The organism is Pedobacter sp. (genome assembly GCF_037719805.1).
Taxonomy (GTDB): Bacteria; Bacteroidota; Bacteroidia; order Sphingobacteriales; family Sphingobacteriaceae; genus Pedobacter.
Genome location: NZ_JBBJLZ010000004.1, coordinates 57672 through 115342 on the forward strand (window position 1 = coordinate 57672; position 57671 = coordinate 115342).

Genomic DNA, 57671 nt, shown 5'->3' on the forward strand with positions numbered 1-57671 from the left:
TAGCTCTTCAAATGAGACCTGCTTTAACGAAATTTGCTCATTAATCCAGAGGGCAGCGTATCTGCTATTGAAGTGAGCGGTATGAAATTTTCCAGAATTTGTGTTTAGCGTTAATGCTTCACCCTTTTTAAGGTAGGAGAGGGGCTTATTCCTATGGATCACTTCAACCAGACCATGACTTACTCTTACATCGAAATTACCGGATTCCTGATCTGTAAAAACACTGAAACCTGTACCTAGAACATGTATGGCTGTAGAATTTTGGACGACGGAAAAGGGCAGTTGAGTATTTCTTGTTACTTCGAAGTAAGCTTCGCCTTTAACAAGATTGATAGTGCGGCTTATCGTCCCATAATCTTTTGAATCATAGGAAAGTTCTGACTTAGCTTTTAACCAGACTTTAGAGCCGTCAATTAGTGTAATGGCGGTATCTGCCTTGGCACTAGCTTTAATAAATACCAAGCTTTCATTAAAATGCTTCTTTGGCCCCGTATAAAGAAATACTAACAATGCTATCGCAGTTATAGCTGCAGTGTACTTATAAAATAGGTTAAAGCGGGATATGGAGTTACCCCGCGATGTCTTGCTCAGAATAAACTGTCTAGACCGCTCAGCTACTTGTTCAGAAGCCGGATGATTCACAATGTTGTCATTGAATGAATTATACCAGGAATCTACCTTACTAATTTCCGTTGAATTAGCGGTGCCTGATAGATATTTGCGAATTACTTCACGTTGTTGTTCGATGTTCACTTTTCTGCCTTTATAACTATAGGTCAGTTATAAGGCGAAAAAGTACTTTAACCTAATGTTAATCTTCCATTAAGATAACGATCAAGAGGCCTGCGATCTGCTCTGAAGATAGTTGTGAAGAAAGGTGTTTCTTTAAGATGCATTTAGCTTCATATAGGTAGTTTTTGACGCTTTGAGAAGATATACCTTTTTCAATAGCAATTTCCGTAATGCTTAAACCTTCCTTATAGTTTAGCTCAAATACCTCTTTCATGCCTGGAGGCATCTTCTCAGTCGAACTTAGAACCGCTGTTCTCAGCTCTTTAATATTGATTATGTCTTCCGGAGTTGAATTATTCTCAACCTGTTGCATAGCTAGTACCATATTAGCATGATTAAGACGCACAGTGCTATAACTAACAAAGTTTAATATTTTATATTTTAATGCAGTGAATAAGTATGCCTTTGGCAGCACATCATCAGGTAACTTTTCTTTGTTTACCCATATGCTAATTAAAATTTCCTGCACTAAGTCCTTTGAAACGTCCTCTTTGTTAATTCGAACGAATGCTTTGTTATATAATGGGGACCAATAGCGATCCATCAGTATCTTGAATGCCTTTTCATCTGCACATTTAATACTTTGCCAAAGCTCAATATCTGTAATTGATTTTTCCATAATACTAATGCAAAAATAGGGAGGGTAACGTTAAAAAATGATGTGTTTAACGTTATCATAAATGAAACACCGTATTAAATAGAAGAAAGAGATTCTGAGGTAATTATTTTTGATAAGTTTCCCGCCCTTGATATTTCTATGTCAATCTAAAATAAGCTCAGTCTTAGACAACTTATGCATGGTTTTAGGCGGGTCTAACGTTGCTGACTTTGAAAGAGTAATTCGTTGTGCAATCCCAGACAAACTGAATATTATCAAGGAAACAAGAATTGTTAACTTTTTCATCTTTATACTGCTTTACTCGACTTCTACTTTATTGTAGATTCCGACTGTAGTGTCTGTACGACGAGATTTACAAAACGCTCTTGAAACACCTTCAACAACTTGGCTTTTAATTCCTCAGTCATCGCTTCGTCGCTGTCCTTACCTCCAATTCCATTAATTCTTGCAGACGCAATAAATATTTCTGATGTACTAGATGTTTCCCAGTGCTGTTCATCTCCATAATACCGGATCCTGAAGCCATACTTATCACCTTCTGATTTTATAAATATCGTCATGTATCCTGACTCGTTATTGGCTTTTGCAATCTGATCCTCCTGTAAAAAGGTTGTGTTGTTTTTCAAGACTGATTTAATTGCTTGTTCTAAGTCTGCTTTACTCGTATTAAACTTGTATCGCTGAATAAAGCCATGGGTTCCTGCGCATGACAATATGAAAATCATAACAAATAAAAAACTACACGTATACTTCATAGCGGTTATCATTTCCAGGTTGCCTTACCATTGGCTCGTCTTCGGCCAAATTCGAAAAGTTCTTTAAAGGCAAAAAATATAAAAACAATAAAGATGTTCAGCCATTCTACATGGAAAGCAACACGGGCTATAACTGTTGACGCAATAGTCAATGCCGTTAACCAAATCCATCTGTTTTGTGGAAGGCTGAGAAGAGCTAGTAACCGTTTAAATAATTGGCTCATAATTCAAATCTATAATAACTTATATTTTATAGCACGTATCCATGCATCATTTTGGTACCGGCACGAAATAATCACATTGGTTGAAATCATAATGATTCGTTTTATTGAAAGTGAATCTTCCACTTGTAATAATTACTGAATCAAGAGGGTTTGCCTCATTGTATAACGTACCATAGAATGAACCTATAACTCCGTGAAGATCAGTCCTAGGACGTGGTATAAATCTTTCGAATTCTACATAAAACGAGGCGACATCTCGCTTATTTACATACCGTATGAAGCCGCCATCCGGTTTCTTTAGTAAAAAAAATGCATAAGGTTTGAAGTCAGTGAGATAGGAACCCATAAGTTCGTACTTTCCCAACTCTGTTACATTCATAATTTGTAACTGCAATAAATTTAAAGCGCTATCAGTTTTTAGTCCCTCTGGATTCATATAAGCAACTATATTAAAATAAGGGTAATTTATTTTGGACCAAGCGGCATGATAGGTACGCAGGCATTCATTGGTTCCTACTTGTGCTGGTTCCCATGCTTTTCCGTTTACCCGCATGCCGAAAGTATTTACTGGTAAAGCTTTCTTGGTTACTTCCGAGATATCTTCTCTAGTGCAATTAGAAAAGAAAAATACAAAACTTAATAATGCTACCTGCAGAGAAATGTGATTAGAGAAGTACTTCATTATGAATTATATTTGATTCAATATTGGCAACTAGCAAGGCGTTTGAATTTACAATTCATTTTCCTAAACCTTACTTAAATATATAAATAGTTTTAAAAACCAAGTTGGGAAACTCTTTATTTTAATAATCCGATTATACTGCCGCTCTAATCCTTATATAATGCAGTAATCGAACTCTCAATTGATTTAATAAGCTTAAAAGGGGCGTGAACAAAGATGCGGTAATTTGTATGTAGCTGTTTCATAATACTATTTAATAATTCATTGGCCTTTAGAATCTCGAGGTCTTGGTTGATAGAAATTAAACTCGGATGTCTTAATGCAATCCTCAACTTGTCAAAATTTATTCTAACTTCATGAGATTCTGTTTTTGATATGAACCCATAACTTAATGCGTTTTCGGAAAAGCGCCCTATAGATGCTTTATAGTAACTAAACATCGTATTCGTACATAAGAGCCTTGCAATATCTCATTTCAAAATTATCATAGCTTGCAAAATTCTTAAAAACCTGTTCATCTCCACAGCAGTGGAAAAATACTAATGAAGATTCTGTAATCCCAGCGATGGCAGCGGCGACTTGGTCAAATTGGCTCATCCTCTTGCCTGCTTTTCAGGATTCTTTAGTGAACACAAACCGCTACCGACAAGGAGGTAAATTGTTCGCCGCGGATCAGGCGTTTTCCGTTTATTCAGCATCGAAACGAATTCCCTTAGTTTCTCTTTATAGCACGGGCAATTGGCATTAGGATCTTGCTGAGTATCTTACTGTGTATCATTTCACCAAAAAACTCGGCCAGCCGTTCAATATCATTCTTAAGGAGAGGGGCAGGGTAACATTTTCCTATAGGCCAATGGAGTCTAAATTGATTAGGAGTAGGATGTACTTTATGAACGTTTTTTATAAATAACTCAGCTGATGCTATTAATATACCTCAGCTTAACTAATCTTCTTAACCCATAAGTTTCTCACGCGGCCAGAATTTATCTTGAATCCAATTATTAGATTATTAGTATCCCTTACAAATTTGAATTCCCCAAGCTCGCCGTCAAAGATGTCTTTAGTATTTCCTGAGTTAAGCTCAATATTTTCTAATCTGTTATGCGTAAGAGTTAGTTTTCCGTTTGCGATTATAAGACGATATTCCGTGGCCAATTCGTCACTATAAAATTTACCTTCAAAATCTTTCAAATTATTTACAGGTTTATCAGAGATTTTTACTCTTGGGGCTTTAATGTTTGCAGCACCTTGATTAAGTTGCAGCGTATCGACTTTTCCCGCAACGGAAGCTAGGAATGTGATTTTAGCACCAACCGATGTAACTTCAAATTCGGTATTTGAAGTCGCGATTAGTTTAAAAGCTGGTTGCGCTGTTGCTTGTGCGCTTAGTTGACCACCGTTTTCCGTAACACTTAATATCATTCCAGGTTGAAGTTCAAATTCTCCAACATAGCTTTTCAACAAATTATTATCAACTGAGATAATTTTGTTAGGTTCCGCTTTTTGCGGTACAGGAGTTTCTATTAACTTACCTTTTAGGTAGATGTCAGCTATTTGGTGCGCAATTTTTCTAATGTCAAAGGATGCCGAATTACTTAGTGCTATGATCTCAAGTTTTTGATCCGGAAAACGGGTTAAGTAGCTTCGATATCCTGCATCTGCGCCACCGTGCTGAATTTCGTTGAGTCCTTTATATTTCCCAACAGATTGACCCAAAGCGTAATCAATGGTATTTCCATTGTTTAAAACTGCTTTGGAATTCATCTTGGTGATTATTGCTTGACTTCCAATTTTCAATGAAGAAAAGTTTAACGCCCATTTGCTTAGGTCTTCGGCGGTTGTAAAAAGGCTTGTAGCTCCAACATTTGCGAAGTTTAAATTACTTTTCTTGTAACCACTATTGTCCGGCCTATAAGAATAGGCTCTATTTTTTACTATTTTTTCGTGATCATCATAAAAAAGTGTACTTGACATTTGGAGGGGATTAAAGATATTTGATTTTGTGTATTCGGCAAACGTCTTGCCAGATACCCTGGATACTACTTCGGCTAGCAAGGTGAAACCTGTATTACAATATAAAAATTCATCACCTGGATTAAAGTTGAGTTCTTTTTGCCTGCTAACCATTCTTAAAATATGTCCCTTCGTAATTACATCGTCCATTCGCCAGCCAGCCATTCGCAATAAGTCCCACTGATCTCTAAGTCCACTTGTATGCGAAGCTAATTGTCTTAAAGTAATAGTCTTTCCGAAATCCGGGACCTCAGGGATATATTTTCTGATATCGTCGTCAATCGATAATTTTCCTTCTTTCTCTAATAATAAGATGGCAAACACGGTAAATTGTTTAGAAACAGAAGCAATATGAAAAACTGTAGATGGTGTGATGGGAATAAGATACTCAAGATTTGCCATTCCATATCCTTTTTTGTAAAGTACTTTTCCATCTTTCACTACTGCAATTGCAGCACCTGGGCTATAAGTATTGGTCCATTCGGTAAAAATCTCGTCTACTTTTTCATTCGGAGTAACAGACCCTGGTTTTATATATTGAACCTTTAATTCATACTCACCTTTGGCTCCGCTTTCTTCAATTGGATAAATTTCAATACTGTATTTTCCTTTAATGCTTGATTTTATGGTAATTAATTCAGGGCCATCTTTGCCATTCGGACTATCGAAGTCATCAAGTTTTCGTCCATTTGAATCGTAGGTTGTTATCATTAAGTCAACACCTTTCTGCATTAAATGCAAAGAAGCATATTGACTTTTAGCCAATTCTACCTGAAAGCGGTGTTTTTGCCCTGGAGATATTTCAGATGAAACTGAATGATTCTTTGTTAAAATTCCTTTGTTAATCTGACCTTGTAGTTGGGTAATTTTAAAAAGGAGAATGAGGAGGAGAGTAAATTTAAATTGCATGTTATAAAAATAGTTATTTAATCCTAACGAGTAAGAAGCCCTTGTAATCTGAATTGCTATTCTTACCACTTTCAACAGAACCGGAAATAGTAGTCGGCCTAAATAGCAACTCATATTTCTGATAGGGAATTGGCGCTATTTGGAAGCCTTTTGGTAAGAAGTAAGTCTGATACCCCTCCTTAGTCTTGTTTAACTTTCCTTGTTTATACAACTGCTTTAGTCTAATAATCTCGGCATTTAAATCGATTACAACAGCATCCTTAGCACCACCTATAGATATCATTAACCGGTTTTTTGCAACGTCCTTTATGATAATAAACGGTACTCCATTAATTTTAGATTCAACCCTACTTTCATAGGTGTCAAGAGATATAATGAATTCATAGCCATTTATGGCTGTCGCTCCGTCTGCAGTAATGAACGTCGCGTATTCATTTGTTGCGCTTTTTTCTGTCTCTATATTTAATAGTGCATAGGCCGTATCAACAAGATCATACCTGATTGCATAACGTTGTCGTTTATTCATTTTCGCAGCTATTCTTAATTCCATTGCTTCCAGATCAACCTTAGTAAAAGCCTGTAGGGTACTCAGACCATGATTTTGCACTAAGTAACGGACTACCTGGGCACGATCATCGTCTTTTGCCTTACTTTCCGTTAACTTTCTCAAGCGGGATAATTGCGAGTACCGGGAGACAGAAAAAGCGCTTTGCGGTCCATAAGTAGCCAGTAATGCTAATACACACAGACTGGCAGGAATTACTTTTATATTCTGTTTTCTACTGATTAAAAAGTAAAGAGTTATAAATGATAACCATCCTGCAAGACATATCAGTATGTACCTGGATTCAGTTATACCATAATTTGACACTCGTTTCCATATAGCAAGCAACAAGAGAATTACGAGTGGTATCATCATCAGATAAAAGAATTTGGAGAATAGTTTTATCCATCCGAAGCCCTCTTTATTCCTTGTCGGGTAAATCAGCAATAACGATAGCATTCCAAAAACGGCATAACCTAAAATCAGTAAAGATACCATGCCTTTTGGAAAATCCCATGCAATGATAATCTTCACCTCATAAACCAGCAAGATAGCGAGATAGATCGTCATCAAGGGTATCAACACATATTGCGTAAACAACCTCAATCCCTTTGGATATTCCACGTTATCGCTTCTTAACTCCTCAACTAATGGCACTCCAGCAAGAAAGAAAATGGTGCTGAAGCCGGCTACCACTAAAGCAAATAAACGCATATATATTACAAAGTCTATATTGACATTGAATAAGGCGTCAATAGTGGCAAGCCCAGCAGCTAAACCAATATATAAGACCCCGGCATATAGCGCAGAAGCCAGAAATCGAAGAAATAAAGACTTATTGTATTCCCAAAATCCTTCCAAACTTCCTTTTCGGATAAATGGAGCAAAAGCAACCAATAGGTGGAAAGCAAAAGCAAGTAGCGCAATACGGTATTTATCGGCGTCGTAAAAGTTCGGCTTCAGCCAGAAAAATAGTCCCGTGCATAAGGCCAGGACAAGTACACGCAGGGGCCACTTTTTTGTCCACTCAAAAGAATTAACTTCTGAATAAAGATCGACTGAAAGTGATAGCGTGAATGCGAGATTACCCACCAAAATAAATTTAATCATCTCTGCAGTCACTTCAGAATCTTGCTTGCTATCGACGGCAACGTACCAGACAATCGCACAGATAAGAGCGATTGTCACCTCTACAGGAAATCTAACAAACACTTTGATTGTATTAGCCCAAAGTGAAGCTATTGAAGGGAGTTTAAATTTCATATTAAATGTTATTGCCCTAAAGTAACGTATTATAACCTATTATAAAGCGAACGATCATTAGTGTTTAGCTACCAAGATTATCTATACAGCTACTAAATTACTTGTAAATCTTTCTTTTCCAGAGACAAAGGGTTGTAGGTTCGTTTCAGCAGTTAAACACTGCTGCGCTTAACAATTGTGCTATATATAACAGCACCGTCCAGTATTTCCGCCCGCCAAAAGCCCGGTAACTAGTTTATATGGAGTTTTTCCAGCTAGGTCTTTCCTTGGTGTCTGCTGGCTATCAGGTAGGTCTCTGCTTGCTTCTGGCCCCTAGCCAGCCTATACAACACCCCTATGTTAAGGCGGGCCAAGAATTTTCAGTCTTATCCTCATATCAACCATAATATTAAATAAGAAATCGATTTACAATGGCAATTTTTTGTACCACTTATTACATCATTCTATCGGAAAAGTAATGGTAAATTCAGTACCTTCATCAACCGTGCTTTCGATGGATATTGTTCCTTTCAGTGTTTCAATTTGGGTCTTTACCATAAACAAGCCCATTCCCTTTCCGTCAACATGCTGATGAAAGCGCTTATATAGACCGAAAAGCTGATTTTTTCTTTTTGCGATGTCTATGCCAATCCCATTGTCCTTGAAAGTAATTACTAAGTGTCTGTCTTTTTCAAAAGACCTTATTTGTATCACCGGTTTTCTTTGAAGCTGTCGATACTTGATACTATTGGAAATGAGGTTGAAAAAAATACTATAGAAAAAGCTTTTTATGGTAAGGAACTCATTAAACAGCGTGAAGTCTGTCTTTATGTTAACCTCTTCAGTTTCTATCAGATTGTGCACACTACCTTGAATATCATCAATTAAGTCTGAGAGATTTACCAATTCTTTCTTCGCAGAAAGTTCCTTTTTTACAGTAAGGATAGTATTTAAATCAAGAATGACGTTATTCAACAGGTTTGCAGAAGACGTAAGGGAATCGTTCAATATGTCTTTAGTTTCAGGGGAATGAGATTCGTCTTTCATCTCCATGGTCAGGCCCATAATGTTTGCTACTGGAGCCCTTAAATTATGGGATATAATATAGGAGAATTGTTCAAGTTCCGTATTGGAAATCACGAGCTCTTTTGTGTAATTTTGAAGATCGCTGTTCAGTTCTAGTAGTCTTAAGTCTGATAATTTCCTATCCGTTATATCTTTAAGGTATACGGAAAGTCCGTTGCTAGACGGATAGGCGGTTATATCAAACCACCTGTTAGTCTTTTCATATAGTGTTTCGAAGTGTTGGTTTACGTTTTTCTCAAAGGCTTTACGGTAGTGTTTATAAAATGAGGCATTGTCAGTTTCTTTGAATACATGCCATAGGTTTTTGCCAATAACCATTTCCCGGGAAATTTGTAACAGTCTCTCAGATTCCTTGTTCCAATAAGTAACAATCCAATTTTCATCCACCGCAAAAAACGCGTCACCTATGCTTTCTAGAATTACATTTTTTTCTTCAAACGCTTTTAGTACTTCAACTTCCGCTTTTCGCCGAATAGAAATATCCCTGATAATGATAGAAGTACGGTCGTTTCCAGCCCCGTCCTTAAATACAGCAGATGTTAGTTCACCGGGAAATCTACTACCGTCTTTACGAATACAAATGACTTCCGTTGATGTCTTGCCACTGAGTCGTCTTTCTTTAAGACCTGCAGCCACACGAGGATCATTGTTGTCCACCAGGCCCAACCTTCCAACCCTGCAGATCTCTTCTTCGGTCATTTGAAATATTGCGCAGGCGGCCGGGTTTGCAGCCAAAATGTCGCCATCCATAACCGTTAATAAAATTCCATCCATGCTATTCTCATAAAAAGAACGGTATTTCTGTTCGCTTTCTTTGTTCACACGTTCAGCTTCAATACGCTCTGTGATGTCACGAAAATTTGCTACAATACCACCAATGGAGGAGTCATGAAGCATATTTGTTAAAATGTGCTCAACCCACAGCCAGTTGCCATTTCTGTGGATCATTCTTGTCGGCTCGCATTTGAAGGAGACCCCCGGACTGGCGATAGCTCTCTGCATTAACTCCACAAGCAATCCCATATCTTCCGGATGTGTCAGGTCAATTACATTAAACTGCATACTTACTGCATAGGAGTATCCCAGAATATTTCTGAAAGATGGTGAGAGATACTGTGGCCTGCCATTCTCCGATATTACAGCAATTCCATCAGAACTGTTCTCTATTAAAGATCTGAAGCGCTTTTCGTTTTTTATGACGTCGTCAATATATAGTTGACGTTCTTTCTTGAACCTGTATTTTTCGATTGCGTTTTCAATAGCCAGCGGCAGTCTTTTAAGCCGGTCTTTTAAGATATAATCGTCGGCACCTTTTTTTATTACATCAACAGCAAACTCTTCAGATACATTAGCCGTGATTAATATGAATGGGACATCTAAGTAAGAATCTTTTAAGATTTCGAGTGCCTCGTAGGAGTTAAAAGAGGGAAGGGAATGATCGCATAGAATAATGTCAGGTCCGAAAGTGATCAATGCCCTAAGGTATTCCTTCTTTGTACCAATAAGCAGTGTTTCAAACTCAAGGTTACCTTTTTTTAATACCCGGTGAATTAAGTCAGCATCACTACATGAATCCTCCAGATGTAAGATTCTTAGATTATCCATCGCAAGGTATTTTAGAGGTAATATTTATATTGGGCATGATATAATACTCTAGTGGAATTTATAGACTTTAATAGCATTCGGTTGGTCGACTCACTTGAAGCCAAAAACAACCTTTAGATGCTCGTTAATAAGTTGCTCACTAACTATCATTTCTTCCTCGAGTTTTATAATTAGATCCGGAATAATTCTCGCATCATTCAGATTAAGATGTTCTAATTGCCGGGCGATTCCAGCCAATATTTCTAGTCCGACCCCAGCAGCAGTTCCAAACAACTTATGCCCTGATTCTTTTAAACCAAGTATGTTCACTTCATCTGCAAGGATCTTTATACTGGAGAGGGATCTTTTAAGTTCCTGCTGAGTGAGGATAAGTACTTCACTAATCACACTGTCATCATAACCTACGTGGCTTCTGAGTACCGACAGATCGAAGTGATTCTGCTTAAGTTGTCCATTCTCTTGCGGCATGAGATCGCTCTTCTGTAAAGCCGGATCAAGCCAGTCCTTAAACAACCTGATGATCGTGTCTTCCACAAAAGGCTTAGCCACGAAATCGTCCATTCCCACCTCCAGGCACTTTTCTTTTTCACCTTTTACATTGCCAGCTGTTAATGCTATAATTGGTACACGGCGGCCAACTTCCATTTGTCGGATAGCCTTTGTTGCTTCGTAGCCATTCATTTCAGGCATTTGGATATCCATCAAAATTAGGTCAGCCTTGTCATATAGAGCCAATGCCTCCTTTCCGTTGCCAGCTTCTAAAAGCCGGGCCTCGGGTGCAATCCGGTTAATAATGGTTTTAGCCAAAATTTTGTTTACAAGATTGTCTTCTACAACTAATATAGTTAGGGCTTTAGAGTTAGTTGTGAACAATGGTTCCAATTTTATACTGGAATCGCCTTTGCCTACCGAAGAAAACTTATTTAAGCGGTAGAGGCTGCTAAATAGCTCCTCCATTTTAACCGGCTTTACCAGGCGATCGTTAATGGTTAATTCGTCACAGGCCTGATGGATTGTCTCGTCGTCTGAAGAACTATGTAACAAGATCAGCGGCAACTGCTCTGCGCTGGATGTAAAGCTCTCTCGTATTTTGCGTATCGTTTCCAAACCATCCATGTACGGCATGTGATAATCCATTAAGATTACATCATATTTATTTTGACGTGCCAGAAACTGAAGCGCTTCAAAGCCATTAGCGGCTTCCTCCACCTCAATGTTCTTTAGCTTGAGCATTTGTCGTAAGATCAAGCGATTATTCTCATTGTCGTCAACAATCAGAGCTTTCTGAATGTCAAGTACCTCATTCCAAACAACAGCTTCACCTTTCTCTGCTTTTAAGGTCAGGTCGAAGAAAAAACAACTTCCCATATCAGGGCTACTGTTCAATTGAAGTTTACTGCCCATCAGGCCTAAGAGTTTGTTAGAAATTGTTAAACCAAGACCCGTGCCGCCGTACTTTTTAGTGGTAGATGCATCCTCTTGAGAAAAGGCCTCAAATATTTTGCTTTGCTTATCTTTTTGTATCCCGATACCAGTGTCGCGGACTTCAAACCGTAGCGTTATGCCTGTGTCAGTCCACTCATCTAAAGGCATAATTTTGAGTTCTATCTCACCCTTTTCAGTGAATTTTACGGCATTTCCCAATAGGTTTATCAGAATTTGTTTTAGGCGAACAGAATCGGCGTGTATAAATCTAGGCAGGTCTGCAGGTATGTTAAGTAGCATTTCCAAGCCCTTTTTTTGGGCCTGATAGGTCATAATATCTGCTGCCTGATTACTGGTTTCATATAGATCGCAACGCTCAACGTCCAACTCTAATTTGCCAGCCTCTATCTTGGAAAAGTCCAGAATGTCATTTATAATACTGAGTAGAGCGTTGGCAGATTGATTGACAATAGACAAATACTGGTGCTGGGTGGTATTCAAGGAGGTCTTAAGTACCAGGTCAGTAAAGCCGATAACGCCATTGAGCGGCGTGCGAATCTCGTGGCTCATATTAGCTAAAAACTCGGATTTTGCTACGCTCGCCTGCTCTGCATGAAGTTTTGCCCTTTTCAGCTCCTCCCGCTGTAAACAGCTTTCGGTAATATCCTGGGTAAATACCATAATGCCCCCAATGACGTTGTCGAATTTATACCAGGGAATGACTTCCCAACGCAAATAAAGGTCATGATCAAAACCATCTGGTCGCCACTTATCTTCGTCTCCTTTTTCGCTAAAACCGAGCATACAGTGGTTGCAAACTTCTTTCCATCTTTCTGAAAGGTTAGGAAGTACCTCGTATTGTGATCTACCAAGGATTTCCTCCGTAATGTGGTAGTCCGATTTCCATCGGCGGCTAGCCGCCACATATCGAAACTTTGTATCCATCATCACCACTGCCGCGGGCGAATGTTCAACAAATGCGGTCAGCCGCAGCTTTTCATTGATCAAAGCTTGCTCAGCTTTTTTCTTTTCGTCAATATCCTGAAAGGTGCCGTATAACCTTCTACATATTCCCCCTTCAAATTCAGGAGTCCCAATAGTCCTAACCCAAATTGTATCTCCTAAGTTTGTCTTTAATTTCACTTCCAGATCAAATGAGGTACCTTGCTCCAAAGCTGTATTGACAGCCGCATTAATAATACTTCGGTCTTCTTCAGTGTAAAAATCAATTGCTTCCGCATACACCGGTTCGTAATCCGCTTCCACACCATGTATGATCTTGGTCACAGTTGACCAATATATTTTTTCATGAATAATGTCCATCTCCCACGCGCCAATACGGGCCACTTTATTAGTTTGTTCCAGCATTCGCTGCACACGCTTCAAATCTGTTTCAAGGCGGTGCCGTTCAGTGATATCAATCGCGTTGCCGATAACATAACGGTTACCCTCCGCGTCTAGCTCTAATACGTTGTTGAATAGCCAGATTAGCATGGAGCCATCCCGGTGCTGTAGATGCATTAGGCCTGTCGATTTTCCATCTTGGTTGAGCGATTGGAGGTAGCCTGCAAAATTGTTACGGTATTTAGGATTAATAATCTGCGAAAGGTTAAGCCCGACTAAATCTACTGGCAAATAGCCCAACAACGCTGCACCGGCTGAATTAACAGTCATCAAGTCACCACTCAAGTCGTGTGTACACATTAATCCTTGAGAATTCTCGAAAAATGCACGGAACCTGCTTTCAGAACTATGCAGTAACGTCTCTCTTTCTTTTTCAAGTGTTATATCACGACCAATCGCAAAAAGATTGCCGGTCTCCGGCTCGGGTGTTGTAACCCATTGAATATACTTATACCTACCGTCTTTGCATTTTGTCCTCAGTATTAAATTTTCAGCAGGAGTGCCGAGTCCAAACTCTTCTAGTTGTTGACTAGCTAGCGCCAGATCTTCGGGATGGACAAGGTCATTGAAGGTATTGTTAAGCAAATAATCTTCTGTCCAACCAAGGATTTTTTCAAAGGCAGGATTTACGCGTTTAAAAAATCCATCCGTAGAAGCTACACAAATAAGATCATTAGAAAGCTTATATAATTTTTCAAAATAAAAATTTTCACTAAGAGGTGAGGTAGTAACATTCATTGTTAAGATGGTAATCAGTAGTTGTATAGGTTCGTTGTGAGACAAATCCTTGCTTTTTGCCTACTTAGATTTTCGTCTTACTCAAAACCCTTAATAAACTGTTATATACAAGGAGGTGATTACTAAATGTAAGAAATACAACGACAGAACGAGCAAAATACTTCTCATATTTTCTCACTATTTCTCACTTTAAGTCATGATTCTTTCTTGAAGAGTCACTTGAATATATTCGAACGCCCTCCACGATGTTACACTCTCTCTTATACCAATCAGTCTCCAATACCCGCTCAGGTTCTACTTGACGAGAAGCTATCAGGCCAGGCGCATCCTTTTCTTTAGGCGTTAGTGCGGCTAAATCAAAGGGTCTGGAGTTTGCCAACGCCACGGTTGCTTTTACAGAATCGGCATTGCTCGGAAAATTCACTCATAAATTAGGCGATGTACTTAACAAGTGATGATCTGGCAAGAATCATGTCAAAGGTCTTCCAATATTATCTTTGTAAAGATTGGAACTGATCTTCATTGAGCCTTTACCGCATTAATTACTCACAACCATTACTTAATTCCAAATACCTAGCTATTAGTCTTTTATTACTTTTAAGACGTAATTTCTTAGTGACATAATCCTTAACGGACTAGAAATAAGAAAGTATGGATCTTATACGGTATTTTGATCGTTATTATAACAACCAAATATGAGCAAAGGCTTCAATCAATTGTTCAAAGAAATGGCCGACCAGTCGAATGAAATCTTTTTCATTTACAATAACACAGAAAAACAGCTTGAATATATTAACGCTGCTTTTGAAGTCATTACAAAATGGAAATCCAAAAACTTATTTCAAACACCTGAGCGATTATTTAAGATTATTTATAAAGAAGACTTGCCCTATGTAAGAAATGCAATCTTTCATCTTATAAAAAATAAGACAATTAGTCTTTTAAATTTTCGAATTTGTCAACCAGATGGCAACGAGCGGTGGATTAGGCTTAAGATTACTCCAATATTGAATGATGGTAAGGTTGACTACCTAACCGGTATCGGCGAAGACGATACGGCCAGAAAAACAAACATATTTAACATGCAGCAGGTGCTTGGATGGAAGGATGCTAATCTAGAAATTCTTTCCCATGATTTAAGGGGACCGCTGGGGACGGTTCAATTGTTAACAACAATTATCAATAAAAAGTTACCTGATCATACCGAAATCCATGAGCTAACTAAAATGATCGCTGATATTTCACAGCGGAATATTACACTGATACAAAATTTGTTAAGAAGAGAATTTTTGTCTACTGCTGATGTAGTTATCAGCAAAGAGCGACTAGACGTTATCTGGGAAATCAAGCAAGTGACTGATATTTATTTTAAATTACAGGACAACATCAAAAAAAATATTTCTTTCACCCATTCTAATAAATCCATCTTTGCGGAGGTTGACAGCATGAAGTTCTTGCAAATCCTTAATAACCTCATCTCAAATGCCATAAAGTTTACTCATGACCATGGTAAGATTCATATTCATGTTGAGAAACTAGATAAAAGTTTCCTAATTAAAGTGCAGGATGACGGCATTGGCATTCCTAAAAACTTACAGCCTTTTCTTTTTAATAAACACACCCAAGCAGGAAGAAAAGGCTTAAAGGGTGAAGAATCAGTTGGACTTGGCATGTGGATTGTAAAAATCTTGACAGAGGCTCATGGTGGAAAGGTCTGGTTTAAGTCTGAAGAACATATAGGCACCACCTTTTACATAGAAATCCCGTTAGGCTTTGAGTTTTAAGTATCCTTCACTTATTATAAAGTCGTTATAACTTAATCAAGACCTTTGGAAGACAGGGGGAGCGTAAACCAAAACGTGCTCCCTTTCTGTGGGGTGCTTTCAACACCGATTTCTCCATGATGTCGCTGTATGATTTCTTTGCAGATAAAAAGCCCAATACCAAAACCGGATATCGATTTTGTCTCCTGGCTTTCAACTCGGAAAAACCTGTTAAAAAGCTTCCCTTGGTCTTGAGCTCTGATACCCATTCCTACATCTGTTACACTGATATAGGCATAGTCACCCTTGCTTATACAAGCTACTTCGACTGTAGTATGAGGCAGTGAATATTTAAGGGCATTGCTGATAAAGTTATTGATCACTTGTTCTATCTTATCCTTGTCCATATATACCCATGTTTCCTCTATTGGCTGAAAAAAAATCCGCTTGGAAGTCGCTTCTAGTATAGAATTTTCTTCTATTTCTTTCACAAGTACTGCCATGTCAAACAAACTCTTTTCAAGGTGAATTCTACCTCCCTCAAGTTGTGCTACATTAAGAAAGCCGTTTATTAATTTGGTCATTTTACCTAACTGTCTTAACGACCGATCAAGCATTCCCAAAGTAACAGTATCTCCGCTCGCCGCAAGCTTTTTTTGAGAAACCTGAATATAACCAATTGTAGAGGTGAGCGGAGTTTTTAATTCGTGGCTAACCATACTAATGAAATCATTTTTGCGCTGCTCGTTTTGCTTCTGCTCAGTAATGTCTGCTATTGTGCCAGAAAAGATTGGTTTCTGACCATTTTCTGCCGGGTATAATTTCCCCGTAGCGCGTACCCATCTTATAATTCCATCGCGGAACCCAATAACAGGATATTGGATATCATAGCGTTTTCCAGTTTCAATAGCTGAATTGATTGCCTCCACTACGCCGTCGCGATATTCCTCGACAATTTGGTCAATAGCAGCGTTTAAAGGCATTTCTTCTTCTGCATGGAATCCAAACATTTCTTTTACGCGAGTAGATGGCGTTATTACCCCTGTTTCGGTATTGATAAACCAGGTGCCTAAATCCGCAGATTCTATAGCAAGGCTAAGTCGCTCTTCACTGGCTATTAATTGCTGTCTGATTAATACCTGATCAGTAATGTCCATTAAGGTTCCAATAAATCTTATTGGCGTACCTTGTTCATTAAATATAGCCCTCCCAAGGGCTCTTGCCCAACGTACAGGAACATCACCTGCACCCACAATGCGGTACTCAATGTCATATTTACCTCCCGAAAGTTCCAGATTACGAGCGTCAATGACAGCCTGTTTTACACGTTCACGATCATCCTCGTGTAAACGGCTAATCATAATATAATAATGATCAGGATTATTCTCTGGGCTTAGGCCGAACATTTGTTTGAAGCGTGCGTCCCATGTATAAGTATGATCGATAAGATCCCAGTCGAACAAACCGAGTTGCGCAGCTTCCCTGGCGGCACTTAATTGCTCCACGGCTGTTTTAAGAGCAGCATTGGATGCACCCAGCTCAGTAATGCTTATCTGTAATTTCTCATTTACAGCTTTTAACGCCTCGGACGCCTCTTTGGCATTTTGCTGTTCTTTTACCTTCTCTGAAGTATTGATTACAGTGTTCATCACAGCAACAACTTTACCTTCTTCATCCTTTACAGGCGTAAGCCAATAGTCAAAATAGACAGGCTGAACATTACCATTTATCATTAACATCGCCATACCTTCCGGGTCATGAAAAGGTTCACCGCTTCTATATATTTCAGTCAATAGATTGGAAAAAGGCTGGTCTTTAATTTCAGGTATTGCATCATGGAGGTTCTGGCCGATCGCAGAAAAGTCCTTACTCCATAGGGCAAGTATATGCTTGTTAGCTGCTTTTATCGTATGTTCAACACCTGTAAAAATCGCTGCACCAACAGGTAAGGCATCTACAAGGCTTTGTTCTAAAGTATACTGCATTTATTATAAATTCACTGATGTTCTAACTACGGTATTTAGTGAAGCCATTTTAAAAGTAATTGTTTGTCATAAAATTCCTTCTGTGTTGTTAGAAGTTGACATTGCGCTATCATGACGTTAATAGGATTATACTTATGACAAATGTTCTAATGAGCCTGAATTTCACATTGTGACGGGACAGCAATTATTTAGTATTAAGTTTAATATGTTTTTTGAACTGATAATACATTCCAACCACGACGGCAACTACTATAAGATCATAAAATAAATTCACGATCACGAATGAGACTTTATTTCCAGTTCCAAGTGAACCAGTGTAACTAGAACTTATTAAATAACCGAAGGGAAATCCCAGTTCGACAAATGAAAAATTCTGCCAGATGAATGGAGCGCGCTAAAAGACATATATACTAGGATAGCTGCTAGGAGATGTTTCATGCGTTTGAATAATAACACGGTTACAAAGAATAAATAGGAATTGCCTCCTGTAAGTATCCTAATAAATTAGTAAAGATTCAAATACTGTTACGGACCGTAGGTTTACTAACAACATAGTAGATAATACTAGAACCCTGTTTTGGGGGCCAACTTTAAAGCCGAAGTTTGGGCAAATCAGAATTTATGAAAAGGTTATACCTAATAATTTTATTGCTCGCATTTATGCAGGTTGTAATTGCACAATCTAAGAGCGCATATTTATCAGATGAATATGGGAACCCCGTGTACTATAAAATTGATGACGACGACTGGAGATGCAATGTATTCTTCGTCATAGACAGCAGCACAAAAGATGTTAAGTATTTTAGGAACTTTAGTAATGGTCATTTAAATGATATATTCTTATTACAAGGTGCTAAATTCATCGGACTTGAAAGCAGGGTACACAAGGACAGTTTGGACTTTTACAGATATTCGGTAATTGAAAATGATAATAAAACTCTCGTATCAGATGCAGTTTTCAGAAAGGTGAAATACCGCTGGGGCCAGGGTACCATTTTGCCAAATCAGGTCACTGTTGATTTGGGCACGTTTAACATCAAAAACAAAAAAATAGAAATCAAAGTGTTCAGGGTTGATAAACCCAAAAATGTAACGTCAGTGGTATTATATAATAAATCGCTCGTCGCCCCAAGCCAGTTGTCATTTGAGTTACTAGGTAATGATTCTAGGACAGTTTTAAAAGATAAGATAGAAATCAAGGTCAACAGAGCGTTCAAGGGCTTAAGAATTACCCGAAAAAAAACTGATCTGGATGTACTTTATGATATAGCTATTGAGAATGTGGATAAGCATTCTATCAATTTTGACTCACCCAGTTGGAATGAGGTTCCAGGAACACAGTTAGTAGTTGCTGATACAAAATCCTACTTTTTAGTAGGAACTGGTAAATACACGATTTCTGTTTACCCAAGAACCCAAATGTATTCTCATTGGAGGGACAACTCTCTTGCAAAAGGCATCACATTTACTGTGCAGTCAATCGAAGAAAGACGGTTTTCTGCCAAAGAGCTCGGAACATATATAGGATATACCTGCGCAAGCTTTGGCTTACTGTTTGGCCTGGTATCGGTTTACATTAGACGGAAAAACAAGAGGGAAATAATGGCAGAGCAGCAACAAAAACAAATCGCTCAGCTGAAGCTAGATTCAGTTCGTTCACAATTAAATCCACATTTCTTGTTTAACGCACTGGCAGGAATTCAGAATTTAATGAATAAAAAAGAAAACGAAACGGCGAGCATCTATCTTCGAAAGTTTGCCCGTCTAACACGGAGTGTTTTAGATAACAAAGAGTTGATAAGCTTGAGGGATGAAAAGACATTATTAGACGACTACTTACAAATGGAACAACTTCGTTTCGGTTTCAAATATAAGATAATCGTTACTGAGGACATCGACGTAGATAACACAGAGATACCTGGGATGCTACTTCAGCCCTTTCTCGAGAATTCTATCAAACATGGAATTTGCGAAAAAGGCAACAATGGTATAATAGAGGTAAGATTTGAAAAACAATTATTAGATTTAAAAGTGTCAATCGTTGATAATGGTGGTGGATTTGATGTCAACAAAAGCTATGACGGCTTGGGATTAGCGTTGAGCAAAAACCGAATATTCTTACATAATGCTGTTTATAAAATATCACCAATCATTTTAGACTTAAAATCAGGCGTAAGAGGCACCACAGTTGATATTACCTTATCCCAATGGATGTAAAATGAGAGCTATTTTGATAGACGACGAGCTTGCAAATTTAGAAGACTTACAATTTTTATTAGAGAAGAACTGCCCTGAAGTAAAGGTTGTAGGTCGAGCAAGTAATATTGAAGATGCCTTACAACTGATAAGTTTAAATCTTCCGTATTTATTGTTTCTGGATATTCAGATCGGTAAAAACACTGGATTTGATCTTCTTCTTAGGCTTGAAAGGAAAGATGTTGAAGTGATCTTTGTTACTGCCTACGACCATTACGGTATTCAAGCCATTAAATTTGCTGCCCTGGATTATTTACTAAAACCCGTAGATCCTGGCGATTTGAAAGTAGCAGTGTCGAAGGCTGAAGAAAGAATCAGCAGTAAGATAAGTAAGGGACAGCTTGATTTTCTGCTGAGTCAGATTAAGCAAACGAAGCATGGTATTCCCAAAATTGCATTACCGCAACAGCACGAGATACGTTACGTTTCTGTTGATGAAATCATGCGTTGCGTCGCTGACAATACATACACTAATTTCTATTTATCAAGTGGTGAAATGATATTAATCTCCAAACCATTGAAAGAATATTCAGACCTATTGAAACCTCAGGGATTTGTAAGGGCACATCAAAGTCATTTGTGTAATCCGAGCTTCGTGAAAAGCTGGTTGAAAGAGGACGGGGGTATGTTGTTAATGAATAACGGGGACAAAATTCCAGTTTCAAAACCTAATAGAGAGATGGTCAAAGCGCTGTTAGCAAGATAAAATCTGTTTTACATATACCCGTGATAATGAAAAAAATATTAATTATTCCTATCATCGTAGTTGTTCTTTCGTGTACAACTACCAAAACTACTTTAACTAAAAATGGAAAAGAAGACATCGGAAATCTAATAGGGGGATTAAAAGAAGGCAAATGGAAATCATATGAAGATGGACGGCTAATGTCAACCGGAAAATATTCTAAAAATCAGCAAACCGGATATTGGAAATATTTTTATTCAAATGGAAGCATACATCGTAAAGGCAATTACATTAATGACAAGCAAAATGGTCCTTGGGATTTCTTTTTTGATAATGGGCAACGTATGGGAAAAGGGGAAATCATAGATGATGAACTAAACGGTTTGTGGAAATGGTTCTATAGCAATGGAAATCTTTATACGGAACGTTTTTACGATCACGGAAAAATCTTGGAAATTAAGTCATGCTTTGATAAAAATGGAGGGCAATTAGATTGCGGTAGACTTGTAAATGGAAATGGGATAATGCTTTTTCACGACGTTGAAAATAAGACAGATACCATTCAACGGTTTGAATATGAAAAAGGGATGTTAAAAACTAAGTTGCCGTAATGGTAATTAATACAATCTCTTAAGAGTAATGACAGAAGGTGTCGATGATGTATTGTATACTTATTTTCTTTTTACGATTTGGAGCAACAATGGAAACAAACATCTCATCATTTACTGACCCTGTACTCTTCCAAGATTACCCGCTAAGCTTAGATTCACGCATAACCTTTTATATTTATAGCGTTCTTACCTTCGGCTTTCTTAAGAAATATGTCGAAACTGAGTGAAGGTGATTGACCCTTGGTTGTGCCTTAAAAACTTTTGTTCAACTTACTGGATAGCTCTTCTTGGAACTTTAACAACTGGCTATAAGCAGTAATTTAATTTGTTGGTAAGCCTCTGTTTAATAGGTATAGAGTAGGTGTTAATACACTTGTTGCGGACCTTAAAAACAAACAATTTCAAGCAATAAATTTATTTGCTACGCACTCATGCGTCTTTAATCTGACAAGTTTGATTTAAAGATGTGAATCATCTCTTGCGATGATGTCGATCATTTTAATTTAATGAGACATATTTAATTTTGAATAAAAAGAATCATATATGTTAACCTTAAGCAACCTGTGGTGATATGTTGTTCGGTTAATCGATAAGCAAATATGTTATATTGAGATTTATTATGGTTAAATAAGCGCCACCTTAAACCTTAAATAATCCACAAAGTTGGGGCTGTAATTCACCATGACTTATTGACTTTATTACCAGGCGTTTTGACTAGGTATAATTTTGAAAATAAATGAACAGAAAGAAATTCTTAGGCCTTGCAGGTAGTTCTATCGTTCTCGCAGGAACCACTTACTATATGCTTAGTGATAAAAGTAATTTTGTTAGAGCCGACATCTCAGAAGAGGAAACATTCAAAGTTTCTCTAACAAAAGATGAACGCCGCATACTGTACCTAGCCTCGCTTGCTCCAAGTGGACATAATACACAGCCGTGGTTTATCAGACATATCGAGCCTTTGCACTGGATCGTATGTAATGATAAGAGCAGATGGTTAGCCGCGGTTGACCCGACACAACGGGAAACGATACTGTCAATTGGGGCTTTTATTCAAAATGTGGAATATGCTGCAAGTAGCCTTGGCTATAATTGTGAGTTTAATACTCTGGCTAGGACTAATCAAGACGAACAGGTAGTGTCCGTGAAATTCATTAAGTCAGCAAGCCTCTTCAAATTTGATTCCGAAAGTATTATACAACGACGAACAGTAAGATCAAACATTCTTTCCTTAAAACTGGAAACGAAAGATATTAGACTATTGATTAATAATGAACCTGATCTCGTTCATTTTATTCCCCTGAAAACAAAATCTTATGATTACTTGAACGAACAAACCGTTGAAGCAAACCGGGCGCAGTCCTATCGCGATCAGGCTCAAAGAGAATTGGCCAATTGGATCCGGTTTTCCAGTAAGGATGCAGAAAAGCACCGGGATGACCTTTCTACTGCTAGTATGGAAATAGAAGGTTTTTCTGGATGGGTGGTTCGAAATTTCTACAGGAAATCCAACGTGATGAATAATAGTTTCAGGGAACAAAGTATTCTTCAGGTGGAGAAACAAGTAGCTTCTTCAGCCGGTTGGTTTATTATTGTTAGTAAGGATAGCTCCCTGGATTCCTTACTTGCGACAGGAATGCGGATGCAACGGCTGTTTTTAAAGGTAAAAGAAAAAGGAATCGCTATACATCCAATGACTCAGATACTGGAGGAGCCGTTTACAGATAAACGCCTGAATTCATCCATAGGTATAAAGGAGCCGGTTCAGTTTATATTACGTTCAGGCTATGTGAAAGATTACCCCAAACCGGTTTCTTTAAGGCGACCGATAACCCAGCTCATTAAGTCATGAAACTAAAGATAGCAATCAACTCTCTGTTGATCCTAATGGCTTTTCTCGGTCTAGGAGCTATTAGTGGCGGTGCCGTATTGATTGTATCACCCACTGGTGCATTAATGGGAATGCCGCTCTCCCTATTGAGGACATCTCCTTTCCACAATTTTTTGATCCCTGGCATATTCTTATTTTTAGTACTTGGTATAGCACCTTGCCTTTTAACATATGCGTTAATCAGAAAGCCAGCATCCAAATTTGCCGAACGATTGAATTGCTACCGTGATATGCACTGGTCCTGGACCTTCAGTATTTATACGGCATTTACATTGATTGCCTGGATACAACTCGAAATGGTTTTTATACAAGCAATAAGCTGGTTGCATACCTTCTACATAGGTTTAGCATTGCTTATACTTTTTGTTTCCCTATTGCCTTCAGTAAGGAATCAATATAAAAGATGAGTTAATTACTTAAACATTCAACGATATGTTCATTTTAGCAATAGTAGCAGGCACGATTTTAATTGTGTTCATCATCGGCAAAATAAACTTATCTATTCGATTCCGGAAAAGTGTAAAGCTCCTTTTTGCTTTGGCTAAGCCGATTCAAGGTAAGAAGTACAGCTACGCACAACTAGACGGTTTGCCATCACCAGTGCAACGATATTTTAAATACGTTTTGAAAGAACAGCAACCTTACATTAGTTTCGTTAGTCTTTTACATGAAAGAAAATTTAAGACCGGTAAAGGTAGAGGATGGGTGGATATCAAAGGCGAGCAATACTTCAGCATCGAAAAGCCGGGATTTATATGGAAAGGTTCAACGGCTCTTTTCGTCGCCAGGGATCTCTATATCGCTGGTAAAGGCCGGTTGATTGTTTCGTTATTATCTCTCTATAATGTGGTTAATGGGCAGGGCGAGACATTTGATCAAGGTGAACTATTGCGCTGGCTAGCTGAAAATGTTTGGTTCCCGACAAATCTGTTACCTAGCGATCAACTAAAATGGTTGGCTGTTGATGACAATACAGCGAAGCTTTCATTTACCTTTAACAAAATGTCATTGTTCTACATCGTAACGTTCAATGAATTAGGAGAGATTATCCAGATGGAAACTAAACGCTTCATGGAAGACAGGCTGGAAACGTGGATCGGCAAAATGGGTAATTACCAGCGGATCAATGGGGTGGGGGTACCCACAAACATTGAAGCGATATGGCGCTTGGAAGAGGGCGATTTAAGCTACGCAAAGTTCAACGTTACTAAAATAATTTACGACCATCCTCAACTTCTTCACTAAATCTTTTACCACCGCAGACGCATGCTTTAAAAGAAAGCAGGAAGCCGTTGAGCCAGTAGGACTTAGTTAATTTTTCATTCTCATTATTTTTTCCAAATCAAAGTACCCCAACAGTTACCTACGATACATCTTAAGAAAAACTAGTGAAAGCGGTTTTCATATCCTATTTTCTACATACGATTATGGCTAAAACTCCGGGTATGCCTAGTTAGGTATAATCAAAGTCGGGCATTTTACATTGACCAAAATTTTAGTGATTTCCATTCCAAACTGCATATCTTCTCTTCCTTTACATTTACCTCCACCCATAATAACCATTAGAATGTCTTTTCTATCCTCAATGATTTCATTTACGCTTTCTGCAATTCCACCCTCCGAGCTTAGAAATCCACATTGTGGGATAGCCATTCCAGGTGAACTTGTGTTAAGGCCTTGTAATCTGATTGTTTCTTCCTGAAGTTTACTTACACTTACTGTTGAAAGATCTCCTTCATTTTTCATTGGCCATGTATCATATCCCACATCTGGGATACTATAGGCATTAAACAATACGATATCTGCTTTAATTTTTGCTGCTAAATTGAATGCGTAATCAGCAGCATTCTTTGCACTTTGGCTGAAATCGGTTAATACCAAGAGAGATTTCACCAAGTTTGTCTGTTTTACCGTTTCCATAATGTCGGAGGTTGATGGTTATAATATAAATTTACAGACATTAACTATTTCAAAAAATGATTTAGGTCATGTAGTCTCTTGATTCTCATACTTGACTTCGCACTTACTATACGATTCGTCTTGATATCTTTTAACTCATTTCACGCTTTCATACCAAATTACTGACAGAAATCCAATTACAATAGCGCTAATTAATTGTAAAACTTCAAGTCGCTCAAATTGAAAAAATCGGGTCACAGGCTCAATATATAAAATTGTTGAAACCGAGAGTATCGTGCTACCAATGATAATACCTACCAGTTTATTTTTATACTTAAGAGTAGTTAGGATATAGTAGATAAATGAGCGGTTTACAAGCGTAAGGGTAATGTTAGACGTGATTAGGGTAATAAAAACAATAGTCCGCGTGATCGCCTCACCATACCCATGCGCAACTGAAAACCAGTAGACAGACAAAACCCCAATCGTAATCGCAATGCCTTGTATAGCACTGGTAGTTAGTTCACTTAAATTAAAAAATGTATCACTGAATGGCCTTGGTTTTTGATACATAATATTCCTTTCAGCTGGTTCGTTTTCATAGATGATTGAGCAGGTTGGCCCTATAACCAGTTCAATGAAAATATTATGTATCGGAGAAAGAAGAACATCTTGGTTTATTCCCATTTGACTACAACATTACGACTTTGAGCTACATCCACTTGATGAATACTGCCGAGATTTGTTTCATAAAAAAAAGCGATGAAACTACAAAGCAGCACCATTCTCATTACAGGCGGCACCAGCGGAATAGGCCTGGAATTCCTGAAACAGCTTAACCAACTAGGCGCAGCTAATATTATTATAACCGGTCGGGATAGTACAAAACTGGACCTGATTAAGAAGCTGTTTCCGAGCGTTCATACCCTACAAAGCGATGTAAGTGATGTAATGCAGATTGAGCAATTGTATCAGGAAGTTACTCAAAAATTTCCTTCTCTAAATATAATAATTAACAATGCAGGTATTATGCGTAACCTCGACCTACAGGATATTAGTGTAAGTCTAGATAACATTTCGGAAGAAATCGATACCAACCTATCAGGAACCATTCGAATGGTTCACCAGTTTCTGCCGCATCTGACAAAACAGCCCTCCGCCGCAATCGTAAATATTTCATCTGGACTGGCCTTTATTCCTTTCCCGCTTTCACCAATTTACAGTGCTGCAAAGGCAGGTATACATGCTTATACGCAGGTACTGCGGTTACAACTTAAAAAGACAAATGTGAAAGTATTTGAAGTGGCGCCGCCATCAACCGAAACGCCACTGCAAAATGCATTTTCAGACATAGACCTCGGTAGTTCTGCACCAATAATGAAGGTAGACAAAATGGTTAGTGAAGCCATTGAAGGGATCTTAAAAGACAAATTTGAGATTTTACCAGGCATGTCAAAAACAATAAAGTTGATGGGTAGAATAGCGCCAAAGTTTTTTGTGACCTTGATGGACAAGACGATAGAGAAAGCAAAAAGTAAAGCAAAATAGTACATTTACCATATGGCTAGTGGAACACCGCTTAGAATAGAAACTATAACTCAGTTGCACCGGTTGCTAGAATTTCCTGCACCTCAGCATCCTCTCATAAGCATCGTTGATTATGCACAGGTTAAAGAGGTTCCTGGTGTTAGTGCAGTTTTTGATTTTTACTCCATCTCGTTAAAAAGAGGGGTCAATAAGCTGGTTTATGGACAACAAAAATATGATTTTGACGAAGGTGTCCTATACTTTTTGTCACCCAATAAGGTGTTGTCTGTAGAAGGAGATGCCAATCCAAATCGCTCTGGTCGGATCTTGTTTGTACATCCCGACTTTTTGTGGAACAGTCCACTTGCTAAAGCGATCAAAGAATACGAGTTTTTCAATTACTCAGTGAAGGAAGCATTGTTTCTCTCGGAAAAAGAGGAAGCGATTATTAACGGTATCATTCAATATATTGAGGAGGAGTACAAAACCAGCATTGATCGGTTTAGCCAGGAGGTAATTATTGCGCAGTTAGAACTGTTACTTACTTATTCTAAACGCTTTTACGAACGTCAGTTTATTACACGCAAAATAACAAATCATACAATTTTAAGCCGCTTGGAAGAGATCTTGGAAACTTATTTCAACGATGAGCGTCGGTTATCAAGGGGGATTCCGAGTGTCCAGTACGTTGCCGAAAACTTAAATATTTCCACCAAGTATTTAAGCAGTTTGCTAAAACAGCTGACCGGACAAACTACCCAGCAGCACATACAAAATAAATTAATAGAAAAAGCTAAAGTAAAGCTGTCTACCACCGGTCTATCCGTAAGTGAAATCGCTTATCAGATGGGATTCGAACATTCGCAGTCATTTAACAAACTGTTCAAAATCAAAACAAAGCTTTCGCCATTAGAATTTAGACGGTCGTTTACTTGAGTATTATACTTAAGGGAATGAATAGTTTCACCAGCAACAATTCTCGGTCGTGAACGCAAAGTATATAGCTTCTATGACCGATCAAAGAAAAGACCCTGCATTTAGAAAAAGATGCAAGAAAGAATGAACATTGCACTGCAGGAGGAAATGGTATTGAATTATCAATATGTTAGGCAAAATAAAAACACGGCTAGTTTATAAAAGAAGCGTTAATCAATATGCATTATTTAATACTCTATCGTAGTAAGTGTTATTTTAATGTGACCGGTAAATGAATTCGAAATCTTCCGATAACAACCGACAAATTGCTTTAAAAATTGTGCTTAATGATTTGTTTATTGCATAAATTAGAGGCAGATGAAAAACGCCTTACTCTTAATCTTCGCTTGCTGCTGTTTCACATTCGCCAGAGCACAACAGTATTCAATAATTGCTCATGTCACGGGATTTCCAGATGGCACGAAGTTTTATCTTAATGATGTAGACATAGATACCGATATTGACAGTGCCCTAATTAGAAACAATTCCTTCAGCCTAAAAGGGACTTTGGGAGAATCACCTAGGTCACTTTGGGTGTCAACCGTTTTTAATAATAAAACCTATTATTTCAGTTTGTTGATGGGAAATGAAAAAGTAAGCGTAAAAGGGGACATCAAAGATTTCCCATTTGACCTGAAGATAACCGGATCCAAAACTCAGGATGGGCATAATAAGCTAATCAGTTTAATTAAAGAAGGTTACAAACAACGTAATCCATTGGTGGAAGAGTACTTTGCATTAAAGGGAGACAGTGCCAGGGCCAAAGCAGTTCAGACGATCATCGCTAAACTTGATAGCGTAGACAAAGCAACAAGAATGAACTATGTGCGACAAAATCTGAACAGCTATTCTGGTCTTAATGCTTTGTTTGATTTAAAAGATGACTTCCCTGCAGACACCATGCGTCTCTTTTACAAGTCCATCAATCCGGAGTTTAGAAACTCCCGGTTCGGCAAACGCATTGATACCTATATTAAAGTAGGTAAGATTCTCGAAGAGGGAGACGCTTTTTATGATTTTGCTGCTCTGGACAAAGAAGGGAACAAACATCAGTTGTCTGATATTAAAGGAAAGTATATCTTGTTAGATTTCTCTGCTACTTATTGTGGTCCCTGTATAGCTTCTCTTCCTGAGTTGACTGAGGTTTCGCGGAAGTACGCCAACCAGCTGACAGTAATCACTTTCTCGGGAGATGGGGGTAAAGAAACATGGTTAAGAGGACTTAACAGAGATCAACCCCAATGGCTTAGCCTTTGGGATGGAAAAGGCTCCTACGGTGAAACAGCTATAAAATATGGAGTTTCAGGCTATCCCAGTTTTGTTCTGATTAATCCAGAAAGAAAGATCGTTTCAAAATGGATTGGTTATGACAAAGGTATTGTCCTGAAAAAGATTGAGAGCTTTCTCAATTTAAAATCAAGATAATCAACTATACCCAAACATCCATTTCAGGTATAAATCCAATATCGCTCACCCCAAGTGTCCAAACTGTGACTTTTACTTTTTAGCTGCAATAACCTTTTCGTTCTTCCGCAAAAGTATTTTAGCAATCTCGTCTTCTTTCCAGTAAACTACTATATTCTTTTTCTGCTTTTCGCTGAATGGTTTCGCATCTTCGATTAGCTGTTTGCCATAAGCATTAGCCACTAAAATATCATAGTACTGCCCATCTTTAAACCCCACCAAATTAGATAAAATTGCTTTTACCCCGGTCAGCCATGTTGGGATAGCAGTTTCTCCTATTTGAGGAATTGCCAATATCTCATTTTTAAGCACTTCTCTTTGGAAATCTGAGAAGCTTCCACAAACCAAATATTGAGGGCTATTCAGGTCCAATTCTTTAAAGTAGCTGAAATACGACTTATCAACTTTTGTAATCTCAGGTACAGCCGTACTATCCTTGCTATTCCTGTAAGCCATTTTTATTGATGTCTCAAAATTAAAGGTTCCTATGGCATAATACCAGATCCTGAAATCTCTGTACATGTATCCTTTCCATTCCTCCGAGAGTAGGGAATCCTTGTCAACTGCTTTTAATTTATCATTTACAGTGGTTTTTATATGTTTCAGAAAACCTTGAGGGCTCGTGTCATTCAGAGGAACTTTTGGATCAGGTTCTGAACTGTAAATACCTAGCATCTTATTTATAATTGGCATACTTTGCATCATCTCATACCGATTCATTTCAGGCTTGGTTTGAACGTCTTCAATGTCTAGGTTCATACTGTAGGTAATGTCTAAATTAGTAACATCGCCGCTTCTAACTTTGAAAAGAAGTGTGTTGTATGGCTTTAAACTGGTGTACAAGCCAATGATCGAAACGTCTGTCTCAACATCAACATCAATAGCGAATCTGCCTGATTGATCAATTACAGCTTTATACTTAGCGAGCTCTCCCGAGATTGGATGAGGAACTATGATCTCCACAACTCCATCATTCTTATGTCGGTCATTCGGACTAATAATTTTACCAGTAATCTTGGCTATCCCAGCTTGTATTTTAGGTGTACCTATTGCAGTGTCTGCTGGTTGTTTACAGGATAGCAATAACAGAAAGCTACACAGGCAAAAAAGGTTTAGCGTTATATATTTGATCATGAGCGTTGGTTAATTATATTCTTATTAATAATAACCATATATTTTCAAACTACCTAATCCTTTAATAATGAGCATAAGGCATTACCTCGGATAGGATTTTCATGTTAAATATAAGATAAATGTCTCTTACGTGAGACATTTATCTTATATTTGAGGCGTGAAAAGTACTAAGGATAAAATTATTGATGCCGCCGTTTTTTGCTTAAACAAGAATGAAAAGGCAAGCATTGATGAGATTGCAAGTCATTTGGACTTAAATAGAAGAACGATCCACAGGTATTTCAAAGATCGGAACACGCTAATTGAGTGTTGCCAGGAGAAAATGATGACTACGTGTAACCGGGCTATGAATGAAGCCTATGAGAGTAGCAATGACGCCTTTGAACAGATCGAAAACATGTTTTATGCCGCGCAAACTATTGGTACAGAATACTCCTTTGTTAAAAAGCTTTTTGATCGTAGTGGATATTCTGATGTGGTTAATCCAGAAATGGAAGCCTATGATAATGTCAAAGACAAATGGTTCAAGCTAATTGCAACACTTCAAGAAAAAGGGACAATAAAAAGCACAATTCCTCTCCCGTGGATTTACAACCTTTTCGGGGGGATGATAGACATTTCGATAGCCGCACAAGCGAGCGGAGACGTAGCCGTAAATGATGTCAAAAATCTCTCATGGACTGCTTTCAAAGGAAGCATTGGAATAATCAATTAATAAGATTAAGATTAAAATGAATTCAAAAACTACATCACCGCAAAACGATCAATATGATGATGAGCATCTTGTGAGCCTATTGCCAGGTTTTACCAATCAATATCAGGACGTAAACGGAACCAAACTCCATTTTGTAGAGGGTGGTGAAGGTTCAGCACTGATACTTCTGGCTGGCTGGCCTCAGACTTGGTGGAGCTTTCACAAAATTATGCCGATACTAGCAAAGCATCATAAAGTAATCGTAGTAGATTTTAGGGGAATGGGGTCTTCAAGCAAACCCGCCGAAGGTTACAGTAAGAAGAACATGGCTGGTGACATCGCATTGCTAATTGAAAAAATGGGACTTGGTAAGGTAAGTATTGCAGGCCATGACATAGGCGCAAACATTGCGATCAGCTTTGCCGGCCACTTTCCAGAGCATACTGACAAACTAATTGTTCTGGACACACCACACCCCGAAGAGGACCTTTATAAACTGCCAATGATGCCGATTGGTATGCCCGTGCATCCATGGTGGGTGGCTTTCAACCAGGTAAAGGAATTACCAGAGCTTCTGTTGGAAGGACGCTTTCATATTGTTCAGAGTTGGGTCTTTGATAAAATGCTGGTCGACAAAAACAGTATAAATGATTTTGACAGGAAGGTATATGCAAAGGCTTACGAAACTATGGAAGCGATCATGAGCTCTAATGGTTGGTATCAGGCATTTCCAGAAGATATCCAGGATATCAAAAAGATGAAGATGATTGAGGCACCAAGCTTGGGACTCGGTAGTAGTGCCGGACTTGCAATGCTTAAAACTTCCTTACCGGGATATATAAAGAATTTACAGCTAAAGGAGATTAAGAACTCTGGTCACTTCATCCAGGAAGAGCAGCCTGATGAAGTTGCAAGTTCAATACTTGAATTTTTAAAAATGAAATAAACTTCTTTTTTATAATGTCGCATCATATCTTATCGGTCTTGCGATATAATATTAGGATTGGCTACTTTAGAATTGAATGTTAACTACTGCTTGTTATTTCAATGAGTTTTAGATTCTCTGATGTAGTTCATATATCGTTGACAAGTAGCAATCGGAACTTGAAACGTAGTGCATCAATATTTGTTAGTTCGTTGAATTGCAAATCTAGATTTTGATCTGATGTACTAACTCTTACGTAGCGTGTTTTCATGTCGATTTGATTATCAAAAACTCATTTTCAGAAACAGCAAAACTATTTTGATTAGTGGAATGGGTTTATGATAATCAGTAAAAAGGAAAAGAACATATACAGCTATATAGGCAAAGATGTACTTGGTTGAATAAATAAACCTTTTACTACAATAAATTACCAACATAGGAGGGAATATTGATAATATCCAAAGGAAGGTATGCGACCATTATTTTTTCTTTTAGCTGTAAATCTAAAGCATCAAGTAGGGCAAAAAGAACAGTTATCTCGCTAAACGAAGGATTCAATTTCATCTTTTTATAGCTATAGAGTCAAACTCATTAACGCAGTAAAGCATACCCTTCCTGTTATTTGTCGACCAATTATCTTCCAAGAAATATTTTCTATGTAATTCTTAGGATGCACAATAGACCGCCTAACACAATTACCACGTGTATAATTAGAAAATAGATGGAGGGATGAAACAAGCTGTATAGTGTCGGTTTTTCTTCAACGGTGGACAATATGCGAAACTTGGTTTGTTTCTTCGCTGGAACTCTTTGTTTAATTCGGTGGCCTGTACCTACAAATGATGAACGGTGATTGAGCATTGTCTATTATTATTACAAATTTTGAGTATCCAGACCAGAGAAAATAGTGTCCGCAGTGGGCCAATTGCTTCTAAAGGTTTAATTTAAAGCCAAAGTATATTAGGACGGAAGTCTGCTTCCATCCAACTAAAGATATATTGGATAAATCGTCTCACACCTTCAATCGTTTAGCTAATTTACCTATAGTCATTCCCTGTACCAAAATCGAAAAGATAACTACGATATAAGTGATCAAAACAAACTCATCCCGATGCATTAAAGGGCTGAGTGATAGGGCCAGTGCAACAGAAATGCCACCTCTGAGTCCTCCCCAAGTTAACATTGCAACTGCATGCCGTTCAAACGGAATCTTAAATTTGAGAAAAAACACGGGAATCAAAACAGAAATCCACCTGGCAAAAAGAACAATAAATATACAGATCAAACCAATGATAAATGTCGTTGTACTTACTTTAATAATTAGCATCTCCAAACCGATAAACAGAAAGAGAACCGCATTGAGAATTTCATCAATGAGCTCCCAAAATTTACCTAGATAATCCTGAGTAATGTCGGACATACCTTCTCTTTTTGATTTGTTTCCGGTAATCAATCCGGCTATAACCATTGCCAATGGCCCTGAAACATGCAGGTGTCCGGCAATAAAATAGCCTCCCATTACTATGGCTAATGTAATAAGCACTTCAACTTTATAATCATCTATAGATTTCAACGCCCAGTAACCCACGTAACCCAGCAATACACCAAATAATAACCCCCCCACGGCTTCCTCAAGAAACAGCGTAGTGATGGAAAGTGCTGATACACTTCCTGATGCGGAACGTGCGATCTCTACAAGGCTAACAAAAATCACGACAGCTACTCCATCGTTGAAAAGAGACTCACCAGAAATCTTAAGTTCCAGGGAAGCCGGAATCTTTGCTGCCTTAAGTAGACCTAGAACCGCTATCGGATCGGTTGGAGAAATAAGGGCGCCAAATAATAAACAGTATATCAGCGAGACTGGAGTACCGAACCAGGAAAATAAATAAAAGGTTAGTCCACCTACTACAAACGTTGAAATTAGAATCCCAACAGTAGCCAGTACAATTACCGCCAGCCTTTGCTGTTTCAGTTTTCCAGCATCGACATGAATAGCTCCGGCAAAAAGCAGAAAACTTAGCATGAAATTCATCAGCACCTCCTGAAAATCTACAGAGCTGGCCAGTTCTATTGCTTTTTCGGACAAGACAGACGTTGAATTGCCAAAGCTGACCAGTACAATAGAACATATTAGCGATAGTGCCATAATCCCTATTGTAGGAGGCCACTTGATGAACCTGTGATTGATGTATGCGAATATTGCAGCAAGTACGATGGTAACGGCGATAATTTCTTGGGTGTTCATTTCTTTATAAACTAAGCTAAAAGGTGCGTAACAACATATGGTTGGTGAAATAAGAACTCCTTTCTTTTCACCAACCAATATTTTATTTAATATCTATTTCCCTATGGCAACAGGAGCCAATTCTTTAGACTCTTTGCGGTCCGGATCCATTAATTCCATTAGCTTAATTCCAAGTAAACCGTCCATGGCTGAACCACCACTTCCGCCAACCAGCACATCAGGAATTAATTTAACATTTCCTTTAGACAGCTCTTCAGTGATCTTATAACGGGTAAAGTTTTCGCCTCCGAGTGCTTTAACAGCCAGTTCGTAAGACTCTGCTGTAGATTTACCAATTGCCAGAATTTTACCAGCCTCCGCATCGCCAGTTAATGATATCTGCTCTGCTTCGGCTGATGCCCTTAATTTAATGGCTTCAGATTCTGCCTGAGCTCTGGCTCTGGTTGCCTCTGCCTCGGCATGCGCACGCATCTTGGTTGCCTCCGCCTCTGCACCCACCGCTAGTTTTACACCGGCGGCATCACCTTCAGACTTTTTAACTGTAGCACTTGCCGTACGTTCGGCGATTTCCACACTTTGCTGCGCTTTTACCATATCCTTTTGCATATCTGCAATGGCTGTTTCTTTCTCCATCCCCTGACGCGTTTCCTGCGCTTGCTTTTGCGTATTGTACGTTACTTTTTGCTCCTCAGCAAGTTTACGGTCGGTCAGGGTTTTCATTAAAGACTCCGGAGGGACAATATCACCAATCAAAGTGTCGACAGCATTGACGTTGTACTCATCCAGCACCTTCCGGATATGATCCTTAGCAGATTCCTGCCTCTCTTTCCTCGTACCAAGAAATGCAATTACGTCGCTATCCTGGGCAGAGTTACGGAAGTAGTTGCCGATGGTAGGCTCCAGCACCTGTGAAACCAAATTAACCATGTTTCCAAAACGTGCGATCACCTTTGGTGCCTCTGTAGTGGGCACATGGATGATCTGCGCTACATCCAGATTGAAAGGAAAACCATCTTTAGACCGTACGGTAATGGTACTAAGATTCTTATCCAGATTATGCGCCTCGCTACGTGCCGACGCCCAGTTCAGTACCAGATTCGTGGTCGGCACCAATTCTACTTTCATTACATACTTATTGACTGGGTATTTACCTGGACCCAGCGGCTCCAGCCAAACTCCTTTGGAGCCTTTTGCAACAATATTTCCATGTTTAAAATCAACTCCAGTCAGATCGTTCCCGTCATTTCCTATATAAGAAATAACTACCCCTACGTAACCAATCGGAATTTCAGTCATTGGAATTTGTTCCAATTGGATCGCCCAGGGGTTCAGGTTATATGATCCAGCCAGAATTACCTGAGGTTGTAAGCCCCGGTTACCACCATATTTAATGAATGCATCAAAATCCTGGAAGTTATTATGAGCCTCTATCAAATTGCCGGCAATCTGACCAGCGTCAATTGGCAGCCCGTCCAGGGTGGTCACAATGCCGACCATACTTTCCTGGATGCGGACCATGTCTGTAACGGAGACTTGAAACAAGAGCGTATTAATCCGGTAAGAGCCGGAGGTAATGTAGGAGGTCTGCCTGCCCCGTTGCCCGCCATTTTCCAGAAACTTAACTGCATCCTGAAAATTATCGCAATCCACACGGTGCCCCAGAATATTTCCGGTTGGAATTTCTGCGCCGTCCTTTGCCAGGAGCAGCCCGATCTTTCCCTCAGGGATAACTGTAAATTCTTCCATGGTCACACTGTACTGCCAGACCCACATCCTGAAGTACAAACCCGGAGCAAGGGTTTTCCCCTGAAAACCGGCTTCGCCTTTTATTGCGATGATCCTCCCATCGGGCAGTTCCTTGTCTGCCCCAACCAGTACAAATTTCTTAGTAACCAAACCGACCCGGTCTTCTGGAACCACGACCATCCCGAATAAAAACCGTAAAATATATTTGTTCAAACCCGCACATAACAGTGCCACCAAAACCCACCAATAATTAAAAAGTAGTGTTTCCATAATCTGTATTATTTCATCTTTTAAAGCCCAAAAAACATTAATTGAGCCTGATTTTGATGTCAAATAACATGGTTAAAAACCACATTTAATACTAATTTTAAATATATATTTTCATCGATTTTAAGGCCCCAAACATGATTTAGGCGCGATTATCTTAAAAATCCCACCTGCACTTGATTTTGCTAAGGATCGCGCATTAGCGGTCAGGAAAATGACCATAAAAGCAATATTTAAGAATGGAGCGTATCATCCCCTTTCAACTTTAGTAAATTTCTATTATTGCACCACCTATGCTTAAATTGTAACCAGACTTTGGCACCCAAATATAGATTTGAAAGTAACCGTTTTACACACTTAAAAAAAGCGACCAAAGCATTATCACCCCGATAAATTAGTTACAGGCCATATCAGATAAACAAAGATTATTGTCAGGCTAATAGTGGTAATGCACTGAGGTCCTTAAGATCTAAATTTTTTGCAATATTATTTGATAAGATAGGAAACTGCACTGATCACAGTCAGTAAGGCCAGCAAATTTGTAAGTAATTATTCATGTAGGTAACTACTTAATAGCGTAATAGTCGTAGTTTTATGCAATTGTCAAAGAATAGTGTTTTCATGTTTTTATGACTATTATAGGCAGCAGTCTAAACATCAATTTGACCGTATCGGGAATATGTCTAAAAAGGAGTTAGCTCGTTATCTAAAACCAATTATCCTTGTTTTGGTAACTTTTTTAATCAGTTGCACGCCTGCAGTATCCGACCAGAAAACAGATGCGACTGCTAGATTAGCCATTCGATATTTGAATGACCGTAAACCTGATAGTATTTACGAGCTAGTTGGCGAAGCATTTAAAAAGCGTTTACCTCCTGCCGCTTGGGCAAGCGTCTACACAAAGCAATTGTCCGGTCTGCTGCCACTCGAAAATATGACCTTGGTATCCCAGAATGATTCTTTAAGCATTTACAAAGTGGATCTCAACGTATCATTAAATGGCAAAATCGCTACCAGACCTTTCCAATTTGAGGTAGGTGCTTTAGATAAATACGGCAAGATCAGCAGTATAGCACTGCATCCTTACGCTGAAACCAGTTTAAAAGCAGAAAAGGCGCCTAAAGACAATAAAATGGTCAGTTACTTAGACACAGCTGTTGACAGAGTTGTATCTCCCTATATTCAAACCAAGGGCAACGTTGGTATTAGTGTCGCTGTTTGGTATAAGGGGAAAAGCTTTTTTTATAATTATGGAGAGCGTAAAATCGGCAGTAAAATTCTGCCTAATAATCATACGCTCTATGATATCGGTTCCGTAACAAAGACATTTACTTCTACACTGCTTGCAATTGCTGTTCAACAGCGATTGTTGACCCTGGAAACCCCGATTGCTAAATTCCTACCGGACTCTGTGGCGGAAAATCAAGGATTGAAAAACATAATCTTTAAGCAGCTCGCTAATCACACATCCGGTCTACCACGTGATGTTGATAATTTCGGGCCCGCAATTACTGATGCCAATCAGCCTTTTGGAAACTACAGTGTTAACATGCTGTACTCATTTTCAAAGGATTATAAACTGGAAAAGGCTACAGGGAGGTATGAATACAGTAACGTAGGAGTAAGCTTAATGGGTACAATACTCGAAACGGTTTTCCATAATTCGTATCGGAACATAGTAAGAGGGCATATCACATCCCAATTAGGGATGAACGAAACTGTCATCGAAATTGATACCACGAAATTCAAAAACCTTGCTCAGGGGTATAATATGTACTACCAGCCTGTGCCTTTTTATCGTATGCAAGCAATGGAGCCAGCCGGCGCTGTCAAAAGCTCGACATATGATCTTATAGCATATGCAAAAGCGCAGCTATATAGCCGCAATGATAGACTTGATTCGGCTATAAGGTTAACTCATAAGGTCAGCTATGAAAAAGGCCCTAATAAAATAGGTTTGGGATGGCAGTACTTGGACACCCGTAAAACCGTTCTAAACCATGATGGGGGAGCGGGAGGTTATTTCAGCAGTATTTGTATAGATTTAGATAAAAAACTAGCAGTAGTTGTTTTGACTAACAATACCAGCAATGGGCATGTTCTGGGTAAAAATTTAATCGTCGCTATACAGGCGATCAATCCCCGATAACTAACAAATAGTTACTCACAGTAGATGAGGGTACATTAGTGGGCCATACAAGAATGGATTTGTCTAAAAAAACGAAATGACTGTAAGCGCATAAGCGTTTTAGGTGCATCTGCACACTATGCCGCAATTATTTAATATATCACTACAACCCAAATGTCTTCCTAATTGCTATTAACAAAACACGATTAAATAAATAATACCACCGATCCAACTCGAATACCAATGTTTGCATAAAGTTTTGACTGTGTAAAGTTATACCAGCTTAATGTTCTTTTAGTTTCCATATTTATTTATCTAGAAATAAGGAAAAATAAAATTCCCCAAGCGGCAATGAATACCAAGCCGGTATAAAGTTCCCAAATTCTTTTCTTAATGTCTTTCGTTATGAAGGTGCGATATAGTATATAAAGAATAAAAATGGCGAAAAGCGGTGGAATCATTAAGCTATACATAACATCTATTTTTTTATAAAGATAATAATATCGATACTCTAATATACAATTGTTAATCGTCGTCCTCTTCAATGTATGCCCTGTAATCTCAATTAATCATTAAGCTCTATGTTATCGAAAAACGGTAAGTATAAAAAGATAGCCTCGGTCGGTGTAGGATATTCCTTTGTCTTAAAAAACGGAGAGTATTTGTAGGTTAATGATTAAAAGATCCTGATGTGAGCGTAATTTGTGACTTATGCAAATATTTATTTTCAATTGAGGATTGAAACGCTTACCTCAATATTTTACCCAACACCTCATCTTTCTTTTGCCTTGAAATCGGCACTTGGCTTCCATCCTCCATGGCGATGTAACCACCGTCAGTTTTCACATAAGAAGAAATCTTTTTGACGTTAATTAGGTGTGATTGGTGGGTACGTATAAAATGATGCCCTTCTAGCAATTCCTGGTAGTCTTTTAATGTTTTACATACCAAATAATGTTTATGATCTGCAAGGTAGATATGCGTGTAATTGCCTTCAGCTTCCAATCGTATTATCCTGCTTATGGTGATAAATTCGATCTTATCAGCAAGCGGTATAGCTATTTTTTGTTCATCACCCTGGCGGTCAATATTGGCCACCAGCTCCTTTAACCGTTCATCTTCTTTTCTAGGACTAATTTGTTTAATGGCCTTGTCAATAGCACCGCTCAGCTCCAGAATATTAATAGGTTTAAGCAGGTAATCTAAAGCGCAAGCTTTAACAGCCTGTATACCATACTTATCGTACGCGGTAACAAAAATTAGCTCGAAGTTTTGCTGACCGTTCAACAACTTTAACAAATCAAATCCAGAGAGTTCCCCCATTTCAATATCAAGAAATAACAGGTCCGGCTTATGTTGTGCAATTAACGGCAAAGCGGTCATAGCGGAATCTGCCTCAGCAACGATTTCTACTACAGGGCAATAATTTGTTAGCAGTTGCTTTAGGTTGCTTCTGCTCTTCTTTTCGTCGTCAACTATAATACTTCTGATTTTCATGTTCATTAGTCTACAGGAATAATCAAAATGGCTGTAACGCCCTTCCCGGCCATGTTGCTACTTATCTCTAGCTTGCCTTTAGTATCAGGCGTGTTTAACAAGTTTAGTCGCTCGCGTACCAACTTTAAGCCAAAACTATTATGATCATCTTTAATTATTCCATCCCAGCCAGAACCATTGTCGCTAATTACGATCTTAAGGCAATCAGCGGTTTTGCTAACTTCCAATTTCAAAGTGCCCGAAGTTCCTTTATGAGCTATGCCGTGCAATATGGCGTTTTCAATAAGCGGTTGGGTAATCATCCCCGGTATTTCAATCAAATTCGTATTGATACCATTATCAACTTGAATGTCAAACACAAAATCGAAACGCAGTTGCTCCAATTCAACATACAAGGTTACAGCTTCTAGCTCATCAGCAAGGCTTACAAATGTTTTTTCAGAATTGTTTAATACTCGCCGCATCAGCAAAGCAAACTTTTCTAAATAAATATTCGCTTCTTTATATTGTTGATTGTTGATGAGCGATTGGATGGAATTTAACGCATTGAAAATAAAATGTGGATTCATCTGAGAACGGATTGCTTTCACTTCCAACTCTTTTATCTTTCTTTTTAACGATTCTTTTCTTTTGAGATTATCTACCCTTGCTTTGTAAATCCAAAAAAAAAATAGGCCTGCAAACAAAATGGAGCCTGCGCTCCATCCTATCGTTTTAATCAATTCTGCTTTCTGCTCCTTGGTCATTACATTTGACTCAATTGCTTTTTCTATCATGTCCTCTACTATTAACTGATCGTCAGGAGAGTCATCTAACAAGTAACTGGATATAATTCGATAGTCTGAATCAAATGTATATACCTTCGTTTGCTGAAAGTGCAACTTAAAATTCTTTAGGAGGTTTTCTAAGCTAACTTCAACGTAAGTGACATTGGGCATTTCCCTTAGCGTCTGATGTATCGTACTTCTCTCCACTGCACTTACACTTTGTGCAATTAGAAAATGTATTTCATTTCCTTTTTGCTTTTTAATAATATCTATATAATCTTTTAGTACATCGGGATTATTAGAATTTACAATGATAACAAGGGGCTTTCCTTTGAACTTGGCAAGATCAAGCGTATTTCCGTCGTTGGTAGGAAGCTCTTTTGCCGGACTAGGATTGCCGGGCAACCATGGCTTTGCTTCTGTCCATTCCTTTTTTACACGATTTACCATTGTGGTATCGCCACAATTATTGATAAAATCTTCATAATAAGTTTTCAACCTTTCTGCAGTTTCCACCTCACTTTTAAGGAGCTCATCTCTTAGAGAATTATAAATAGAATAATACAAAGGATACCCGTTAAATGAGGCCATGGCGGTTGCATAGTTAGCTAAAAAGCCATGCTGACTGGCATTCGTCATTCCTAACTTGGTTTGCTTGTAGGATAGCAACCACTTCATGTACCAAATGTAATGGAGACCACCCTCCGAAATATTCAATGATACAGGTAAAGTATCAATTCTTTCAAAATAATCTTTAGGGAAGTCGTTTAAAGACATTTTTGGCTTTAAACCCTTGCGGTTGAGTGTAAAGAATTCCAGTTTAGTACCCGCCTGGGTGATTCTAAAATTACTCCTGTTATTCTCTATTATTTCTACAGGAACATGCTTTTCATACCTACTTAAAACGTTGTCAAAGTCCTTTTGCCCCTGCTTTTGGAACAAAAGAAAGTCAGTAAATGATTTATCCCGGTATTTGCTTTCATTAACCCATTGACTATTAAAAATAGGCCTCAGTTCTTTGCTTAATTCCGCATTAGCGGCTGCGTTTCCTGAAAAGGAGACCGTGTTATCGAAATCTAATCGGTCTGCTTTAACGATAAGCGTATCAAACGGTTCTAGCTGTGCGTAAAAGGTCTTATACTCGTCAAATTGACCCATAACCCAAAGCTGTTGATCGGTAAAACCAGCTAAAACACCAGCGTTAAATGAACCATCCTTGTTGAACTTGTAAATTTTTCTATCAAATTCATAAATGGTATCTATCGGGGTGATATTAGCAATATGTCCTTTAATTATCGCATTCGTTGGCAAAGTAAAAGAAGCCGATTTGAAGATTAGATTAGCGATGTCATTTGATTCTGACAAGTGCAGCGTTTTAGGCATTGGTTTACCACTAATTAAAGAGCTCATCAGGGTCTCAGAAATTCTTTTTAATTGTACAACCGGGAAAATGTTTTCAGATGAGAACTCTTCTTTTTGAAATGAAGCATTGGTTTTAACGGTAATTAAAGAGAAATTAAATTTTCGAGCTGTAGACAATACAGTTACGTTTGATATTTTCCCGTTGCCATTAGTGGTGATTTCGTAAATCTGCTTAGTAAGATTCTTTTTTCGGTTCTCAATGTATTTGGGATAGTAAGAATCATAACCCCACCAAGTGTTGTCTGTATCAATATATTTTAACCGCAGTCGCTCAATTGTAACTTTAAAAGTTAAGTTCCTATTTTTCAGCTTATTGGATACCTCGTATCTAACCCTTAGGTTATAGTCAGAGTTACGGGATAAATTACGGATCCGAATACTTGCTTCGAGCCAATCTCCAGATTTAAAAGTTATCGGCGGATTCTTTTTTTGAGCAAAAAGCTGCGAAAGCGTGAGCAACAAAAATACTCCAAGGCTTAAAAGTGTTTTCTGTTTCATAATTTAAGATTTAAACAAAAAAAGCTACAATACTTCACATGGCTTTGGTTCATTGAGCAAATGGAGTGTTTGAGTTATTATTTGGTACAATTATAACTTATTCGCATCCCTAACTTAGCTAGTTTATCACTATTAGTCATAAATTATTATCTGGATAATGTAATCTATTTGGTAAGGTATAGAGCATTTAACTTTTTTGTAACCTTTTATAAATAACTCATGATAAAAAGTTTTCCCTTCCGGTTACCTTTAGTACAACACCAAAGGAATATGAAAGCAAAAGGCGACTTTAAGAATGCTTTAAAACCTACACGAACATATAATTTCATCTTAGATTTATAACTTCATATCATTTGTATCAATGTTGCCTTGTAAGCTTCCCGTAAAATCAGACCATTCAAAAGTAGAATTTAGCTGCTAATATCTAGCAACAAATCAGCTGGCGTTTTAAAGCCTAGTGCTTTGTGTGGCCTATGATTATTGTAATCATACATCCATTCTTCAGCTTTTTCTCTTACTTCGTCCAGTGTTCTGAATATGTAAGCATTCAATAATTCCCTACGCATACTCCCGTTAAATCGTTCCACATATGCATTTTGAGTTGGTTTACCGGGTTGAATAAATATCAAGGTAATCTTTTTCTCATTACACCAATCCCCTAGCTTATCTGAAATGAATTCTGGACCGTTGTCGACTCTAATCATGCTTGGTAGACCTCTATACTGCTCTAACGCTTCCAATGCTCTTACAACCCTATGAGCTGGTAACGACAGATCAGGCTCGATGCACAAGATTTCCCTGTTATAATCATCTACTATGTTCAGTACTCGAAATTTCCTTCCGTCCCATAAGCTGTCGCTCATAAAATCGATTGACCATACCTGGTTGATGGCTTCAGGAGTAGACAGAATTTGTTTTACTCTGGCGGGAAGTCGTTTTCTTGCTCGCCGTCTTATATTCAATTTCATAGCAGTATAAACCCTGTATACCCGTTTATGATTCCAAAGAAAGCCTTTGCGTCTCAATCTGTGGTAACATTTCCAAAACCCAATAACAGCATGCTTTTCAACGAGCACTTTCAGCTCATCAATAATCTCATCATCATCTTTCTGCTTATGAATATAGAAACAACTACTTCGAGGAACGTTTACACATAAACACGCCTGACGATGGCTGATTTTCTTGACCATTTCTTCCACCAGCCCGCGTTTTTCATCAGACGTTAACGCTTTTTTTCTACAGCTTCTTTAAAAGTTTCATGTACCAGACTCAGATTTGCATACATTTTTTTAAGCCGGGCGTTTTCATCTTCCAGCTCCTTTATCCTTTTCAGTTCGTTAACTTCCAGACCACCATAACGCTGACGCCACTTGTAGAAGGATGCAGTGCTTACACCTAAATCACGGCATAGCTCATTAACATTCCTACCATTTTCATGTTCCTTGATTGCTTTGACAATCTGAGTCTCCGTAAATCTTGACTTTTTCATATTACACATTTAAAGTTAAAAATTCTTTTTATCGCCCGCGCTACGCTTGGTCGAGAATTCTACTTTTAAATGGTCAGCTTTTAGGGAAGCTTACAGCCTAAATTCAGAAAAATAGGATTTTGTCGTAAAATCAACGGTATGATTCCCCCATCCTATATTATTTTTTCTTTTAGCTGTAAAATTTGAAAGCTTAGAACAGCAAAGAGAAATATAGTTTCACAAAACGAAGGTATGTCTGATTCTGTAAGCTCTATATTATCATTAAACGGTGGTGGCTGTTGCACAACTATCCCGGTAATTGAAATGGTCAATTTTTGGCTTCTTTGATAGCCTGAGAATCTGATAAAGACGCACACAAAAAGTTCGAATCGCTTATAGCCAATTCTCAGTGCGTTGCGACAATTTAATGTGCACACATTATTATTTGCGAAGGTTGTGCAACAGCCACGGTGGTTTTATGATAGGCTACTTTGGGTAGCAATGCTATATCTTGTCTCAAAAAACGAAGATTTGCTAGCTATCCTTTGAAGGATTAGGCTTCTGAAACCAAGTATTGTATTAAACATAAACTCGGAATAAAAGGATCAAATATTATCTTCCATTCAGCAGCTTTAGTGCAAATAATCAAATTTCTAATTAGTTTTATACTTGTTGATTGTAAAAGAAACTTGGCCATGGCCAAACATGGAAGGCTTCAAAGTATGCAAAAATATGCATAATAACGGTCGGTACCTGAGTAAGTCTTTTGATAGTATGGACATGGTTTAAGAAAAAGTTAACAGATGAACAAGCAAACTACGGCCTTTTATAACCATTTCTCATTTTTCTACCCAGTTGTAGATCTATTCCTTAAATCACAAAAGAGATTATTGTTTAATGAACTAAACATTTTGGCTGATGGTAAGGTGCTGGAGATCGGAGTTGGAAACGGTGTGCATTTAAAACAGTATAAAAAACATGATGTAATTGGAATTGATACCTCTACTGCGATGCTGAAAACCGCGCGTAAGAAGCTATCAGGTAATGTAAAAGTTTTTGAAATGGACGGCGAAGCACTCTTATTTGAGGATCAAACCTTTGATTACATCGTTCTGTCTCACGTTATTGCAGTAGTAGATAATACAGAGCAACTGTTGAAGGAAGTGCACCGTGTCCTAAAGCCACAAGGAAAAGTATTTATTCTAAATCATTTCACACCTAATAACTGGCTCAGACATATTGATCACATCTTTGAAGGCATAGGAAGGCTTCTTCGGTTTAAATCGCTCTTTCACATTCAAGACTTTAGAACGATTCAAAAATTCACGCTTCAGAAGGAAGTCAACGTTGGAATAGCATCCTACTTTAAGCTTTTGATCTACCAGAAAAGATGAAAAGGAATATTTTCTTATTGGCATATTGTTGCTTATCAGTCTTCTTATTTATGTGTTTTATCGCACAGAAACCACTGTGATCAATGAGCTTGTCACCTGTGTCATTTCGATGGGGGAGTACACCATTTTAAAGGCGGAAGTTGTGTCTAGTATACCATTAAGCAATGTTGTGATCTATTCGTTACCCGAGGGACTATGGATGTTTTGCATTACGCTGGTCTCAAAGCCATATTACCTTAGCCTTTTCGGGCAGCGTATAAACTGCTTGTATATTCCACTTATCTTGTGTTTTTCATTGGAGATACTACAGCTTCTTCATGTAACCAATGGCCAGTTTGACTACATGGACATTGTGATTTTTGTTCAATTTTGGTTACTAGGACGTTATGCTTTGCCTATTAAAAATGAACAGCAACATATATTTACCAGTGTGAATTCTAAAACATTTTTTTGTTTAGTTACTTATGGGATTGTCTATTTAGCGCATGTCGTTAAATAAAAAAAGTGTAGTAGTCTTAAAAAACGAAGGTTCCAGTCTCAGCTTTTCTTTTAGCTGTTACATAAACTCAGATAAATAAACCCACAAAGATATATTGATATTATTATTCATTTATACTTTGATATTAGGTACTCATGTTTCCATAAAATATGATCTTGCAGAATAAAAGCATTTTCAAATGCCAAGTGTGACCTAATTTCTTTTCTAAAATTGTTTCTATTAATTTAGGCTATTTGAAAACAATATTACTTAGCAACGTTTTTAATACCTCGTTGGCTTTAAGGGAATCAGCTTTTTTAAATAACACCCCCCCTTTTAATCCTTTATTATTTTTTGGCTCAGAAATAAAATTAAAGAGATATTCATCACTCTTATGACGCTTATGAATGAAAAACTTTTTACCCTTAATGTTTATGATGTCTACTTCATCATTTGTACCAGCAGCACGTATTTCCTCCATGTTACCTAAAGTTCGTTCTTTCAATTCATCAAGATCCATAGGGCTACTGCGCTCATAATCTTCAAACCCAATAATTATGCTTCCAGTTTTATACATATTTTTTAATCTGGAATTCATTCGGGGCTTATCAAAGTTTTTTTGAATAAAAAGTACGGCTTCTGCATTGTTAATCTTTTGAACTTTGTTAGGAACTTTGATTAATGCAACTTGACTAAGTGGTTCTTGTCGGAAGTTAAATGTCAAAAAATAAATAAGACAATTTATAAGAATAAGTTTCATAGTAATAATAATTTTAAAATTTATTAGTTTGATGGACATGGAAGAAGTTCTAAAGCACCTTTAGTATTCAATCTTATTAACTTTAGGAGTTAAAATTTAAGCTGTGCTATAATAGTATTTCGACCGCTCTCATGCTTCTCTTTTAGCTGTAGATCTAAAGCATCAAGTCCGGCAAAGAGAAAAAAATTATCTCATTAAACGAAGATTTCATTTTCGATACGGGTCACAATACGATTTCTTTTAATACTTAGAATTTATTACAGTAAGTGCTTTTTCCATTAATTCGTCTCTGCCTTCTTTTATACCTTTTATGGTTGGGTATATTTTATAGTCAATCTTTACACCTGCACGCTGAGCAGCAGTACCATCTGGGTAATAGATACCTAAACCAGAAATTCTCGTCACTAATCCACCAGGTAGAGTTATTTCAGAAACATCGCCATCTGCACCAGCTGTAGTACTGCCTACTACTTTTACATTTGCAGAACTTTGAAATGCCATAGTCGTATATTCAGCCTGGCTTTGCGACGTTGAATTTACGATAACCACTACATTTCCTTTAAATGGTTCAGGGCTGCCATCATGCGCATATGCCCTAAATCCGTTCTCAATAGGAGCTATGAAATTAAATGACCCAGGATAGTCAATAACTGCTTGCGTCATATGGACAAAAGGGCTTTGGCTTTTTTTAATGTAATTGCCAAAAGTAAACGGCATGAACTCTGAAGGATAACACCGCATGTCAATAATAATTCCTTTGACACTATTAAAAGTTCTACTAATCTCCGCAAGCATACTGTTCTTATATTTTCCCGGAAAAACATAGCCAATGTTGCCATCCATTATCTTAAAAGCTTCTGCTTTTTCAAATAAGATATCTTTATAGCCAAAATCTGAAGATAATGTTGGTACACTGTATTCAAACTGCTTACCATTTCTATTAATGGTCAACTTTACCCTATCCTGGTTACTTCTTATGAGACTTCTAGATAGATCTCGTAGTTGAGTATCATAATTAGAGGAAGATGTATAAGGTAATAACTTCTGAACCAGGTGATTTATCGTTACATCATTTATCTTGATGATTTCATCACCTACCTTCAAACGCTTTTTTAATCCCAAAGTATCAGAATGCAACGCAAGTATTAAAAGCTTATTCTCGATAAAGCTGGCTTGAAGAGGCAGTATAAACTTACCTTTAAATTCTAGTAGTGCCTTATTCGGACCATAAAGGGCAGCATGTGAATCCTTAATCCTGCTTACTAATTTCAACATTGCTAACATATATTCCTTTTCATTTTTCGCGTTAATGAATTCTGGTAAAGCAGAAGATAGAACTTGATTCCAATTCTCACCAATGAGTTGACGAGAGGGGAAGAAATAATTAATGATTCCCCAATATTTATATAAAGCGAGAATTCTGTAGCCAGCATCAGGATAAGTCATTTGCCAATAATTCCACTCATTGTGAAAGTCTGGATTTCCAATTGGAGCTAGAGTCACGTAATAGTTCGGACCTATGTTTCTATTGTCCCTAACATCAGTAAGCCTTTCTATCAATGTTTTATTTAGAGTACCTGAATCAAATAGGAGTCCATAGTCGGGTTTTATGAAGTATTGCTTATTCGCAATCTCAAGACAATTGGTACATTTTCTTGGAGTAGGAAGTTTCTTAATGAAAGTTTCTAATGCTTCGCTTAAAGCATTATTATCTTGAGCATTAATTATTGTAGGCAAAAGTCTAAATAGTTCAGCATCCCAGTTGTAATCACCACGGGCAATTGCAGGATGATGATATTTTAAAAATGACCAGAACTGACCTGTTACAGTCAGATTTTTAGTTGTCTGATAGTTTAGCTTGATATCATTAATTCGTGAAGAAGCGTTAAAAAACGTGTCTGTTTGTGCTTTGAGTACAGGGCGTGCAGATATCTTTGCTTCTTTTAAGGTTTTGCCGTCAACCTGAACTTCTAATTGATCAAACCAAGCTTTTCCATCGCCTACTAACAAACCTCCAACACTAAGCTTACCGGCTTTCGCTGAATTATATGGAACCGTAATTACATATCTCTTCCAGTCGGTACTACCCTTTGCTCCTCCATCCGACATGTTCTTTAAGATAAGAGAATTACCTAAGGCATCGTCAACCCTTGCCCAAAGGCCAGCATATCCTGTATTAATATCTTTAGTTTTAATGTATCCGCTTAAGGTAATGTTAGCTCCTTCAAAGGTCTTTTCAATAGGGAAGTAGAAAGCTCCGAATTCAGCACCGTCTTTTGCTTTTTCTATACTTAAAGAATATTTCCCGTTTTGTTTGATGTTGCTGTCCAGTTGCTTGATATAACTTCCAGAACTATCGCCACGAATTACCCAACCTACCGGTCTATGTGCTTTATCAATAGTTTCAAAACCACCATTAAGATGGCTTTCTGAAGATTTACACCGCGTAAGGAAAAAGATGATAGATAGAAAAAGAAGACATCTCATGAAATTAGTTTTTAGGAGAAGTTGGCTATGTTCAGCAATGTCTTAAATATTAAATAAGAAATTAATAATAATCTCAATAAACGAAGCTATATCTAACCCGTAGGCTTGCTTTAATCACTTGACTCTACATTGTCAATTAACGGTGGAATAGTGGAGGATACGCGGATCAGGTACAAGCTAGAGCTCGCCTCAAAAGAAAAGATCTTTCTTTTGCCGTAACGCTTTGATTGAGGTCAGATCAGTTAAAACCGTCTTTTTATAAGAGGGTCCATTGAAATCTCTAAGAACTATTAGCCAAGGTTATTCGAGCACCATGATTTAGTTTTTATGTTGTTGGGCAAATGATGTTCTAAATTTTAACGGCGACTGCTCGGTCTTGGACTTAAACAATCTGCTGAAGGATTGCGGATGCTCGAAACCAAGTTGATAGGCAATTTCGGCGACTGATAATTCTGTTGTTGACAATATATCTTTTGCCTTCTCTACTAGTTTATAATGAATAAGTTGCTGTGCATTCTGACCGGTCAAAGAACGTAGCATATCGCTCATGTAACCGGGTGATAAATTCAACCGATCTGCCAGATCCTGAACCGTAGGAATGCCCGAAGATACCGCTTTGCCTTCACTAAAATATTGGTCTAGAATAACTTCCAGCTTTTGCAATTGATCGCTGTTTACGGCTTTACGTGTAATAAATTGACGTTTGTAAAATCGGTTGCTGTAATTTAAAAGTAATTCTATCTGGGAAACAATTACGTCCTGGCTAAAGTCATCTATACGACTGGTCAGTTCTTCATCAATAATATCGAATACCGTCATAACGGTTGCTCGTTCATTGTCTGACAAATGCAGTGCCTCGTTGGCTGCATAGGAGAAAAACCCATATTGCTTTATTCTTTTGGAAACTGAATAAGAAAGAAGAAGATCCGGATGAAACAACAGCATCTTGCCTAAAGTCGCTGTACCATCCGGACTTTCAAATACCTGCCCTGGTGAGGTAAACACTAGACCACCTTCACCAAAATCATAATAGCTTTGCCCATATTTTGCTTTACCACAGAGATTGGTCTTAAAAGCGATTTTATAAAAATCCATGATCAGTGCAGCGGGCAAGTTTGTAGGCTCATAGTTCATTTCTTCTATATCAATGTAACTGATGAACGGATGTTTAGGCTTGGGCAAGCCAAACATCCGATGGAAATCAGTCAGGGATTCCAATTTGTAAACTATACTTTCTTCCTTTTTCATCAGTCGATTTTTGTTAAAGATAATAAACTACCAAGGCGTTTCTCCGGTTTCTGGGTTGTATTCTTCGGCTATGAACTTACCGGTCGGACCGTCATTCCCAATCATGGCATATTTGGCGATACGGGAACCGCCTTCCTGCGCCGTTCCTGTTCCCCGATGGCCATTGAAGTCTGTAGCTACAAAACCAGGGCAGACGGCGTTTACTTTAAATGCCGTATCCTTTAATTGATAAGCCAGGTCTATAGTGTACATATTTAGTGCCGCTTTGGACGACGGGTAAAGTGCAGCTTTATGTGAGTAATATTTCCAAGTGGGGTCACTGTGCAATGTAAGCGAGCTCCCGCTGGAAGATACATTTACAATTCTCGGCTCAGTTGATTTTTTCAGCAGATCGATAAAGGCTTGCGTTACCCGGACTACACCATAGAGATTGGTTTCGAACACTGTTTTAAACTGGTCTACACTTGCCTCTAACGAAGATTGAGGAAAACCACCGTTGATACCGGCATTGTTGATCAGCACATCCAGTGATTCAGTTTTACTGCCAATCTCTTCCCTGGCAGCCTTAACAGATTGGTCGTCAGTAACGTCCAAAGTAATTGCTTCTACGTGTCTGAGGCCTTCTGCATTTAGTTTTGCTATTGCCGCCTGGCCATTTTCAAGTGTGCGGCTACCGAGATATACATAATAGCCATTTTGTAACAACTGCCGGGCAGTTTCAAAGCCAATACCTTTATTGGCTCCGGTAATTAATGCTTTCTTCATAGTTATTTAGCTGGTTGATGATATACTTGGGCAAACTCTTTAGCAAAATCCCTGAACTTAGTTTTGCCGAATACAGGCTTCTGGCGGTAAAAATCTTCGTACAGCGAACCGCTTTCCTGCGCTGCCTGCATAGCCATAAATCCATTTGCGATCCATACATTCATACCCGCGGCTAACATTCCGCTGAGCATTTGTTCCTTAGGAATTACCTTCCAGGTTAAATCCGGCTCGCCAATAGCTTCGCCCAGGATTTGAGCAACTTCGTTAGGAGATACTTCATCGCTGGCCAGGTAGTGCACAGATCTGCCTTCAAATGGCTTCTCCATTTCCTCTGAGATTGTTGCAGCAATATCTTCAGCTGCAACCCATGGTTCTTTTTGATCACCCCCGTAGATGGATACAATTGCATGTTGGTTTTTGATAGCGTCCAGGTTTCGGTATAAGTTGCTGTAGAAGCCTACTGGACGTATAAATTTGATAGCAACCTCTTCTGACAACCTGCCTAATACACCTTCTACTTTGTTGTGGAGGGAAAGGCTTCCGGTTCCCTGGTCGGTATGCGCACCGATGCTGCTTAGGTGTACCAGTTGCGTGACACCTGATTGCTCTACTGCAGTTTTGTAATTATTGCCGATCTGGTCAAACGCAGCGACGAAGTCGACATCTTTATCGAAAATACTTCCTATTCCTTCCCAGGCCTCCATCAGGTAAACGATGTCAGCACCACTGAAAGCGTCAATTAAAAATTTGACGTCAAAAAAAGTTCCTATTGCCGCTTTTGCGCCTAAAGATTCAATAGCAGACCGTCGTTCAGCTTTGCTAGTAATAACGGTAACGTGGTGCCCTTTTTTGACTAAGTCAATGGTCAGGGGCTTTCCTATATTTCCTAAGGATCCTGTGATAACTATATTCATATAATTGTTTTATTATACAAAGATGATTAACAACCAGATGGAGAAAATAACCATATCAGGGTATTTCATAACCAAAATGCATTACGTTAGTAAAACAGTTTATTTATCACAATGCTTAAAGCAAAAAGTGAGTATAGATTGTTAAAGACAAGGCGTAAGCTGTTCACCGGTCAGCAAAAGAAATGTTAAAAATATTGATTATCAAAAAAGGGTGGAAAACTTAGACCCTATTTTGCAGTTTCAATTATTCAGGTTTTAGTTTTTCTTAATTATTGCAGAACCTCTGGTTATGTAAATACGCTTGGTTCATATTTTAGAAATTTACTCTATCACCATGTGATTTTGGCTCTGAAATAACTAAGAATTCCAATGCCAGTTCGGTGTGATTAAATATTCGATGTTTATGATGAGGGAGAATATGTAAGCCTTTATTTTCATTAACTTCAAAAATCTCTTCTTCAATTTGAAAAGTTGCTGTACCTTTTAAAATAAAAAAAAATTGTTGTGCGGTATTATGGAAATGTAGTCCTTCGCTAGTTTGGGGTGGCATCTTTTCTTGAATTATGCTCAACGAATCAGATTTGAGCAAGTGCCAACCGTCACAGCTGTCTCCCCAAATATAATGTTCCGTATTCTCTGTGCTTTTTATTGCCATAGTTTAGTTTAGGCTTTATATGCCCATGCGTTGTAATTAATGTACTTTACCAGATAATGAAGAAATATGATATTATTAATGTCCGCATGAATTTTTGGTTTGCAGCTTCAATAATGTACTTCATTCTTTGACTAGCAGCTTCAGATACGTAAAAATCTTCCCACTATGCTCCGCTTCGTGATAGTTAGCCGCTTGTAGTGCCTGAACATGATTTTTCACTTGAAATCCGATAGGTAATTCAAAAGGCTCATAGCCGACAAATAATTTGGATTCCAAATCTGATTCAAGGTGGTTAACTGTATCAATCAATAACCGTTTCACCTCATTAACATCTGGACTAATTTTCCATGAACCTGGAGACGATCCAATTTTGAAGGAATCCATGAATTCTTTAGAAATATACATTGGTAATCCGCTACGCATATACATATGCCTCTGTTGAGAAGTGATACAATGACCAATTTGCCAAATTATATTATTGTTAAAACCTTCTGGAATTTTAAATAATATTTCGTAATTAATTGTTTCCATCAATTGCAATAGCCTAGTCCTGCTAGCTCTTAAAATTTCACACTCGAAACGTTCAATAATCATTTAAGTTGGTGTAAATCCTTTGCAACGAAAGAAGACCTATGGTTCTCCAAAGTAATCTTTTCACATTAAAATTCAAAATTGATATCTTATTTTTTAGGAATCTATGTGCAAGAATTATGTTGATTCATACTTTATATAATACGCTTCACAAAACCGAATAGCGTGTTTTAATAGCATGCCATTTTATAATACTATGAAATATGAAGGCCTAGGCGTTTCGTATTCTATCAAAAAGGTGGAAGAATGATAATGGGTTTTGCATATCGCGGCAGTAATGATTATTTTTGATAAAAATGTCGTATAATGGGTATTATTCAAAAAAAACCACACAGGCCCGGAATTAGCGACCTGCTCGGTGGCACATTATCATTGGACATATCGATAAAAAATTATTATGACCTGATACTGCTCGCTAGAGCAGGTATCAGTAAGGCTTCAGCGGAGTCGGTAATCAGTTTTACTGGAATGTCCAAAAAAAGCTTTGTAGAGGATATTTTGAACCTATCCATAAAAACGCTGGAAAGAAAACATGCTGATGATAAACTAGATAAACGGACATCATCTTTAGTGATTGAGGTTGCAAGGGTTCTGGAGCATACTTATCAGGTATTTGATAGCAGGGAAAGAGTCCAGAGATGGCTTTCTAAACCCAACAATGCGCTTCATGGTGAAACGCCTCTATCCCTTTTTTTCACGCCAACGGGAATAGGTATGGTAGAAGATGTTTTGACACGTATAGAGGAAGGCGTCTACTCCTAGAAGGGGACCTATGTACTTTATACCTCTGAAAACTCATCTTTGGCTTTTTTGAAAACCTTGTACACTTTGATCTGGAGGAGACTCCAGACGATCTTTATATCATGGAAATCAGTATTACCAATGACGATCTGATCTATCAGATTCCCGACGCTGAGTATACAGAAGATTGGCTCCATACAGATAACCTAACATGTAAAAAACTGGGAGACCAACTATTGCCGATCATAAATTATTGGGATTTATGGTTAAGTCAGCGGTCAATCAGTTAGAGTTTAACATATTATTGGATCCGCTGTTTCCCGGATACCATGATCTGATCGAGGTAATTAATGTCATTAAGATTCCCGTTGACCAACGTCTAATATAGAATTTATTCAAAATTAGCTTGCCTACGCCCATCCCTTGATAGTCTGGGCGAACAATGAGATGAGGGTAGTAAACTGCCTCACTTTGAGCCGAAGGATAATAGCCATTCACTTGCCGTTTCGATAGCATCACTGTCTCCTTTGTCGATATTAACGGTAACATCCGGTGTAATTTTTTTAAGGTATTTTTTTAGATTTCTGTCGGCAGTAATGCTGGATGCTAATAATAACGTTGCCCCATCCGATAAAGAAAACGAGCCATTTCCGGTAGTGTATCCACCACTGGAAGTACCAAATGTTTTTGTGTTCTCTCTGCCGATAAAAGAAATAGCAGTCATTTCTCCACTACTACTGGTTTTTGGCCCGATCAATACAGCAACTCTTGCAGCTCTATTTTTAATTTTATACGGCTTGGCCACTGTGACAACTTTGCCAGATCCAGCACCTGAACTACCTTTTTCATAAAACCATGAAGCCTTTGCTTCTTTTTTATTAACAGTTCGGACAAAATAGCCAAGAATGCCCTCCCCAGTAAGTGGTCCCAGTCCTGCAATCATTGGATACATGTTACCTCCCGTATTGTTGCGTAAGTCAACAATCCATCCTTTAATCTGGTTCTTGCTATCAAGGTTACGAATCATTTGTTGAATGTCGGTAGCAAACTTTATGGAAACTTCATCATTTGTTGAGCTGAAACCAGGAACAGAAATGTAACCAATACTTTTTCCTATAAGGCTGTTTTCAGGCTTACCGGGATTAGAATTCACTTGTGAATATTGCTTTGTAGCAACCTTGTTTTGAATAAACGAATGGTTGTCACCTACAGACCGAAGCTGGTCGAGAATATAATCCAGAACTGGTCTTGTTTCTTCAACTTTGACTAAGCCCGCAGATAATGTCAGCACATCGCTTTCAACCTCCGGCCATTTGATGGAATCTGTATAAATGGAATTTTGTTTAACAATATCTACGAATGCTTTGAGATAGGTAGCTACTACTTGTGAAGCAGGAGCTTCACTCTGACTCATATCTTCAATGTCAAAGTCATCAAACCATACGTTCCCGATACCACTTAGATAACCGCCAAGTAGAAGTTTTTTAGCTTTTGCATTAACTGTCATTGGCATAGTATACTTCTTCCAATCAGAGGTGCCGCCGACTTTCACCCCCTGTGTACCTAAGTTTTGGAAGCCAATCATCTTACCGTGTCCATCGAGGATCTGACACCAAAGGGTGCTTTCATTTTGAACGTCGGCGCATTTGATATAAGCAGTTACAGCTATCTTTTTTAATCGGTCTACTGTGATCGGAACTTCTTGGGAGAATGGCATATAGCTACCTTTCTCATTATTTGCTGAAGAAATTCTCAAAGCCGAGGCTCCAGCATGTTTTGTGTTCTTATCAAGCGTGTAGCTATATCCAGACACAGCTTTCACCTTCCATGGTAAAATTGAGCTATTAGCCGATAAACTGTCAAAGCCTTTGTTAGTTATCTGTGAGTAACAGGCGAAGGAAAGGAGAGAGGCTGATAGGGTAAGGGACAAAAATCTGTTTGTAAACATGAGCGCTGATTCAATGATATTTTGATTTTAGGAATCTACGGAATTTTAAATAATTTTCAAAAATGTATCGGTTGGTGACAATGTAAATGTTCTATGTATGTATGGACTATGCTAAAAAAGCCATTTAGTCGTCTAGAAACATTTTTTTTAAAAGCTTACTTTTTGAGACGAGCCTCTACACCGCGCTTTGCACAACTAGGGGACTAACGGCGCACTCAAAGGGGATTCGTTGCGAAAAGCCCCCCCTTTACCCAATGAGTTCGCACTGATATACCTAGGAGTTCCCTAGTTGTGTAATCTCAGGTGTGTTTGACGGTTTAAATGCCGGACCATTCGTTACGACGCAGGAAGGAAAAATCGTCTACTTTCCATCACCTACTGCCAGGTATGGCCTCAATATCTCCTTCAGTGCTTTAGTCGTATAATTTTCACTGGTAACAATAACTCCACTTTTAATCCCCTTTAAATAAATCCGGATCCGAACTTTTTCGTTCTTCATGTAACGTGCTTTCTCGATTTGCGATAGCATAACGATATCACAGCGGCTAAGTCTTAGATGTGTTTCGGGGGAGAGCAGGGTCATCGCCTTCGAAATTGTATAGGGGAGGCGGTGCTCATCACCATCTGCGAACATTGCAAAATTCACTCTGTTAACTGCATAAACGTGAACGATTTCAGTAAATAACCGGCCCTTAAACCTCACAGGATTGCATACCACTGTTACATGCGTCTCCGCCAATGCGGTAATGAACGGAAGGTCTGTCATCAACGGAGCTACCGGTACCACCTTAGTCGCTAACATCTCGCTCCCAAGATTGGCTAAACATAAAACCAAGACAACATATCCGGCACAATGCTCAGGCCAACCGGTATCCAAAATCCAGAATCCATCGTGTGCGAAATAAAGCATCATTAGCAAAAAAATGATCAGAAAGGGAAAAGCAATTCCAGTGATCAGCTGTATGCCGGGTCGTAGTATCCGGAAGCTATTCCAGGGAAACCTCTTGTTAAGGAAAGTCGTCAGGAAAGTGATGAGGTAAGAGATCAGTAAGCTGCATAGCGTACCCGTCAATAATGCGGCAACATAATGTTTCGCATTGATGAGTTCCATCAGGGTGTAGGACTGACCAGCACTTGCGAAAAAGTGGCCCAGAAATAAAGATAATACCAGGCGTGATAAAAAGCTTTTGAGAGTCGATGTCATCGGGGGGATGAGTTGTCAAGGTTAAGTTATTTGGTTAGTTGATACGCGTACTGTTAACTTTCAATAATACCTTTTTTCTAATAGATAAATCATTTTATATGATGGTTCACTCGTTATGTTAATAAATAAATAAAATATTTCCGGCATTCGTAGGCTTTTTCAGTGCATTGGTAAGGATAATGCACTTGTGTGAAGTGTTTTGCAAAACTGGTAAGATATCTTTATAATCCACAATCACTTTCTAACTAACCAGATATTATGAAACAACTTTTAGAGAAAATCATTTTTTTATTGACCGAACTTGTTCTTCAGCAAAAATTGCAGCTGATGCCAGTCACAGCACCTGGACATACCGAACGCTGGATCGATCAACGGAATACCATGCATATGCTCATGCGTACCGACCGGCAGCTGCTCCGATATGTCCGGGAAGGTCAGCTGATCTCAAGAAAAATAGGCAGAAGTCCCTGGTATCTCGAATCCAGTATTCTGGCATTTATCGAAAAATCGCAGGAAGCTTAGGCGCTAAAATGTCGGCGATCTGCAGATCTCACCGACATTCGCAGACATTTTCGTTCAAGATTAGTTTTATCCGCTT

The 57671-nt window shown here is 38.3% G+C and carries 44 protein-coding genes (1 of these 44 only partly in view); 16 read left to right on the forward strand and 28 right to left on the reverse strand.

All coding sequences use genetic code 11. From position 1 onward, the window contains the following. The 9 genes from WKF66_RS13390 to WKF66_RS13430 form a co-directional block, all read right to left on the reverse strand. Nucleotides 1-753: the 5' portion of a FecR family protein gene (locus WKF66_RS13390; RefSeq protein WP_489674972.1), read on the reverse strand. It extends 180 nt beyond the left edge of the window; 753 of the gene's 933 nt are visible here — the first part of the coding sequence; it begins with the start codon at nt 751-753; its stop codon lies beyond the left edge, outside the window. 58 nt (nt 754-811) lie between these two features. Further along, complete coding sequence (locus tag WKF66_RS13395; protein ID WP_489674973.1) at nt 812-1411, reverse strand: RNA polymerase sigma factor; 600 nt, start codon at nt 1409-1411, stop codon at nt 812-814. Nucleotides 1412-1719: 308 nt separating this feature from the next. Continuing rightward, entirely contained in the window at nt 1720-2136 is a 417-nt protein-coding gene (locus WKF66_RS13400) for a hypothetical protein (protein WP_489674974.1), read from the reverse strand. Nucleotides 2137-2436: 300 nt separating this feature from the next. After that, nucleotides 2437-3072 carry a DUF5025 domain-containing protein gene (locus tag WKF66_RS13405; RefSeq protein ID WP_489674975.1) on the reverse strand — a complete coding sequence of 212 codons (636 nt, stop codon included), beginning with the start codon at nt 3070-3072 and terminating at the stop codon, nt 2437-2439. Between the two features lie 939 nt (nt 3073-4011). Continuing rightward, nucleotides 4012-5994: a serine hydrolase gene (locus WKF66_RS13410; protein ID WP_489674976.1), complete on the reverse strand. Its 1983-nt coding sequence runs from the start codon at nt 5992-5994 to the stop codon at nt 4012-4014. A gap of 13 nt (nt 5995-6007) precedes the next feature. Continuing rightward, nucleotides 6008-7801: a DUF4153 domain-containing protein gene (locus WKF66_RS13415; protein WP_489674977.1), complete on the reverse strand. Its 1794-nt coding sequence runs from the start codon at nt 7799-7801 to the stop codon at nt 6008-6010. Between the two features lie 438 nt (nt 7802-8239). Next, on the reverse strand, nt 8240-10471 hold the full coding sequence (locus WKF66_RS13420; protein ID WP_489674978.1) for a PAS domain-containing sensor histidine kinase: 2232 nt from the start codon (nt 10469-10471) through the stop codon (nt 8240-8242). Nucleotides 10472-10561: 90 nt separating this feature from the next. Beyond that, nucleotides 10562-14083: a PAS domain-containing hybrid sensor histidine kinase/response regulator gene (locus WKF66_RS13425; protein ID WP_489674979.1), complete on the reverse strand. Its 3522-nt coding sequence runs from the start codon at nt 14081-14083 to the stop codon at nt 10562-10564. 139 nt (nt 14084-14222) lie between these two features. After that, nucleotides 14223-14462, reverse strand: a complete 240-nt coding sequence (locus WKF66_RS13430) for a hypothetical protein (protein ID WP_489674980.1) — start codon at nt 14460-14462, stop codon at nt 14223-14225. Between the two features lie 271 nt (nt 14463-14733). Between WKF66_RS13430 and WKF66_RS13435 the strand changes: the two genes are divergently transcribed. After that, on the forward strand, nt 14734-15822 hold the full coding sequence (locus tag WKF66_RS13435; RefSeq protein ID WP_489674981.1) for a PAS domain-containing sensor histidine kinase: 1089 nt from the start codon (nt 14734-14736) through the stop codon (nt 15820-15822). 32 nt (nt 15823-15854) lie between these two features. On the opposite strand, the gene WKF66_RS13440 is transcribed toward WKF66_RS13435, so the two are convergent. Next, nucleotides 15855-17786 (reverse strand): ATP-binding protein, encoded by a 1932-nt coding sequence (locus WKF66_RS13440; protein ID WP_489674982.1) that lies wholly within the window; start codon nt 17784-17786, stop codon nt 15855-15857. A 621-nt stretch (nt 17787-18407) separates the two neighbouring features. Between WKF66_RS13440 and WKF66_RS13445 the strand changes: the two genes are divergently transcribed. The 4 genes from WKF66_RS13445 to WKF66_RS13460 all read left to right on the forward strand — a co-directional run bounded on the left by WKF66_RS13445 (nt 18408) and on the right by WKF66_RS13460 (nt 23190). After that, nucleotides 18408-20003: a sensor histidine kinase gene (locus WKF66_RS13445; RefSeq protein ID WP_489674983.1), complete on the forward strand. Its 1596-nt coding sequence runs from the start codon at nt 18408-18410 to the stop codon at nt 20001-20003. A 1-nt stretch (nt 20004) separates the two neighbouring features. Beyond that, a complete protein-coding gene (locus WKF66_RS13450; protein WP_489674984.1) occupies nt 20005-20748 on the forward strand; it encodes a LytR/AlgR family response regulator transcription factor in 744 nt (247 codons plus the stop codon). A 26-nt stretch (nt 20749-20774) separates the two neighbouring features. After that, nucleotides 20775-21338 (forward strand): toxin-antitoxin system YwqK family antitoxin, encoded by a 564-nt coding sequence (locus tag WKF66_RS13455; protein ID WP_489674985.1) that lies wholly within the window; start codon nt 20775-20777, stop codon nt 21336-21338. 736 nt (nt 21339-22074) lie between these two features. Then, nucleotides 22075-23190 carry an Acg family FMN-binding oxidoreductase gene (locus tag WKF66_RS13460; RefSeq protein WP_489674986.1) on the forward strand — a complete coding sequence of 372 codons (1116 nt, stop codon included), beginning with the start codon at nt 22075-22077 and terminating at the stop codon, nt 23188-23190. On the opposite strand, the gene WKF66_RS13465 is transcribed toward WKF66_RS13460, so the two are convergent. After that, nucleotides 23180-23356: a hypothetical protein gene (locus WKF66_RS13465; protein WP_489674987.1), complete on the reverse strand. Its 177-nt coding sequence runs from the start codon at nt 23354-23356 to the stop codon at nt 23180-23182. The genes WKF66_RS13460 and WKF66_RS13465 overlap by 11 nt on opposite strands. Before the next feature lie 305 nt (nt 23357-23661). Here WKF66_RS13465 and WKF66_RS13470 point away from each other — a divergent pair, with 305 nt between their 5' ends. Continuing rightward, a complete protein-coding gene (locus tag WKF66_RS13470) occupies nt 23662-24474 on the forward strand; it encodes a DUF6544 family protein (protein WP_489674988.1) in 813 nt (270 codons plus the stop codon). Nucleotides 24475-24678: 204 nt separating this feature from the next. Here WKF66_RS13470 and WKF66_RS13475 read toward each other — a convergent pair whose 3' ends face one another. Together WKF66_RS13475 and WKF66_RS13480 are read right to left on the reverse strand one after the other, a co-directional pair. Further along, on the reverse strand, nt 24679-25149 hold the full coding sequence (locus WKF66_RS13475) for a universal stress protein (RefSeq protein WP_489674989.1): 471 nt from the start codon (nt 25147-25149) through the stop codon (nt 24679-24681). Between the two features lie 135 nt (nt 25150-25284). Further along, a complete protein-coding gene (locus WKF66_RS13480) occupies nt 25285-25815 on the reverse strand; it encodes a cation transporting ATPase C-terminal domain-containing protein (RefSeq protein ID WP_489674990.1) in 531 nt (176 codons plus the stop codon). A gap of 75 nt (nt 25816-25890) precedes the next feature. Here WKF66_RS13480 and WKF66_RS13485 point away from each other — a divergent pair, with 75 nt between their 5' ends. The 3 genes from WKF66_RS13485 (at nt 25891) to WKF66_RS13495 (ending at nt 29055) form a co-directional block, all read left to right on the forward strand. Further along, nucleotides 25891-26676, forward strand: a complete 786-nt coding sequence (locus WKF66_RS13485; protein WP_489674991.1) for an SDR family oxidoreductase — start codon at nt 25891-25893, stop codon at nt 26674-26676. Nucleotides 26677-26688: 12 nt separating this feature from the next. Continuing rightward, a complete protein-coding gene (locus WKF66_RS13490; RefSeq protein ID WP_489674992.1) occupies nt 26689-27591 on the forward strand; it encodes a helix-turn-helix domain-containing protein in 903 nt (300 codons plus the stop codon). A 357-nt stretch (nt 27592-27948) separates the two neighbouring features. Further along, complete coding sequence (locus WKF66_RS13495) at nt 27949-29055, forward strand: thioredoxin-like domain-containing protein (protein WP_489674993.1); 1107 nt, start codon at nt 27949-27951, stop codon at nt 29053-29055. 72 nt (nt 29056-29127) lie between these two features. Here WKF66_RS13495 and WKF66_RS13500 read toward each other — a convergent pair whose 3' ends face one another. Then, nucleotides 29128-30228 (reverse strand): hypothetical protein, encoded by a 1101-nt coding sequence (locus tag WKF66_RS13500; protein WP_489674994.1) that lies wholly within the window; start codon nt 30226-30228, stop codon nt 29128-29130. A gap of 157 nt (nt 30229-30385) precedes the next feature. Between WKF66_RS13500 and WKF66_RS13505 the strand changes: the two genes are divergently transcribed. Together WKF66_RS13505 and WKF66_RS13510 are read left to right on the forward strand one after the other, a co-directional pair. Continuing rightward, nucleotides 30386-30943: a TetR/AcrR family transcriptional regulator gene (locus WKF66_RS13505; RefSeq protein WP_489674995.1), complete on the forward strand. Its 558-nt coding sequence runs from the start codon at nt 30386-30388 to the stop codon at nt 30941-30943. Nucleotides 30944-30959: 16 nt separating this feature from the next. Continuing rightward, on the forward strand, nt 30960-31868 hold the full coding sequence (locus WKF66_RS13510; RefSeq protein WP_489674996.1) for an alpha/beta fold hydrolase: 909 nt from the start codon (nt 30960-30962) through the stop codon (nt 31866-31868). 991 nt (nt 31869-32859) lie between these two features. On the opposite strand, the gene WKF66_RS13515 is transcribed toward WKF66_RS13510, so the two are convergent. Together WKF66_RS13515 and WKF66_RS13520 are read right to left on the reverse strand one after the other, a co-directional pair. Further along, nucleotides 32860-34095: a cation:proton antiporter gene (locus tag WKF66_RS13515; RefSeq protein WP_489674997.1), complete on the reverse strand. Its 1236-nt coding sequence runs from the start codon at nt 34093-34095 to the stop codon at nt 32860-32862. Between the two features lie 93 nt (nt 34096-34188). Continuing rightward, nucleotides 34189-36111, reverse strand: coding sequence for an SPFH domain-containing protein (locus tag WKF66_RS13520; RefSeq protein ID WP_489674998.1), 1923 nt, complete (start codon nt 36109-36111; stop codon nt 34189-34191). A gap of 724 nt (nt 36112-36835) precedes the next feature. Between WKF66_RS13520 and WKF66_RS13525 the strand changes: the two genes are divergently transcribed. After that, nucleotides 36836-38257: a serine hydrolase domain-containing protein gene (locus WKF66_RS13525; RefSeq protein ID WP_489674999.1), complete on the forward strand. Its 1422-nt coding sequence runs from the start codon at nt 36836-36838 to the stop codon at nt 38255-38257. Between the two features lie 726 nt (nt 38258-38983). Here WKF66_RS13525 and WKF66_RS13530 read toward each other — a convergent pair. The 3 genes from WKF66_RS13530 to WKF66_RS13540 form a co-directional block, all read right to left on the reverse strand. Next, nucleotides 38984-39733 (reverse strand): LytR/AlgR family response regulator transcription factor, encoded by a 750-nt coding sequence (locus WKF66_RS13530; protein WP_489675000.1) that lies wholly within the window; start codon nt 39731-39733, stop codon nt 38984-38986. A gap of 5 nt (nt 39734-39738) precedes the next feature. Beyond that, a complete protein-coding gene (locus WKF66_RS13535) occupies nt 39739-42420 on the reverse strand; it encodes a sensor histidine kinase (RefSeq protein WP_489675001.1) in 2682 nt (893 codons plus the stop codon). A 410-nt stretch (nt 42421-42830) separates the two neighbouring features. Beyond that, nucleotides 42831-43909, reverse strand: a protein-coding gene (locus tag WKF66_RS13540) for an IS3 family transposase (RefSeq protein WP_489672741.1) whose coding sequence is annotated in 2 segments (ribosomal slippage) — nt 42831-43648 and nt 43648-43909 — 1080 coding nt in all. Because the reading frame shifts where the segments join, the coding sequence is not laid out codon by codon here. A gap of 782 nt (nt 43910-44691) precedes the next feature. On the opposite strand from WKF66_RS13540, the gene WKF66_RS13545 reads away from it, so the two are divergent. Next, nucleotides 44692-45282 (forward strand): class I SAM-dependent methyltransferase, encoded by a 591-nt coding sequence (locus WKF66_RS13545; protein ID WP_489675002.1) that lies wholly within the window; start codon nt 44692-44694, stop codon nt 45280-45282. Nucleotides 45283-46010: 728 nt separating this feature from the next. On the opposite strand, the gene WKF66_RS13550 is transcribed toward WKF66_RS13545, so the two are convergent. The 7 genes from WKF66_RS13550 to WKF66_RS13580 all read right to left on the reverse strand — a co-directional run bounded on the left by WKF66_RS13550 (nt 46011) and on the right by WKF66_RS13580 (nt 53183). Next, nucleotides 46011-46520, reverse strand: coding sequence for a hypothetical protein (locus WKF66_RS13550; protein WP_489675003.1), 510 nt, complete (start codon nt 46518-46520; stop codon nt 46011-46013). Between the two features lie 240 nt (nt 46521-46760). Further along, on the reverse strand, nt 46761-49007 hold the full coding sequence (locus WKF66_RS13555) for a S41 family peptidase (protein WP_489675004.1): 2247 nt from the start codon (nt 49005-49007) through the stop codon (nt 46761-46763). Between the two features lie 318 nt (nt 49008-49325). After that, nucleotides 49326-50255 carry a helix-turn-helix domain-containing protein gene (locus WKF66_RS13560; RefSeq protein ID WP_489675005.1) on the reverse strand — a complete coding sequence of 310 codons (930 nt, stop codon included), beginning with the start codon at nt 50253-50255 and terminating at the stop codon, nt 49326-49328. A 27-nt stretch (nt 50256-50282) separates the two neighbouring features. Next, nucleotides 50283-51020, reverse strand: coding sequence for an SDR family oxidoreductase (locus tag WKF66_RS13565; RefSeq protein WP_489675006.1), 738 nt, complete (start codon nt 51018-51020; stop codon nt 50283-50285). A gap of 2 nt (nt 51021-51022) precedes the next feature. Continuing rightward, complete coding sequence (locus tag WKF66_RS13570; RefSeq protein ID WP_489675007.1) at nt 51023-51934, reverse strand: NAD(P)H-binding protein; 912 nt, start codon at nt 51932-51934, stop codon at nt 51023-51025. A gap of 313 nt (nt 51935-52247) precedes the next feature. Next, complete coding sequence (locus WKF66_RS13575; RefSeq protein WP_489675008.1) at nt 52248-52589, reverse strand: cupin domain-containing protein; 342 nt, start codon at nt 52587-52589, stop codon at nt 52248-52250. Between the two features lie 120 nt (nt 52590-52709). Beyond that, on the reverse strand, nt 52710-53183 hold the full coding sequence (locus WKF66_RS13580) for a DinB family protein (protein WP_489675009.1): 474 nt from the start codon (nt 53181-53183) through the stop codon (nt 52710-52712). A gap of 303 nt (nt 53184-53486) precedes the next feature. Between WKF66_RS13580 and WKF66_RS13585 the strand changes: the two genes are divergently transcribed. Together WKF66_RS13585 and WKF66_RS13590 are read left to right on the forward strand one after the other, a co-directional pair. Further along, the gene (locus WKF66_RS13585; RefSeq protein ID WP_489675010.1) at nt 53487-53942 is read left to right on the forward strand and encodes an Xre family toxin-antitoxin system antitoxin; all 456 of its coding nucleotides are present in this window, start codon (nt 53487-53489) and stop codon (nt 53940-53942) included. A gap of 101 nt (nt 53943-54043) precedes the next feature. Beyond that, complete coding sequence (locus WKF66_RS13590; protein ID WP_489675011.1) at nt 54044-54211, forward strand: hypothetical protein; 168 nt, start codon at nt 54044-54046, stop codon at nt 54209-54211. A 176-nt stretch (nt 54212-54387) separates the two neighbouring features. On the opposite strand, the gene WKF66_RS13595 is transcribed toward WKF66_RS13590, so the two are convergent. Then, on the reverse strand, nt 54388-55869 hold the full coding sequence (locus WKF66_RS13595) for a S41 family peptidase (protein ID WP_489675012.1): 1482 nt from the start codon (nt 55867-55869) through the stop codon (nt 54388-54390). A gap of 361 nt (nt 55870-56230) precedes the next feature. Next, nucleotides 56231-57073, reverse strand: coding sequence for a hypothetical protein (locus WKF66_RS13600; RefSeq protein ID WP_489675013.1), 843 nt, complete (start codon nt 57071-57073; stop codon nt 56231-56233). A gap of 258 nt (nt 57074-57331) precedes the next feature. Here WKF66_RS13600 and WKF66_RS13605 point away from each other — a divergent pair, with 258 nt between their 5' ends. After that, nucleotides 57332-57595: a hypothetical protein gene (locus WKF66_RS13605; RefSeq protein ID WP_489675014.1), complete on the forward strand. Its 264-nt coding sequence runs from the start codon at nt 57332-57334 to the stop codon at nt 57593-57595. Nucleotides 57596-57671 lie beyond the last annotated feature (76 nt).

Excerpts from the sequence above, each read along its gene's own strand:
- WKF66_RS13405 (WP_489674975.1), bottom strand. The coding sequence starts at position 3,072 with ATGAAGTACTTCTCTAATCACATTTCTCTGCAGGTAGCATTATTAAGT.
- WKF66_RS13570 (WP_489675007.1), bottom strand. The coding sequence starts at position 51,934 with ATGAATATAGTTATCACAGGATCCTTAGGAAATATAGGAAAGCCCCTG.
- WKF66_RS13435 (WP_489674981.1), top strand. The coding sequence starts at position 14,734 with ATGAGCAAAGGCTTCAATCAATTGTTCAAAGAAATGGCCGACCAGTCG.
- WKF66_RS13475 (WP_489674989.1), bottom strand. The coding sequence starts at position 25,149 with ATGGAAACGGTAAAACAGACAAACTTGGTGAAATCTCTCTTGGTATTA.
- WKF66_RS13455 (WP_489674985.1), top strand. The coding sequence starts at position 20,775 with ATGAAAAAAATATTAATTATTCCTATCATCGTAGTTGTTCTTTCGTGT.
- WKF66_RS13410 (WP_489674976.1), bottom strand. The coding sequence starts at position 5,994 with ATGCAATTTAAATTTACTCTCCTCCTCATTCTCCTTTTTAAAATTACC.
- WKF66_RS13395 (WP_489674973.1), bottom strand. The coding sequence starts at position 1,411 with ATGGAAAAATCAATTACAGATATTGAGCTTTGGCAAAGTATTAAATGT.
- WKF66_RS13495 (WP_489674993.1), top strand. The coding sequence starts at position 27,949 with ATGAAAAACGCCTTACTCTTAATCTTCGCTTGCTGCTGTTTCACATTC.
- WKF66_RS13450 (WP_489674984.1), top strand. The coding sequence starts at position 20,005 with ATGAGAGCTATTTTGATAGACGACGAGCTTGCAAATTTAGAAGACTTA.
- WKF66_RS13565 (WP_489675006.1), bottom strand. The coding sequence starts at position 51,020 with ATGAAGAAAGCATTAATTACCGGAGCCAATAAAGGTATTGGCTTTGAA.
- WKF66_RS13445 (WP_489674983.1), top strand. The coding sequence starts at position 18,408 with ATGAAAAGGTTATACCTAATAATTTTATTGCTCGCATTTATGCAGGTT.
- WKF66_RS13470 (WP_489674988.1), top strand. The coding sequence starts at position 23,662 with ATGTTCATTTTAGCAATAGTAGCAGGCACGATTTTAATTGTGTTCATC.
- WKF66_RS13590 (WP_489675011.1), top strand. The coding sequence starts at position 54,044 with ATGGAAATCAGTATTACCAATGACGATCTGATCTATCAGATTCCCGAC.
- WKF66_RS13575 (WP_489675008.1), bottom strand. The coding sequence starts at position 52,589 with ATGGCAATAAAAAGCACAGAGAATACGGAACATTATATTTGGGGAGAC.
- WKF66_RS13580 (WP_489675009.1), bottom strand. The coding sequence starts at position 53,183 with ATGATTATTGAACGTTTCGAGTGTGAAATTTTAAGAGCTAGCAGGACT.
- WKF66_RS13545 (WP_489675002.1), top strand. The coding sequence starts at position 44,692 with ATGAACAAGCAAACTACGGCCTTTTATAACCATTTCTCATTTTTCTAC.
- WKF66_RS13585 (WP_489675010.1), top strand. The coding sequence starts at position 53,487 with ATGGGTATTATTCAAAAAAAACCACACAGGCCCGGAATTAGCGACCTG.
- WKF66_RS13465 (WP_489674987.1), bottom strand. The coding sequence starts at position 23,356 with ATGCCAGGGATCAAAAAATTGTGGAAAGGAGATGTCCTCAATAGGGAG.
- WKF66_RS13520 (WP_489674998.1), bottom strand. The coding sequence starts at position 36,111 with ATGGAAACACTACTTTTTAATTATTGGTGGGTTTTGGTGGCACTGTTA.
- WKF66_RS13560 (WP_489675005.1), bottom strand. The coding sequence starts at position 50,255 with ATGAAAAAGGAAGAAAGTATAGTTTACAAATTGGAATCCCTGACTGAT.
- WKF66_RS13530 (WP_489675000.1), bottom strand. The coding sequence starts at position 39,733 with ATGAAAATCAGAAGTATTATAGTTGACGACGAAAAGAAGAGCAGAAGC.
- WKF66_RS13440 (WP_489674982.1), bottom strand. The coding sequence starts at position 17,786 with ATGCAGTATACTTTAGAACAAAGCCTTGTAGATGCCTTACCTGTTGGT.
- WKF66_RS13535 (WP_489675001.1), bottom strand. The coding sequence starts at position 42,420 with ATGAAACAGAAAACACTTTTAAGCCTTGGAGTATTTTTGTTGCTCACG.
- WKF66_RS13480 (WP_489674990.1), bottom strand. The coding sequence starts at position 25,815 with ATGGGAATAAACCAAGATGTTCTTCTTTCTCCGATACATAATATTTTC.
- WKF66_RS13595 (WP_489675012.1), bottom strand. The coding sequence starts at position 55,869 with ATGTTTACAAACAGATTTTTGTCCCTTACCCTATCAGCCTCTCTCCTT.
- WKF66_RS13400 (WP_489674974.1), bottom strand. The coding sequence starts at position 2,136 with ATGATTTTCATATTGTCATGCGCAGGAACCCATGGCTTTATTCAGCGA.
- WKF66_RS13490 (WP_489674992.1), top strand. The coding sequence starts at position 26,689 with ATGGCTAGTGGAACACCGCTTAGAATAGAAACTATAACTCAGTTGCAC.
- WKF66_RS13460 (WP_489674986.1), top strand. The coding sequence starts at position 22,075 with ATGAACAGAAAGAAATTCTTAGGCCTTGCAGGTAGTTCTATCGTTCTC.
- WKF66_RS13555 (WP_489675004.1), bottom strand. The coding sequence starts at position 49,007 with ATGAGATGTCTTCTTTTTCTATCTATCATCTTTTTCCTTACGCGGTGT.
- WKF66_RS13420 (WP_489674978.1), bottom strand. The coding sequence starts at position 10,471 with ATGGATAATCTAAGAATCTTACATCTGGAGGATTCATGTAGTGATGCT.
- WKF66_RS13550 (WP_489675003.1), bottom strand. The coding sequence starts at position 46,520 with ATGAAACTTATTCTTATAAATTGTCTTATTTATTTTTTGACATTTAAC.
- WKF66_RS13515 (WP_489674997.1), bottom strand. The coding sequence starts at position 34,095 with ATGAACACCCAAGAAATTATCGCCGTTACCATCGTACTTGCTGCAATA.
- WKF66_RS13500 (WP_489674994.1), bottom strand. The coding sequence starts at position 30,228 with ATGATCAAATATATAACGCTAAACCTTTTTTGCCTGTGTAGCTTTCTG.
- WKF66_RS13485 (WP_489674991.1), top strand. The coding sequence starts at position 25,891 with ATGAAACTACAAAGCAGCACCATTCTCATTACAGGCGGCACCAGCGGA.
- WKF66_RS13510 (WP_489674996.1), top strand. The coding sequence starts at position 30,960 with ATGAATTCAAAAACTACATCACCGCAAAACGATCAATATGATGATGAG.
- WKF66_RS13600 (WP_489675013.1), bottom strand. The coding sequence starts at position 57,073 with ATGACATCGACTCTCAAAAGCTTTTTATCACGCCTGGTATTATCTTTA.
- WKF66_RS13415 (WP_489674977.1), bottom strand. The coding sequence starts at position 7,801 with ATGAAATTTAAACTCCCTTCAATAGCTTCACTTTGGGCTAATACAATC.
- WKF66_RS13605 (WP_489675014.1), top strand. The coding sequence starts at position 57,332 with ATGAAACAACTTTTAGAGAAAATCATTTTTTTATTGACCGAACTTGTT.